This window comes from Acinetobacter sp. 'aerobic (ED)' (genome assembly GCF_904886855.1).
GTDB classification, from domain to species: domain Bacteria; phylum Pseudomonadota; class Gammaproteobacteria; order Pseudomonadales; family Moraxellaceae; genus Acinetobacter; species Acinetobacter courvalinii.
In genome coordinates this window covers 1-57671 of the sequence record NZ_CAJHGI010000011.1, presented here as the reverse complement: position 1 = coordinate 57671, position 57671 = coordinate 1, and the positions used below count along the sequence as shown (strand labels likewise).

Here is a 57671-nt window from a genome sequence, read left to right as displayed (position 1 = left end):
CATGATTTTAAATAATAATATTATTTATTTTGGATATAAAATAATCTGGTTATTTTTTGTTTGGTTTGAATGAAACTATGTGATTTATTGAGGTAATTTTTCTTTTATTTTAAATATTTATTTTTTCTTTGTTTAAAAATTATTCAGCTTGATTTGCAAAAAATGACATCCCGACGAATGGCAATGACTGTCCGTTCTAAAACTTACAAAAGTTCAGGCAGATTTAAGTTTTTAACTATGCACTTTTATGGGACAACGCCTATTTTTATAACGGAATGCCTATATTTTAAGCAAGTCAGATGTTTTTGCAGTTCAAGATATGCCACTTTTTTGTGCGAAAAATAATCTTAAATGGATGAATGCATCTTAATAGTTCAAAAACTCAATGGATTACTGTAAGCGACTCACTTGGAGAGCGTAAAAATCTAAGTCAAGAGAGGTTATTGGATAAAACCAAGTTGAATAGGGGCTTAAATGGAGTTGGCACAGCAATTGCTACTGACTGTGCGATGCAATTTAAAACTTAAATCAGTCGAATATCCATCATGGGGGAGATCAAGATGATGAAATTTGCATGTAAAGCGATCGCGTTGAGTATTTTTGCTGTCACTTCAACTTTTGCGATGGCAGAAGAGACCAATACCTTATCTCAATACGGCCTGAGTTTTTCAGGAACGGCTGCGTTAACGACAGATTATCGTTATCGTGGTATTACTCAAACCCAATCTGATCCGGCGGTACAGGGCGGTTTTGCATTAACGCATTCATCTGGTCTTTATGCGGGGGTATGGGGCTCAAATGTTAATTTCGGTGGCGCTGATCCACATCTCGAGTTAGACCCTTATGTCGGCTATGCGACTGAGCTACCATTTGCAGGTAAGCCGACTTTAGATGTTGGTTTATGGTATTACGGTTATCCAAGTGCATCTGACCTGAACTGGTTAGAACTCTACGCAAAACTGGGCTTTAAAAATGTATTGGCCTCTGGAGACAGTTTACTGGGGAGTTTGAACTATACCAATGATTTTGCAGGTACAGATGAGAATGGCTGGTATGTGAATGCTACCTATAACATTCCGTTTGCGGATACTGGCTTTGGTGGAGTGGCAAGTGTCGGCTATACCAAAGTAGATAACTATGACTTCAGTGATACCGGTGGTGAAGACGATAATTATGTCGACTGGAAAGTGGGTGTGACCTATAGCGTCAAATCCGTGTCTGGCCTGACTGCTGAACTGGCTGCAGTAGGCACTAATATTGATGCAGATTTCCAACCGTATAAACGTGGTACAGAAACAGGTGCAGTATTTACCTTGACCAAAGCTTTCTAAGCTTGCTTGGATAAACAAAAAGCCAGCTCTATTGCTGGCTTTTTATATGGAAAGATATTCGTTTGAGAGAGCGTTCAAATCAAATAATGACTTGCGATAGATTCAGACTATAGATAATCCCATCCTGACAATCAGAAAGACTAACAGGAACAGAAAAAATATCCGGATAAACTGACTACCATAGCGCAGCGCCAGAAATACACCAACGAAGGCGCCCAAGACATTACAGACTGCAATCATTAAGCCGATTTCCCACAGCACATGACCTGTAGGAATAAAGAATAAAAGTGCTGAACTAAAGGTGCCAATGTTCACAATTTTGGCTGATGCAGAGGCGTTGAGAAAATCAAAGCCAAAGCCTTTGACAAACAAGAACAACAGGAAGCTGCCACTCCCTGGCCCAAATACACCGTCATAGAATCCAATGAGTCCACCAAAAAAGATTCCTAGAGCAATTTCTTTGGCTCCACAGTTCACATAGCGGCTATGGGTGCCTAAGTCCTTCTTGAGAAAGGTATAAACCGCCATAAAGATGAGCAAAAACAACACAAGATAGCTCATCAATTGCTTGGGAATATGTGCAATAGTCATTGCACCCATAAAGGCAAAGATAAAGGCTGATAGCATGGTCGGGATGAGCAACTTCCAGACCAATTGAATTTTATTCACATATCTAAAAATAGAAGAAACAGTACCTGCCCATACCGCCAGTTTATTGGTGCCCAAAACGGTGGTCATGCTGTGCTGGGGTAAAGCATGTAATAGCGCAGGGATTTGAACTAAACCCCCACCACCTACTGCGGCGTCAATCAGACCACCACAGAAGGCAAACAATCCTAAGCTAATTAGCACCGTGTCGTAGGTCATAATCGCCAGTCCGAGAGAAAGTTGTTTAGGGAGGAATGATCAGATTGCTTGTCTGGAATATTGATCTCGCTTGGTGGCGATGATTCCATCTTCTAGTGTTTATTTTTAAAATCATGCTTCACAAAAGTACCCGCACTTTGATGGATACTTTTGTTGGGGTGTCCAAAGAAAAACTTAGCTCTGATTGCCCCGATAGGACAGCGCTTCGGTTAAATGACTGCTTGAGATCAGATCACTTTCGGCTAAGTCCGCAATGGTGCGTGCAACACGCAATACCCGATGATAGGCACGTGCAGACAGGTTAAGGCGTTGCTGCGCCATCTCAATAATTTTGGTCGAACTGTCATCTAACAGTGCATATTGTTCCAGTAACTTCGGTGACAAAGCCTGATTTAAGCATTGCTGTCTTTGGATCTGTTTTTGGTAGGCAGTAATCACACGCTGCCGGACACTGGCAGAATTCTCGGTTGGCGTACGGTCTTGTAGTTCCTGAGCTTGTAACGGCGGTACATCAATATGTAAATCAATACGATCCAGCAATGGGCCAGAGATCCGGTTTTGATAGCGTTGAATACTTTCCGGGGAACATTGGCACCGGCTGTCCTGATTGAAGGCATAACCACATGGGCAAGGATTCATGGCTGCAATAAACTGGAAATTCGCAGGAAAGGTCATTTGCCGTGCCGCACGAGAAATCACGATTTCCTTGGATTCCAACGGTTGACGTAATACTTCCAGCACCTTGCGGTCAAATTCAGGTAATTCATCTAAAAATAAAACACCCAGATGCGCTAAGGTGATTTCACCTGGCTTGGGTTGGGAACCGCCACCGACTAGCGCAATGGCTGAAGCGGTATGGTGGGGTGCTCTAAATGGACGCTGGCCAAAACTGTGCGGGGCATTGGCCACTGAATAAATACTGGCGACTTCAAGATTTTCTTGTGCATTGAGCGGCGGTAAAATTGAAGGCAGGCGAGATGCCAATAAGGTTTTACCTGTGCCGGGTGGGCCTTTAAATAATAAAGAATGTCCGCCCGCAGCGGCAATTTCCAGCGCTCGGCGTGGGCGCAACTGTCCTTTTACATCGGCCAGATCAAATGCATAGGCAGATGTGGCTGAGTTTGGCCGTTGTGGTGCAGCTACCAGCTGGGCATTGCCCGAAAAATGTGCACACACCTCTTGTAAATGTTGCGCGGCATAGACTTCAAAATCGGGAAGCTGGCTTGCTTCATCCAGATTACCACAGGGCAGCAGCAAACGATGTCGGGCCTGCTGGCAGGCCATGGCGATGGTTAATGCCCCTGAAATGGGACGTAAATGTCCATCCAGCGCCAGTTCCCCTATAAATTCAAAGCCTTCGGTACTGTGTTCCGGTAATTGTCCAGAAGCAATCAGAATCCCCAAAGCAATCGGCAGATCCAGCCGGGAACCATCTTTAGGTAAATCGGCGGGTGCCAGATTGATGGTTAAGCGCTTGGTGGGAAATTGAAAACCGCTATTGATGATGGCTGAACGTACACGATCTTTACTTTCACGCACTGCAGCTTCCGGCAAACCCACAATGGTTAAGGAAGGAAGCCCGGCACTGATATGTACTTCAACTTCAATTTGCGGGGCATGTAGTCCTAATAGCCCTCTGGTGTAGATCTTGGCAAAAGACATCTTATTATTGTTCCATTGTGGTGCTTTATTTTTAATCATTGAAGGGTGCAAAATGCACCGAGTTGGTGCTTATTTTTTGTTCTGAATGACGTCTTCAAGTGTTTTCATTTGTTGCTGGAGTTCAGTCAGGCGTTGATTGGCAAGCTCAAGTGCCGTTCTTTGACGATCAAGTTCTTGTTTTGAAACGAGATCCAGTTTTTCGATGCTCTCATTTAACAAGGCGCGCAGATTTTTCTCTAAATCTTTTTTGGGTTGATCGACTTGCTGCAAAATAGCCTGTAAAAGCGTTTCAATCATAAGGGGCTCAATCAGTTATGTATGTTTGCTGCTCAGTGTATCACTGCTTGCCGCAATCCTCTAGCACAGTTCGGGCCAGAAGCGGATATGACTTAGCAATCCAGTTAAACAGCGGCAAATGATACTTATTTTCGATGGACGATCTACATCTTCAAGGCTAAATAGGTTATAAAGAAAGCTTATGTCCGATATTTAAAAACCCCCAACCTTTAAATATTGGCATGAAAATTGAACATAAAACCTTACTGGTGAAAATAAGCCGAAGGAAAACAAACATGAAGCTTGTAACTGCAATTGTAAAACCATTCAAACTGGATGATGTGCGTGAAGCACTTTCGGAGATTGGTGTTCAAGGGATTACCGTAACTGAAGTCAAAGGTTTCGGACGTCAAAAAGGTCACACAGAACTGTACCGTGGTGCAGAGTATGTTGTTGATTTCTTACCAAAAGTAAAAATTGAAATTGCAATTAGCGATGAAATGGTTGATGCCGTAATCGAGTCGATTACGCGTGTCGCAAGCACAGGCAAAATTGGTGATGGCAAAATTTTTGTGACCAATTTGGAGCAAGTGATCCGTATCCGTACGGGCGAGACTGGGCCAGATGCTGTGTAAGTTGGCACAAACTTTGCTGAGCTATTAAAAGTATAGCAATAGCTCGCGAAATCAGGTTGGGGGACACGAATGAAAAAAATGCTTATGGCGCTCAGTCTATCTGGCGCACTCTTAGGTGGTTCAGCGCTGGTTTGGGCAGAAGATGCTGCTTCAACACCTGTTACTGAACACGCTGTAGCGGTTGATACCACAACTGCATCAACAGATATTGTTGCAGCAGAAGCGCCAGCTCCTGTGGAAGCAACTCCCGCACCTGCTGCGGAAGCAAAGGTCGATACGGGTGATACTGCATGGGTGCTGGTTTCAACGGCTTTGGTGCTATTGATGACGATTCCCGGCTTAGCCTTGTTCTATGGGGGGATGGTGCGTAAGAAAAACGTTCTTAGCACCATGATGTTCAGCCTTTCTGCAGCGATTCTTGTGAGCTTGATCTGGGTGACCGTTGGTTACTCGCTGGCTTTCTCCGGTTCAGGGGCCTATGTCGGCGATCTCGCTAAAGCCATGCTGAATGGCGTAGCCTTCGATGCCTTGACGGGTACCATTCCAGAAAGCCTGTTCGTTATTTTCCAAATGACTTTTGCCATCATTACGGTTGCCATTATCAGTGGTTCAATCGCTGACCGTATGAAGTATTCTGCATTTATGGCGTTTATCGCAGTTTGGGTGATTCTGGTTTATGCACCGATTACACACTGGGTCTGGGCGGCAGATGGCTGGTTATTTAAAGCAGGCGCATTAGATTTTGCTGGTGGTACGGTTGTGCATATCAATGCCGGTGTTGCGGGTCTGGTTGCAGCGTATATGTTAGGCAAACGTACTGGTCTAGGCCGTGAGTCTATGGCGCCACATAACCTGACCTTAACCGTGATTGGTGCCAGCCTGATCTGGGTCGGCTGGTTCGGCTTCAACGGTGGTAGTGCTTTAGGTGCGGGTGCACGTGCAGGTATGGCGATTCTGGTGACACAAGTTGCTGCCGCAGCTGCTGCCTTCTCCTGGCTGATTGTTGAACGTGTGATTCGTGGTAAAGCTTCAGTATTGGGTGGTGCATCTGGTGCAGTTGCAGGATTAGTGGTGATTACACCTGCTGCTGGTTTCGTGGGTGTCGGTGGCGCATTAATCATGGGTCTCATCGGTGGTGTGGTCTGTTTCTGGGGAATCACCGCATTGAAACGCCTGCTTAAAGCGGATGATGCCTTGGATGCATTCGGTCTACATGCGGTAGGTGGTATTGTTGGTGCGATTCTGACAGGCATCTTCTATAGCGATGAGATCATCAAGGCTGCAAATGTGGCACTCGCGCCAACGTTTGCGGGTCAATTGTGGGTGCAAATTGAAGGTGTATTGGCAACTATGGCGTATAGTGCAATCGTGACCTTCATTATTCTGAAAGTGATTGATTTGGTGATCGGGATCCGTGTTAGCGCTGATGATGAACGTATGGGTCTTGACTTGAGTCAACATGGCGAACGTATTGAATAATACATACAAGATATGATGTAAAAACAGCCTCATGGGGCTGTTTTTTTATGCCCTCCGGGTGCTGGTTCTGCAATTGCAGAAACTTTGCTACACTTAGGCGAAGAGATTAAATAATCGCGCAACTATGCATTGTCCATTTTGTAACGCTGCTGATAGTAAAGTTATCGACTCCCGTCTGGCTGCTGAAGGGTGTCAGATTCGTCGTCGTCGTGAGTGCGTCATCTGTGGTGAGCGTTTTACCACATTTGAAAGTTATGATGTGGTGATGCCACGCGTCATTAAATCGGATGGTAAGAATGAGCCATTCGATGAGGCAAAATTACGTCGTTCATTGATGCATGCTTTACAGAAACGTCCTGTTACCCAAGAACAGATTGAAACAGTACTCAGTGACATTCAGTCGCATATTCGCCGTTTGGGTGAGCGGGATGTGAAGTCCAGAACCATTGGCGAAATCGTCATGCAGGCGCTGTTTGCACTGGATCATGTGGCCTATGTACGCTTTGCTTCGGTGTATCAGGATTTTCAGGATGTCGATGCTTTTCGTCAGCAGATTGAACAAATGCAACAACGCGAAAATGAAAACTAAATTAGAGAAACCATGTCTGAGTTAACCCAAGATCATTTATCCGAACAGCAGTACTGGATGCATCGTGCCATTGCACTGGCGCGACTTGGACAATATTCAACCAAGCCCAATCCAAATGTGGGTTGTGTCATTGTCAAAGATGGACAGCTGATTGGCGAAGGCTATCATCCTAGAGCAGGCCAGCCCCATGCAGAAGTTTTTGCCCTGCGTCAGGCGGGTGAACTTGCCAAAGATGCAACGGCTTATGTGACTTTGGAACCCTGTGCCCATTATGGTCGAACGCCACCTTGTGCTGAAGCATTGGTGAAAGCGCAAGTCAAGAAGGTGGTGGTGGCCTGCTCGGACCCCAATCCGCTGGTGGCTGGCAAAGGCGTGCAGATATTGCGGAATGCAGGCATCGAAGTTGAAACCGGGATTTGTGTCGAGGATGCCAAAACACTGAATCTCGGCTTTTTAAAAGCTATGTCGACCGGTATGCCTTATGTTCGTTTAAAAGTGGCCTCGAGTCTGGATGGTCGTACCGCCATGGCTTCGGGTGAATCGAAATGGATCACCGGCACTGCGGCGCGTCAGGATGTCCAGCATTGGCGTGCAATTTCAGGCGCCGTGATCACAGGCATCCAAACCGTGCTGGCAGATGATTGCGAGTTAAATGTCCGTACTTTGGCGGATGTTGATGTTTCGACAGTAGTACAGCCGAAACGAATCGTGCTAGATCGCCAAGGTCAGCTACCTTTGTCTGCCAAGATGTTGCAAAATCCTGAAACCGTAATGGTGATGACACCATTTCGTCAAGAACTTGCCGATTTAGGCGTGATACAATTGCCACCGCAACCTTTAAATCAATTATTGCAGACCTTATCTCAACAATATCAAATTTATGATGTATTGGTTGAGGCAGGTGCAACTTTATCCACCGCCTTTTTACAGCAAGGGTTGGTTGATGAAATGATTAGTTATGTTGCACCTACTTTACTTGGTCAATCTGCCCGTGCGATGTTCAATGCTGAATTGAGCAAAATGGCAGAACAACGACGATTTGAGTTGGTCGATGTAACCCAACTCGGGCAAGACATTCGCCTGAGATTGCTCCCTATCCAAGAGTTGATATGAATCCAGAACCATCGGTTTATCACAAACGTCGTCATGCGGCCCGTACGACTGACGAATATCTTTTTCATCAGTTAGTTCCTTATCTCGGGAATAAGCGTCGACTTCTACACCTGATTTTAGAAGCGCTTGAGATTACCGGCACACTGAATAGCAAGAAAAAGAATCCACCGATTTTTGCGGATTTTTTTGCAGGCAGTGGAGTGGTTTCACGTTTGGCCCGCCAGAATGGCTATCGTGTGATTGCCAACGACTGGGAGCCGTATAGCCATGCGCTGAATCATGCGATTCTGGCCTGTGTTGATGCACCCGCATTTAAAGAATTGGGGGGCTACCAAAAAGCCATCGATTATCTGAACCGCTTGCCTGAAGTTAAAGGCTGGGTCACACATAATCTATGCCCGCGCAATGATGATGTATATGATCCTGCCCGTGATCGTTTGTTCTTCAAACGCCGTAACGGTATGCGGATTGATGCGATTCGTCAGCAGATTGCAACTTGGCAAGCGCAAGGTGCAATTAATGATGTAGAGATGAGTGCTTTATTGGCACCGCTACTGTATTCAGCAAGTTTCGTCAGTAATACCAGTGGTGTCTTTAAAAGTTTCCATCAGGGCTGGGGTGGACGTACCCAAACCGCCTTGGAGCGGATTGAATCTTTATTGTGGCTGACACCGAGCCGCTTCTGTGAGATTGGTGATCCTAAGCGTCCTGCTGCTGAAATGTGGTGTGTGGATGCACAGCATCTTGCCAATCAAATGAGTGGTTTCGAAGTCGATGTGGCTTATCTGGATCCGCCTTATAACCAGCATGCCTATAGCAGTAACTATCACGTTCTCAATGCCTTGACCTTATGGGATCAGGTGGATTTACCGTCACCGGATACCAAAGGCTTTAAAAGCGGGATTGATCGGGCATGGCGTAAAGAGCGGCCAAGTCCTTATAACTCTTCTAAATATGCCAAAGAGGCTTATGAAAAGTTATTGGAAACCATCAATGCGCGTTACATTTTGACCAGTTACTCGACCGATGGCAATATCGAGCCAAAAGACTTGCTGACCGCCAATTTAAAGCGCGGTAAGGTGACTTTGCTGACTCAGGATGTACCACGCTATCGCGTGAGTAAACAGCGTCAGTCTGAACGGGCACGGGTTCTGGAATTTATCGTGATTACCGATACGCATGCCAAGTCAGGACCGCCGTTACGACAGTTGTTAGGGCAGTTATATCACTTCGCAGAACTGGGCGGAGTCGATACCACCGGGAACAGTACCCAACTGGCACTTTGGTAAAATACAGGACACCACTTTTAAAAGTGGTGTTTTTATATTCAGTTTCTTTGTTAAATCGGATAATTAGATAAATAAAATCGGTTTATATGATAAGTGTCTGTTTTTATGGTAAATATCTCGTATTTTTACTGGATTGGACTGTTGGGTTAGCGCTACTGCTAAAAAATGATCATGGTTATAAAAAATAAATAAAAACATGAGTTTGAGTTGTGTTTTAGTCTGCTTGTTAATTGGTTTTAGAGGTGTTTTTGAAGAAAAATCTTTTGACCAATCGTTTAAAAAATTACCAAACCATATTGACCGGTTTCAAAAATAAATATAGTTTGCCGAGCTTAATTTAGGGTCTTGCCTATTTGCAGCGATGACCAAGAGAGGTTGTTATGAGTCGCTCGGAACCCACCTTATTGGGGCAATGTGTAGCCGAATATTTTGCTACCGCAATTTTTTTATCGTTTGGTATTGGTGTGGTGGCTGCACTTAAGCTTGCAGGCGCAAGTTTAGGTCTGTGGGAAATCAGCATTGTATGGGGCTTGGCCGTTGCATTAGCTGTCTATTTGTCTGCAGGTATTTCAGGCGCTCATCTTAATCCTGCCGTGACCATCGCCCTGGCTTTATTTGCTGGCTTTGATAAACGTAAAGTTCCTTTTTATATCATTGCTCAAGTGGCAGGTGCTGCCACAGGGGCTTTGCTGGTCTATGGCTTATATAGTAATCTGTTTATAGATTACGAACAGACCCATCACATGGTACGGGGCAGTGTCGAAAGTCTGGAACTGGCTGGAATTTTCTCAACTTATCCGCATCACCTATTGTCGCTGGGTCAGGCTTTCATGGTGGAAATGTTTATTACCATGTTATTGCTGTGGCTGATTATGGCGATTGGCGATGACAGCAATGGTTTGCCGCGTGGTGCTTTGGCGCCGATTCTGGTGGGTTTACTGGTGGCTGTAATTGGTGCTTCTTTTGGCCCATTAACTGGCTTTGCCATGAATCCTGCACGTGATTTTGGCCCGAAAATCGTGGCTTATTTCTCAGGCTGGGGTCCTGTTGCCTTTACCGGCGGTCGTGATATCCCTTATTTCATCGTACCAATCATTGCACCAATCGTAGGGGCATGTTTAGGTGTGTTGGGCTATAAATTCTTCTTTAGCCATTTCCTGATCAAGAATCAGGTTGCAACCAAAGGCACAGCAGAACAGCAAGTCTCTGAAATGCAATAAATGCATCACTCAATAAATAATACCAAAAGGGCGCTCAGATGATCGCCCTTTTTGATTTGCGGGTATTTGCTTGGGAGATGCCTTGTTATCTCAGATTCTTTGCTTTAAGGTATCTGATTCACTGTGGCAGACACTGCAATAAAGATAGGTTGAAACTCCCATGTTTACAGGCATTATTGAAAGTTTAGGTAAGGTTCAGAGCCTACAAAGTGTAGGTGGTGATGTTCGTCTAACAATTCAGACGGATCTGGATATGTCTGATGTACATCTTGGGGATTCAATTGCCACCAATGGCATTTGCCTGACCGTGATAGAGTGGGGCGAGAACTGGTATGCGGCAGATGTTTCCCGCGAAAGTCTGAACCGTACCACACTCGGACAATGGAAAGTCGGTCAGGCGGTCAATGTTGAAAAAGCGATGTTACCGACCACACGTTTTGGCGGACACATTGTCAGTGGTCATGTCGATGGGTTGGGGGAAATTACCCTGGTGCGCGAAGACGCACGTTCTTTGTATTTTGAAGTGACTGCTCCGGTTGAGCTGGCAAAATATCTGGCTGAAAAAGGCTCGGTCACCGTCGACGGCATTAGCCTGACCATTAACCACTTACGTGGCAATATTCTGAGCCTGAATCTGATTCCACATACTGCTGAACGTACCAATATTGGCACTTGGCAGGTGGGAAGCAAAGTGAATCTGGAAGTGGATGTACTGGCACGTTATATCGAACGTTTGTTGCTCGGTGATAAGGCGGCTGAGCAGAAAACCGAATCGAATATCAGTATGGCGTTCTTGGCTGAAAACGGTTTTTTAAAATAAAAGATCAAGTATAAAAAGCCCAGTTTAAACTGGGCTTTTTATTATTTCTCGTCCGAGAACTCACTGTTCTTCAAAATATATTCAATTTCATCTTGTGCCAGTGCATGCAGCTTGGCGCGGAACACGGTCACTGCTTGCTCAATCAGGCCTTCAGCTTCAAGTTCAAGACGGACACGGACACTTTCCAGCTCAGACAGAATTTGCTGATCATCAATCGCGATGCGCTGACCGCGTGCATAATCAATGCTTGGCTGTTCCGGGTTGGTTTGGTAACGCTCGGTCTGTTGCGCAATTTCCTGATCGATATGACCACGTAAGGCAACTAGATTCTCGGTTTGCTGCTCAAACTGACGTGCTTCATCCGCTTGTAACTGGGCTGCATAGGCGGCTTCAGCTGCACGTTTTTCTGCCAGTGCTTTTTCTAATGCGAGCTGTTTACGAATACGTGCCTGTTCTAGCAATTCTGCTTTTAAATCGGCATAGGCTTGATCAATACGTTGTTGAGAACGCTGTTGGGCACTTTCCTCGTTCTGCGTCCAGGTTTGAATCGAAGTTTGTGGTAATAACAGATCACAGATACGTGCTAAATCTTCCTGATAGGTCTGACGAACCGCCTCAGGTGCATTTAACCAGCGTTTTTTAAAATCCTGACCTACATTTAATGCCACAAGACACTCCTAAAATGATGTTTTTTATCGCCAATTTATAATTTAAATGTACGAGGTTCTATGCCCAACCGTCGATACAGTTTAAATTTTTCCCGCCCAATCTGTTTCGCAGTTTCATTATTTTCAATAATTTCGATAATGTGGCGAAAATCTTGAGTTTGTTCAAGTGCATGATTGTTAAAATTAAACACGATCCAATCATTGGAGGGGGGTAAATCTTTTGAAATACACACTGGGCTGTGTGGCTGGTCAATCCCATGCGCAATGAAACTTTGTGGATCAAAGCTCCAGAGCAGTTCATCCAGTTCATTTTGCAAGTCTGGATCAGCACAGTACCACCAGATGTGGGGATGCTGATTCAGAATCTTGCGACACAAACGGCAAGCACTTTCGACTTGCCGTTCCTGACTGTTTTCAAAGAGATAAAAACTGATTTTAGCCATTCGCTTGAACACGATTTGTCAGGAATTGCATCAATAAAGGAACCGGGCGGCCGGTTGCACCTTTAGCGGTACCCGATAACCATGCCGTACCTGCCACATCAAGATGCGCCCAGCGATAGTCACGGGTAAAACGTTCAAGGAAGCAGGCTGCCGTGATGGCGCCACCGTATGGCCCACCAATATTGGCAATATCGGCAAAAGGTGAGTCGAGTAATTCTTGATACTCTTCCATAACTGGCATACGCCAGACACGGTCAAGTGACTGTTCGCCTGCCTGTTGCAAGTCTTGTGCAAGCTCATCATCTGGTGTGAATAAACCACTAACCACTTTACCCAGCGCAACCACACAGGCACCGGTCAGGGTGGCAATATCAATCACCAGAGCAGGGTTAAAGCGTTTGATATAGGTTAAGGTATCACACAGGACCAGACGGCCTTCTGCATCGGTATTTAGAATTTCTACAGTTTGACCGCTCATGGTCGTGACGATGTCACCAGGACGGGTGGCATGAGCAGATGGCATATTTTCTGCAGCGGCAATTGCACCCACCACATGAATAGGCAATTGGGCTTCACAGAGTGCCTGAATGGTGCCAAGAACCGAAGCTGCGCCGCACATATCAAATTTCATTTCATCCATGCCCAAGCCTGGTTTTAATGAAATACCGCCAGTATCAAAAGTCACACCTTTGCCGACCAGTACCACAGGCGCTTGATCAATCTGGGCATTGTATTCGAGGGTGACAATACGGCCTGGACGATCCGAACCTTTGCTTACGGCAAGGAAGGCATACATGCCCAGATCCGCCATTTGCTGCTCATCCAGTACAGTGACTTTTAATACGTCTGGATATTGCTTGGCTAGCGCAAGAGCCTGATCTGCAAGGTACTCAGGGAAACAGATATTTCCAGGACGGTTCCCCAGATCACGGGCAAAGTTTTGACCCGACTGAACCGCATGAATCAGCTTTAACTGTGCTTCATCTAATGTGGTCTGGCTGGCAATCAGGTGAATGGTATCTAATACAAACTCATTCTTTTTCGACTTAAACTCGTCATAACTATAAGCCGCTTGCGTAAGGCTCAAGACAAAGAGGGAGTGTAAATCGGCAGGCAATGCTGAAAGATCGATACTAATTTGTTTAAATTTATTTTGTGATGATTTGATAATGCTTTGTGCAAGTTTTGCTAATTTTGTCGCTTTAAGCTCGTCACTTTTGCCTAGCCCTAATAATTGCGCATTGGCTTGTACAGAGATATTGGCAAGCAGCGGCAAGTTGTCGTTAAAACCGGCTTTATATTGGCTTGCGTTAAGGATGTCATCTAGATGGTTGATTTGATAAGTATTTAAGTTCTGTTGTAATTGTTCTGAATCAACCAAAATCCACAAAGATTCGCTAGACGCCTGAGTTGGGAATGCGTTTTGAAGTGTAAATTTCATTGTTTATATAGAACCTAATGAGTAAAAAAGAAAGATAAGTCCATTAAACACTTTCAGATATGAGGTTGCAATCCGCAACAAGCGATAGGTTTTATATTTTTAACATTCGGGTAAACTAGCGTTACCTTCGATTGGTCTTTTGGAAGTATTACTTTGATTATTCGGCGTTATCTCGTCAAACAGGTGGTTTCGACATCTCTCGTCGTTATTGGTCTATTGACCATGATTATGATGGGTGGTCGTTTGATCAAGTATTTTGGCGTCGCAGCTCAAGGTCGTTTGGATGCGGGGATCTTATTTAGCATTATCGGCTATCGTTTACCTGAATTTTTAACACTGATCTTACCACTGGGGTTCTTTATTGCCTTGATGTTGGTATTCGGGCGTCTGTATGTCGACCACGAAATGGCGGTTTTAAATGGCAGTGGCGTCAGTCGCAATCAGTTGGCCCGATTACTGTTGCCGATGACCATGGTATATCTGGTGGTACAGACCTGCTTAATGGTCTGGATGGGGCCGTGGGGCTTACGCGAGTTTGAAAAACTGACCAGTACCCAGGCAGTACGGACCGGATTTGATCTGGTACGTCCGAAAGAGTTTATTTCTTCAGGGCCGTATACCATTTATGCGGGATCACTTTCAGAAGACCGCAAGAACTTAAAAGATATTTTCTTCTACCAGAAAGGCAATCAGGCAGATAAACCTGATGTCATGATTTTGGCCAAAGAAGCAACACGGGTTGAAGTGGCCAATGATACCGCCAATGTGGTCGATCTGGTTCAGGGCCGTCGTTACGAGATTTATCCGAATCAACCACGTTACACGCAGGCAGAATTCCAGTCTTATCGTTTACGTTTAGAAAATGACAAAGACGTAAAATTTGAGAGTGGTGATGTTGAAGCCTTGTCCATGTCCAAGTTATGGGAAAAACGTGATGATCCTGTCGTGCGTAGTGAACTGGGCTGGCGTGTGTTTGGCCCATTTGTGATTATCGTGGCTTTAATGCTGGCGGTCGCATTGTCTGAGGTGAGTCCGCGTCAAGGTCGTTACTATCGTTTGATTCCCGCGATCTTTATCTTTGCCAGCTTGATCGTATTATTGATTGCGATTAAGACCCGAATCAGTAAGGAAGAACTTGATATCTGGGCTTATCCAGTGGTTCTTCTTGTTTATGCCATTGCCGCAGCAGTTTTTGCGCGTAAACAAAAATTAGCACCAAAATTTAAGAGAAGTATTCAGCGAGTGGGGTTGTGATGTTAGCACGTCGAATAGTCGCCAAACATGTGACAAAAACCACGATCCTGGCCATGCTGGGCACGACGCTGGTGTTATCTTTCTTACAGGTTCTGTTTACCTACTTAGGTGAATTAGGCTCGCTCAAACCCGACTATAATGCCTGGCAGGCTTTCCTGTACGTGATGTGGGGAGCGCCGCATTATCTCTATGAAATCCTTCCTGTTGCCGCCTTGATTGGCTCGGTGCTGGGACTGGGTGCATTGGCTTCGAATAGTGAACTGATCGTGATGCGCTCGGTCGGGATTAGCTTATGGCGAATCGTTGGCTGGGTAATGCGTTCGGCACTGTTATTGATTGTATTGTCCTTTGTGCTGAGCGAATGGGTAATTCCTTATACCAATGAGCAGGCACAAAGCATCAAGAAACAACGTAGCGTGGCGGCGTTGGGTGAAGTCAAAGGCTACTGGACCCGTGAAGGGCAGCGTTTTATTTATATTGACTATGCCAACTCCAAAGGCCAGTTACGCAATATCCAGTCGATCGATTTTGATCAGGACTACCGTTTGCAGTCTTTTGTGAATGCAGAGAAGGGCCAGTTTGTTAAAGATGGCGAATGGACGCTAGAACAGTCACATCAGGTTGATTTACTGGCCCAAGGGAATGCCATTAAAACCGATCATGCACAGCAATCGCTGGGTTTGGCCTTGCAGCCTAAATATGTGCATATGGTCACCCTTGACCCGGAAGATTTGTCTCCAAGCCAGCTGATTAGTTTTATGCGTTATATGGATGAATATAGCCAAGTACCGAAAACTTATGAATTGGCCTTCTGGCAAAAAGTGACCTCGCCGTTTGCCTTGATTACGCTGGTGTTAATTGCCTGCTCGTTCATTTTTGGCCCGCTACGACAGCAGTCGATGGGCTTCCGGCTGGTGATTGCCTTATTTACCGGACTTGGCTTTTTCTACTTACAAGATTTCCTCGGCTATGCGAGTCTGGTTTATGCCCCTTCTCCAGCATGGTTTGTGCTGATGCCGGTGGTACTCATCTTTATGGTAGGCAGTTACTTACTTTATCGAGCAAGATAAAGGACTTTGATTCATGAGCGCTATCATCGCTATTGATGAAAGCCATGAGTGGGGTCATAGAGAAATACCTTAAACTTCGGTAAAATAGACCGAACAAATGATCGACAAATAGAGAGTCCATTATGACGGATGCAAATGCTGGCAAAATTCCTCACGTTCTCGTAATCATGGATGGCGTAGGACATCGTGAAGCAGTTGATGACAATGCCTTTCTGGCAGCAAAAACACCCAACCTCACGGCAATGAAAGCCAAGCATCCGAATAGTTTAATTTCTGGCTCCGGTGAAGATGTCGGTCTGCCTGATGGTCAAATGGGTAACTCTGAAGTCGGGCATATGAATCTGGGTGCAGGTCGTGTGTTGTATCAGGATTTCACCCGTATTACCAAAGATATTCGTACCGGTGCTTTTTTCGAGCATGAAGTTCTGGTGGATGCGGTTGAAAAGGCTAAAGCAGCCAATGGCGCCGTACACGTGATGGGCTTATTGTCGGAAGGCGGTGTACACTCGCATCAAGATCATATTGTCGCCATGTGCGAACTGGCGTTAAAACGCGGTGCAAAAGTGTATTTACACGCTTTTCTGGACGGCCGTGATACACCACCACGCAGTGCGCAACCATCATTAGAAAAACTGGATGCCTTGTTCGCACAATATCCAAATCAGGGTCGTATTGTGTCGATGATTGGCCGTTATTTCGCGATGGATCGTGACAACCGTTGGGATCGTGTGGAACAGGCATATCGTCTAATCACAGAAGGTGAAGCCGTACGTGTTGCCAATTCTGCGGTTGAAGGTTTGGAACAAGCCTATGCAGCCAATGAAAATGATGAGTTTGTTAAAGCCACGCGCATCGGTGATGTCACCAAAGTACAAGATGGCGACAGCATTGTATTCATGAACTTCCGTGCCGATCGTGCGCGTGAAATTACCCGTGCGTTTGTGGAAAAGGATTTTGCCGGTTTTGAACGTAAAGTGCTGCCGAATTTATCTAAATTCGTGATGTTGACCCGTTATCAGGCCAGCATTGATGCGCCGGTTGCATATATGCCAGAAGGGCTGAAAAACTCGATTGGTGAATACCTGTCTGATTTGGGCAAAACCCAATTGCGTATTGCTGAAACTGAAAAATATGCACATGTGACCTTCTTCTTTAGCGGTGGTCGCGAAGATGAATATCCGGGTGAGAAGCGTATCCTGATTCCATCACCGAATGTGGCCACCTATGATTTAAAGCCTGAAATGAGTGCTTATGAAGTGACCGATGAGTTGGTCAATGCCATCAATTCAGGTGAGTTTGACCTGTTGGTGGTGAACTATGCCAACGGCGATATGGTCGGGCATACCGGCGTTTTTGATGCGGCAGTAAAAGCGGTTGAAACGGTGGATACCTGCTTGGGTCGTGTTTACGATGCGGTCATGGCAAACAAAGGACACATGTTAATTACTGCGGATCATGGTAATGTAGAGCAAATGCAAGACTATGACAGTGGTCAGGTGCATACCCAGCATACCACTGAACTGGTGCCATTTATTTATGTTGGCCCGACGCAAGCAATTATTGCAGAAGGCGGAGTATTGGCTGATGTGGCGCCAACACTCCTGCATTTAATGCACATTCCTGTACCGCCAGAAATGCAGGGTAAGAACTTAATTACTTTAAAATAAGGTGAAGCAATGACCCAGCACAACAACATTTACCGAGCCTTATGTGCAAGTTTGTTGATGTGTTGGGGGCATAGTATTGATGCTGCACCCGTTACCCATGCATCGGGATGGACCGAAGACGCGCCGCGTACGGCGGAAGTCCCGATTGAATCGATTCAGCAATTTGTCCAGATTTACGGGATTGTGAAAGATAACTATGTCGATAAGAAGTCGGACGATGCGCTCTTTCAGCAATCAATCAAAGGACTGGTCAGTGGTCTGGACCGTTATTCCCGTTATCTGTCGGCAGAAGAATATCGTCAACTGATTCAATATACCGAAGGCGATCTGGCCTCGGTCGATTTTAATTTAAATTATGACGTACATGCTAAATCCTGGCAGATTCAGGATTTAAAAGCGGGTTCTGATTCGAGCAAGCTGGGTTTGCGCAATGGCCAAGCCATTATTAAAGTGGACAATCAGGAATTAAAAAATCTTAATCAGGATCAGGTACAAGGCCTGTTGTATGGCTCAATTGGCAGTACTGTGCAGATCCAGCCTGAAAATAATAACAGCACCACCATTCTGGTCCGGAACAAGAAAGTAGAAACCGATATTGAACCTGTTTTAATGCATAATCAGGTACTTGTACTTAAAATTAGAGTGTTTCAGCAAGACACTGCCAATGAAATTAAACGTTTAATCGAAGAATATAGCTCTAGCAAACTCAAGGCCGTGGTTCTGGATTTGCGTAATAATCCGGGGGGATTATTGTCTGCTGCGGTTGAGTCAGCGGATTTGTTCCTGAATCAGGGACTGATTGTGACTACCAAAAGCCGTTCTGAAGGTGATCAACAATTTCAGGCCCTACCTTCCTTTGAATTTCAAAATCTGAAACTCGGCATTTTAATTAATAAACGCTCCGCCTCGGCAGCAGAAGTGTTTACCGCGGCGCTGAAAGAACATAAGCGTGCCTGGGTCGTGGGGGAAAACAGTTATGGTAAAGGGGTGGTGCAGAAGCTGTTCCCGTTACCGAGTGGCGCTGCCTTGCAAATGACGGTCTCACATTACTACACCCCCAATGGCAACATGATTGAAGGGCAAGGCATTCAGCCGAACCAGATTTCGCCTTTGCCACCTGAAATGAAAGAAGATACCTACCTGGAACATGTCACTGATCTGGTGTTGAAAAGTAGATATTAAAAAATAAAGCCCCTTAACAAAGGGGCTTTATGATTAAAACTTATTCATCATCTTCGGTATCCAAACCGAATTTTTTCAGTCGATAGCGTAAAGAGCGGAAGGTCATTCCCAACTTTTTCGCCGCTAAAGTCCGGTTCCAGTGGGTAAGATTCAAGGCATTTAGCAGAATCTCTTTTTCGATATTCTCTAAATAGCGCTCCAAACCTTCTGGTGGAAGTTTTTTCGAACTCATTGTTGGACTGGCAGAATGTTGAGGCGTTTCGATTTCTTCTGCCGGTGCATTGGCAAATGCAGGCGTCGGATTTGCAATTGAGCTACGTAACGGCGCAGTTTGCAAGTGAGCCAGATCAATGGTTTCATCATCACTGAGTGTAATGGCACGTTCAATGATATTACGCAGTTCGCGCACATTGCCCGGGAAATATTGCTGTAACAAGAACTGCTCTGCACGAGAAGACAGTGTCTTCACCGACACTTCCCATTCCTGACTGATCTTTTGAATAAAGTGATTGGCCAGTAACAGAATATCCTGACCACGCTCACGTAATGGCGGTAACACTAGATCCATGACGTGAATACGGAAGAACAGGTCCTGACGGAAGCGGCCTTGCTGGACCAGCATTTCCAGATCCTGATGGCTGGCACTGATCACACGGAAATCGACATCAATCTCCTGATCTGAACCGACCGGACGAATTTTCTTTTCCTGCACCGCACGTAGTAATTTGACCTGCATATTTAACGGCAATTCAGCAATTTCATCCAGAAATAAACTACCGCCGTGTGCAGACAGAATTAAGCCTTGCTTGTCCTGTGTTGCGCCAGTGAAGCTACCTTTCTTGTGTCCAAATAACTCGCTTTCCATCAATTCGGTTGGAATGGCACCACAGTTAATGGCAATAAACGGCCCTTCGCTGCGGTTACTTAAACGATGTACCAGATTGGCTACGACTTCTTTGCCTGTACCTGATTCACCCGTAATGAACACAGGTGCCTGAGAGCGTGCAATTTTCTTTAAGGCAATGCGAAGTTGCTGGATCGGTGCTGAACGTCCAATCAGAAGCTTGTTTTCTAAAGCAGTTTCAGCAGCTTCCTGTTCTGGCTGAGGCCGGTTCAAAGCTTTCTGAATCAACTGATCCAGATGCATCTGGTTGACCGGTTTGCTGACAAAGTCAAAGGCACCTGCTTTAAGTGCTGCGATGGCGATGTCCATGTTGCCATAGGCAGTAAGCACTGCAATCGGCGTGTTAGGATAGTTTTGAGTGACATGTTTCACTAGGTCTAAACCATTCCCGTCCGGAAGATTTAAATCTGTTAAGCATGCATCGTACTGGAATTCAGTGAAGAATTTTTTTGCCTGTTCGACCCGATAAGCGATATGTGTTTTGATGCCCATCCGCGCAAGCGTCATCTGCATTAAAAGACATAAATCCTCTTCATCGTCTACGAGCAAGACGAGTGGTTGTTTTGTTGCCATTTCCCCGAAAAACCTAATCTAATCTATGAATTTTGAGCATTCCATCCTGAAACATGCTCCTTGTTGTCGCTCTATATAGGTGAGCTTTGCATGATTCGCCTCACAAAATGTATGAGACAAGTACAATCCTAAACCAGTTCCTTTAATTTCGGTACTAAAAAATGGTTTGAATAACTGAGAAATATCCCGTTTTGAGACACCCATCCCAAAATCGATGACATCAATACAGATTCGACCTTCTTTTTCATGAACATCCACTTCGATAAAGGGGGCATCGGTGGCGTTATGACGTAACGCATTCCGGATCAGATTAATCAGCACCTGACGTAATTGTTTTTCATCAAATACGATCGTCGTCTGTGCTGGTTGTTTTAACCGGATCATCTGTTTGGCATCAGCCAGATCTTCATTCAATAAACTGTCAAAGAACGAGGTGAGCTGGATGGGTTGGGCTTCGGTTGGCCGATTGCGAGCCATCGCCAAAGTATCTTGGACGATGCTATCAATACGTTTGGCTTGCTTGCTAATCATGCGTGACAGCATTTCTTGCTGATGTGCATCACTGTCTTTAAGTAACTCATTAGCCTGAACAATGGCGGCCAATGGATTGCGAATCTCATGGGCAATACTGGCAGAAAGTTGGCCTAATGCCGCCAGCTTGAGTTGTTGCACCTGCTGGGTCAGTTTCTGGGCATCTTTTAAGATCAGTAACACCAGCGCTTGTTCAGGAACGATCAGATGTTTAACCCGAACATGAACCGTATACGGGCTTTGTTGTGATTCAAAACTGAACTCTTCACCGTCTTTTAAATCACTAAACTTGATCAGTTCAAATAGATCCGGTTGTAATTTGATGAGTGGTGTTTTTTCAAGAGAAACAGGTAGATAAATTCCCAGTAAAGTGTTGGCTGCCGGATTGGTCAGGACAATATGGTTGCTTTCATCCAGGACCAGATAACCGTCTTCAATCTGCTCGAGAATATAACGGTTAATATTTTGCAGTTGATGGATTTCAATCGATTGATGGAAAGTGAGGGTTTCTAAAATCTTAAAACGTTGAACCGCAATTCGGCCAATCGCATGCACCACAAAAAATAAAAAGGCCAGAAAAACACTATTGCCGAGATGAGTTAAATTGATCGCATCAAAGAAATCACCCAAAAAGCGCTGGTAAACCACCATGATCACGGCAAATAGGGTGATGATCAGTGATAACTGTGAATTTAATAAAATAGCCGAGGAGAAAATAATGATGACATAAAGTAAGCTCAATTGCAGATTCGGCCCACCGGCTGAAAATGTGATTAAACTCAAGCAGATCACGTCAATCAGAAAAATCACAATCAACTGTCTGGACACCTGCACAGGGACCAGATGCAAGACAAAAAGCTGAATGATATTCAGCGTGATATACGCGATCAGGGTATAAAAATATAAGCTTGGATAAATATAATTACTGCTGAGTTGCTCGGCAGTGAGCAAATAAATCAGCAGCAGGCTAACGGCAATAATCAGCCGATAGCCGCTATACCAAACGCCCAGTCGATAGACGGTCTGAGAGACCGATGAAGCAATTTTCCCTAACATAGGCGTTGACTATTATTGTAAGTATTTTAAGGTTTAATCAGTCCATAGCGTATCGCAAGATGTGTCAGTTTGACATCACTATCAATCGCCAGTTTTTCAAAAATACGGTAGCGATAAGTATTTACCGTCTTGACGCTGACAAATAATTTATCTGCAATTTCCTGTGCACTGATACAGTTCACCACCATCATCGCGACCTGCATTTCACGTTCTGATAAAGCATCAAAAGGAGACTGCTGGGTGTCAGAAAGGTAAGAACTCGCCAGTTGCTCGGCAATATCTGCACTGAAATACTTGCCGCCTTGCATGACTTTATTGATCGCACGGACCATCTCAGAGATTGGCGCACCTTTGGTGATATAGCCTTTGGCACCTGCTTTGAGTAAAAGGGATGGGTAGGGCTCTTCCGCCAGACCGCTGACAGCAATGACCTTGGTTTCAGGTGCACTCTGTAGTAAACGTCGCGTTGTCTCAACTCCACCAATGCCAGGCATATTCACGTCTAGCAATACCACTTGGGGATGTTTCTGGCGAACCAGCGCAATCGCTTCTTCTCCAGATTCAGCCTGTCCGATCACCTCGACATCGGGGTGGTCTTCGAGCATACGGCAAATCCCGGTGCGCACGAGTTCATGATCATCAACAACGAGAACAGTGATCAAGAAGACCTCCTTTTTTCAAAAACACTGGTTTTTTGTTACATAAAGCAAAATTAGCTTGCAATGAAACGACAAAATTAGCAATCCTATTCTTCGTTTTTAGAGAATAGTTGTACACAATTGTGTCTACAAAAGCTTTACCCGATTTGTTCAAATGTAAGGCATAATGGTGGTAAGCGCAAATGTGCAGCGTCCTGAGTTGAGTATTGTGTCGTGAAAAATTCTAAAAAATCTATCATGCATGTTCTAAGCATGTCTATCTTGTTGGCGTGGAGTTCAACAAGTTTTGCTGAACTGGTTGTGAATAACAATCCAGCTTCTTCGCGTGCGAGTGGTTCAGCAACCTTAAACTGGTCAGCAAGTGATGCGAGCCAGTTAATGGAAGATGATGAACCCTTAGAGATTGGTCCTCAAGGTTCAACCTCTGTGACCACAACATTACGTAACGGTGGTTCAGCTTCAATTTCATCCTCAAGCGCTCCGCAGCAATCGACACAGATTCGCGATACGTTTGGCTATAGCAGCCAGCCGTCAGTGAATGCACGTGCTGCGCTGGTCATGGATGCACAAACAGGTGAGGTGCTGTACAGCAAAAACAGTAACATGTCGGTTCCGATTGCTTCAATTACCAAATTGATGACTGCGGTGGTGACTGCTGATGCGCGCTTAAACATGTCGGAAGAGATTACTCTTGAGTCGATTGATTTCGCAGGTGCAGGCGGTAAAAACTCAAGCTCAACCTTACGTGCTGGCGATAAGATGAACCGCGCTGAAGCATTGTTGTTTGCCTTGATGAAGTCTGAAAATCCAGCGGCGGCGGCATTGGCGCGTACTTATCCAGGTGGTCGTCCTGCATTTATTGCAGCGATGAACGCCAAAGCGAGGCAATTGGGCATGACTTCGACACGTTATGCTGAGTCAACCGGGCTTGATCCGCATAATGTCTCTTCTGCACGTGATTTAGGCATTCTGGTAAGTACCGCTTCGCAATACGGTCTTATCCGCCAATTCTCAACCACACCAACCTATGACTTCAACCTTGGCTACCGTGTACTCAAGTCGAACAATACCAATGCTTTAGTTCGTAATGGTGGCTGGAACATTAACCTGTCAAAAACGGGTTATATCAATGAAGCAGGTCGTTGTGTGGTGATGCATACGACGGTGAACTCACGTCCTGCTGTGGTCGTGTTATTGGGTGCACCAAGTTCACAAGCACGCAATAGCGATGCAACCAATTTATTAACTTGGTTAAGCAGTTTACCAAAACGTGTTTAATGTCGGTTGATGTAAAAACGCTTCATCAGGAAGCGTTTTTTATTGCCGCTAGAAATGACTGATTTTAAGTGAACGCATAAAAAAACCAGTTGCGGACAACTGGTTTTTTTATTTCAGACTTGATACTTACATATTTGAAAGAATAGAGTCTTTAACCTGATCCATGGTTGCATCGATGGACAACATCACAGCATCAGCACATTGCTTGATTGCCGTATCTGGATCTTTTAAGCCATTGCCTGTCACGGTACATACGATCACAGAACCTTCAGCAATTTTACCTGCCTTGATGTCACGGATTGCACCACCAATTGAAGCGGCAGAAGCAGGTTCTACAAATACACCTTCGTACATTGAAAGTAAACGTTGCGCTTCCAGGATTTCGCTGTCCTGAAGTTCATCGAACCAGCCTTTAGAGTCACGTACCACTGCTTTGGCATGATTCCAGCTTTGTGGATTACCGATACGGATTGCAGTTGCAACTGTTTCAGGGTTTTCAACAGGTGCACCACGTAAGAAAGGTGCTGCGCCAGAAGCCTGGTAACCCACCATGGTTGGCAGACCTTCTGGTTTAGGACCTGTGAACTGATCTGTCGCAGCGTCATAAATCACTTGCTCGAACTGATCCGCAGGTTGGTTAGCAACAGCTTCGGTATAACCCATCCAGTGTGCGGTGATGTTCCCCGCGTTACCGACAGGCAAGCAGTGATAATCAGGTGCACGACCCAATGCTTCCACGATTTCATAAGCAATGGTTTTTTGACCTTGCAAACGATACGGATTGATCGAGTTGACAATTGTTACAGGTGCCTGATCAGCCACTTCTTTGACCAAACGCATACCATCATCGAAGTTACCACGGATTTGCATGGTGATTGCACCGTACATCATTGCCTGCGCCATTTTACCCATAGCAATTTTGCCTTCCGGGATCAACACGAATGCTTTAATGCCTGCACGCGCTGCATAAGCTGCCGCTGCTGCTGAAGTATTACCGGTAGAGGCACAGATAATCGCTTTAGAGCCTTCTTCAACTGCTTTGGTCACCGCCATGGTCATACCACGATCTTTAAATGAACCGGTTGGGTTCAGACCTTCGTATTTCACATAAATTTCGACGTTTTTGCCAATAATACGTGGAATGTTCTCGAGTTTAATCAGTGGAGTATTACCTTCACCTAAAGAAATTGCGCGTGTAGTTGCAGACACAGGTAAACGGTCACGATAACGATCTACAAGACCAGTATAACGATTGGCATTCGACATGATGGTGTTCCAATATAAGGTAGAGAAAAAATCCCGCTCAACAGGCTCCCTTTCAAAAGAGAGCAGTTCCATTCTTGAGTGAAGAAGGGTGAGGGGATTTAAACTGATTAACTATCGAGCGATTCTAAACGAATTCTCACGATTTCGCCACGAATTGCAGGTAATGCTTGAATTTGGGCAAGCGCTTCGTCCATTTTAGATTCAACGATCGGATCGGTTAAAATCACGATTGGAATCAGGTCTTTTAAGCGCGATTGCTGCATGATGGCATCAATACTGATACCAGCACGGCTCAGAATGGTCGTCACATCTGCCAATACACCGGTTTGGTCTTCAGCATTGAGGCGAATGTAATAACCTGTGGTCATTTCTTCACGGCTGAGGATTGGCACATTGGTGAGTGCTTCAAAGGCCAACTGAGGAATTGTTCCAGCGCCATCTTCGGTATACGAAATATCACGCACGATATCAATCACGTCTGCAACCACAGCAGAGGCAGTTGGACCTGCACCTGCACCAGCCCCGTAATATAAAGTCGGGCCAACGGCATTGGCTTGCACCAGTACGGCATTTTTCACGCCATTGACATTGGCAATCAACTCTTCCGCAGGGATCAGGGTTGGATGCACACGTAGCTCAATGCCTTTGTCGGCACGGCGTGCAATACCCAAGTGCTTGATACGGAAACCAAGTTCTTCGGCATATTTTACGTCCTGAGCGGTGATTTTGCTGATGCCTTCGGTATAGACCTTATTGAACTGTAACGGGATACCAAATGCACATGAAGCTAAAATGGTGAGTTTGTGTGCAGCATCAATGCCTTCAACATCAAAGGTTGGATCTGCCTCAGCATAACCAAGTTCTTGCGCTTCTTTTAACACATCTTCAAAAGCACGACCTTTTTCACGCATTTCAGTCAGAATGAAGTTGCCTGTACCATTGATGATTCCTGCAAGCCATTCGATATGGTTGGCTGCAAGACCTTCACGGATGACTTTAATGATTGGAATCCCGCCTGCAACTGCTGCTTCATAAGCAATTTGCACTGCATTGTCTTCTGCTGCCTTAAATAGCTCATTGCCATGTTCAGCCAGTAATGCTTTATTGGCTGTCACCACCTGTTTGCCATGTTTAATGGCTTCCATGATGACTTCATACGCAGGATGAATGCCACCCATGACTTCGACCACCACATCAACATCAGGTTGACGTACGATCTCCATCAAGTCATCGCTTTGTTTAATTCCTTCGAGTTGTAAATCTGGACGTGGACGGCGTGTGCCTACGTGTGTAATTTGAATTTCTCGACCGGTACGGCGTTTAATTTCCGCAGCATTTTCTTGTAGTAATTTAAGGGCTCCACCACCTACAGTACCAAGACCGAGTATCGCCAGACGAACTGGTTTCACGTCACACTCCATTATATTCAATCATTTTAATGAAGCTTGATCATAGCTAAAAAAATGCGGAGACACTAGGGCTAAGATCATCTTTCATCTGTCGCCCGGGTCTTTGTTATTTTGAAAGGAATGTTTACCTTATTTGTTTAAGCGTTGAACAATTTCTTCAGGGGTCATGTAACCACCTAAATATTCTCCTTCAACGTTATAAATCGCTGGTGTGCCATTTACGCCCATGTTCAGACCCAGTTGGTATTGATCACGAACGGGGTTCTTACATTCTGCAGCAGTCACAGGTTGACCTTGAGTTGCCTGCTCAAATGCAGCCTTACGATCTTTGCTACACCAGATGGCCTGCATGGTTGGCATGAATTGTTCGCCACGTGGCCATGCGATATAACGCACTTCAATACCTTTGGCATTAATTTCAGCCAGGTGTTCATGCAATTTATGGCAATACGGGCAGCTTGAATCGGTGAATACATAAATCACTTGTTTGGCTTTACCGCCTTGTGCCGGATAAACGATCAAGTCTTCAGTCTTGAGGGAAGCCAAATGCTTTTTATTTTCGGTGGCCTGTAATGCATCACTGACATTGTGCAGTTGCTTGTCACCTAAACGCACCACATCACCCTGAATAATGTATTGGCCATCAGCGGTGGCATAGACCGAACCCATTCCTTCCAGACTCACCCAGTACAGGTTGGGTACTTCAGTTTTCTTGACGGCAAGAATTTTGGCATTGATGCTGGCTGTCTTGAAATGTTTTTCTAATGTAGAGACTAAACGCTGCTGTGCATTACGTTCATTTAAGGTTGAAGCTTCACCTGTCGCAGGTGCACTTGCCGTGAGTGCATCTTGTTTTTGTGCTGAATTTTCTTTTGAGCAAGCACTGACGAATAATGTTGATGCTAATGTACAAGCAATTACAAGCTGAGACCGAGTAAACAACATATAGAACCTTTTTGTACGTTTTAAGGGCTTTAGCATACCAAAAAAAAACAATCACTTCGTTAAATCTTGCTGATGCTGTGTGAACAAAACCAAGTTTAAGACCTATTCAGGACAGACGGTGGTTTTAACCGCGTGGGTGGTATTTGCCATGTAACTCTTGCATACGATGTTGGGCGACATGGGTATAAATTTGCGTGGTGGAAAGATCGCTATGCCCCAATAACATCTGTACCACGCGCAGGTCTGCGCCATGATTGAGTAAATGGGTGGCGAAGGCATGGCGTAAGGTATGCGGTGATAACTCGGCCTGAATATTGGCCTGCAAGGCATAACGTTTAATCGCGTACCAGAAATTCTGACGACTCATGATGCCGCCGTGCTGGGTCAGAAATAAATAATCCGTGCTGCTTTTATACAGTTGCGGGCGTGATTCCAGCAAATATTTTTCAATCCAGTCACAGGCAAATTGCCCCAAAGGCACCAGACGCTCTTTATTGCCTTTACCAGTAATCCGTAAGTAGCCCTGTTTTAAATTGATCAGTTCAAGTTTCAGGTTGAGTAATTCTGATACGCGCAATCCACAGGCATACAGTACTTCGAACATGGCACGGTCGCGTAGGCCTAGTGCAGTGCTGGTATCAGGTGCATTGATCAATGCTTCAACATCTTGTTCAGACAAATCTTTGGGCAAAGCCCGGCCAATTTTAGGAGAATGATGTGTGGCAACGGGATTGTCGTCCCTGAGTTTTTGTTCGCGTAAAAATTTATAAAATTGTCTTAAGGCAGAAAGGCAGCGGGCAATTGAACGGGGACTTTTTCCAGCCTTGGTCAGCGCAATCAGCACATCTGCAATATCGTCACTCGACCATTCGGGTAGGGTGGCAGTTCGATGCAATTCACTACATTGGATCAGGTCCGATAAATACGCATTACGGGTATGCGGACTCACCGTTTGAGCGACTAAATAATCACGAAAACCCTGTAAAAATCCGAGATGTTCCGGAATATTAACGGCGGCTGGAATACGTGGTTTTTTATTTAACATAATGGACTGGCTGAACCTTCTTGTCTGCACTGTAAAAGAAAAATGAATTGTTGTCGAACTGTCAAAAGGGTAAATGCCATTGAGATTGTTTTTGGTAATTATTCTCATTTGCTTGTATACTATAATAAAGAGCGTAAAGGGTTAGAGCGGTGCGATTGTCAGCATTAAAAGTCAAGCAGATAGCGGTGATCACGAAAGTGGATCGCTTGGTCGATGAGACACAACAGCCAGATTTAGTTGCGGTTCGTTTAGAAAGTTTAGGCTTTGTGCCTGGTACACAAGTGCAAGTGATTACCAAAGGTATTTTTGGTGGTGATCCGATTCTAATCCAGCTCGGTTTTACGCGTTTTGCGTTACGAAAGGCGGAAGCTGATAAAATTGAAATTCAACTTGAAGGAGCACCTGCATGAGTGATGCGTTACGTGTTGCCCTTGTGGGAAATCCAAACTGCGGTAAGACATCTTTATTTAACCATTTAACTGGAACGCGCCAAAAAGTTGCCAACTATGCGGGCGTGACGGTTGAACGTAAAGTTGGACATTTTCAGCTTCCTTCTGGAAAGTCCGTGCGTGTGCTGGATTTACCTGGGACTTATAGTTTACAAGCCACCAGTCCAGATGAAGAAATTACCCGTGACGTCTGTCAGGGCAAAATCGCTGAAGAAGGCCAGCAAGATGCCTTCCTGTGCGTGGTCGATGCCACAAACTTGAAGCTGCATCTGGGTCTCGTGCTGGAAGTGATTGAGCTGGGCCGTCCGATTCTGGTTGTATTGAACATGATGGATGAAGCACGCCGTCGTGGTATCCAGATCAATACCCAGAAACTTTCACAGCGTTTAGGTGTACCAGTTGTTGAAACCGTGGCGGTGCGTAACGCTGGTATCGAAAACCTGTTACATGCCTTAGATCAAGAAAAATATTCTGTTCCACAGACTGAATTAAGTGGCTTGACCGGGACTCACCATCAGAAAATCGATATGATTTTCAAAGATGTGGTGAACTTTGTTGATCAGGAAGACAAGCGTACCGATTTCCTCGACAAAATTTTCTTACATCCGGTTCTCGGCTTACTTAGCCTTGCAATCATGATGTTTATTGTCTTTCAGGCCGTGTTTGCCTGGGCGGCGCCGTTTATGGATGGTATTGAAGAATTCTTTGCCTGGTTCGGTGAAGCATTAGGCGAGCATATCTCTCAGCCTTTGCTACATAGTTTGGTGGTTGACGGGATTATCGCGGGTGCGGGTAGTGTGGTGGTGTTCTTGCCACAAATCTTGATTCTATTCTTCTTTATTTTAGTGTTGGAAGAATCGGGTTATTTACCGCGTGCCGCCTTCTTGCTGGATAAATTGATGTTTAAAGCAGGCCTAAGTGGTCGTGCCTTTATTCCATTGCTGTCAAGCTTTGCCTGTGCGGTGCCTGGCATCATGGCCACCCGTAGTATCAGTGATCCACGTGATCGCTTTACCACGATCATGGTTGCACCACTAATGACCTGTTCGGCACGTTTACCGGTCTATGCCTTATTGATTGCTGCCTTTATTCCAAGTCAAACGGTATGGGGCATTTTCAACCTGCAAGGTCTGGTGTTATTTGGCCTGTACATGTCGGGTATTGTCAGTGCGCTCTGTGTGGCAATCGTGATGAAATTTTTGCAGAAAGATAAATCACAGCATGCATTGTTACTGGAACTGCCAAGCTACCGTATTCCGGATATGAGAAGTGTTGGGATTGGCTTGCTGGATCGCGGTAAGATCTTCTTAAAACGTGTTGGTGGCATTATCTTTGCCTTGTCGATTTTACTTTGGTTCTTATGTACTTTCCCGCAAGCGCCAGAAGGGGCGACTTTACCCGATATTGATTATAGTTTTGCAGGGATGTTAGGGCACTTGCTGCAGCCGATTTTTGCACCTGTTGGCTTTAACTGGCAGATCGTGATTGCCTTGATCCCGGCCATGGCAGCACGTGAAGTCGTGGTTGCGGCTTTAGGCACGGTATATGCCTTATCGGGCGCGGATGATGAAGCTATTGCGCAGGGGCTGTCGCATCTGATTAGTGCGGACGGTACGGGCTGGTCATTGGCCACAGGCTTGTCGTTATTGGTGTGGTTTATTTATGCCCCCCATTGTTTGGCGACCTTGGCAACAGTACGCCGTGAAACAGGTTCATGGAAACATGTATCGATAATGACGGCCTACCTGTTTGGTCTGGCCTATTTAATGTCTTTCTTCACTTACCAGATTGCATCACGCATTTGGGGGTAAAAGGAGTAGCTTATGTTTGAGTACTTGATTGTTGCTGTATTGGTGCTGTGGAGTGCTGTTGTAGTCTTTAAGAAGGTATTCCCTCAAACAGCGGGTTCAGTATTTTTAGCCCTATCCAATCAATGCCAGCGTTTGGGTTGGCAGCGTTTGGCCGCATGGTTAAAACCTAAAATGGTGGCGGGTTGTGGTGGAAGCTGTGGTTGTTCAACCGATGAGGCTGAAAGCAAAAAAACAGAATCCGTGCAAACTGTGAAATGGCGTTGATAAAACTCAAAATGCCCATCTTAAGATGGGCATTTTTTTTGGAAACAAGAAAAATGAATCAGACTCAGATTAATAAAAACCAAGCATTAAGCTCTAAACATAAATTGATTTTATTGATCTTTATCCTCGTGATGACCTGCCTTTATCTTTTTGCTTTGTTTAAAGGTCTGAATATTTATAAAGAAACTCTCTCCTGGCTTATTTCATGTTTAATCTTGATTTACCTATGGCTAAGACCAGAATTCATTGATCTTAAAATCAAAGCTTATGCATTTAAATCTGTAGATTGGCTAGGGGCCGTAATCTTGGCTTTATTGGGGATTGGCTTTTTTATACCTGCTTAAGCTTTTACGCACTGACACAAAAAAGATTGAATAAAACCAAAACTGAAAAAGCATTTAAAACAGTAAAGTGCTAACATTTTTGCCATTCTGTGATCTGCGAAAAATGGGGCAAAAATGTTAATACAGCGCGGTGGATTAAAAGTTGTAGCTGGCTTGGGAATTTCCGGTGTATCCGCGGTTAATTTTTTACACGAACAGGGCTACCAGGTTGCAGTCACAGACTCACGCGCAACCCCGCCAGGACATGACCAGATTCCAGCAGGTGTGCGAACCAGCTTTGGTCAACTGGATACGGATCTTTTATTACAAGCAGAAGAAATTATTCTGAGTCCGGGGCTGGCACCGCAACTTCCAGAAATTCAGCAAGCAATGGAAAAAGGCATTGCAGTGGTGGGGGATATTCAGTTATTACGCCGTGCTACAGATGTGCCGATTGTTGCGATTACAGGATCAAATGCGAAAAGTACTGTCACCACCTTAATCGGATTGATGGCAGCAGATGCAGGCAAGAAAGTTGCTGTCGGTGGAAATCTGGGCCGCCCTGCATTGGATTTACTTAAAGATCAACCTGAATTAATCATCTTGGAGCTATCGAGCTTCCAGCTTGAAACCACATCACACCTGAATGCAGAAGTGGCTGTGGTGTTGAATATGAGCGAAGACCATCTCGACCGTCATGGCGATATGCTGGGTTATCACAAGGCTAAACATCGCATTTTCCAAGGCGTGAAAAAAGTGGTGTATAACCGTGATGATAATCTGAGTCGTCCTTTGGTGCCTGATGTGACCCCGATGCAGAGCTTTGGTCTGAATGCACCTGATTTGAATCAATATGGGGTGTTACGTGATGCTGATGGCAGCATGTGGCTGGCCCGTGGCAGAGAACGTTTGCTGAAAACCTCTGAGATGTACATTCAAGGCATGCATAACGTTGCCAATGCGTTGGCCTGTTTGGCGCTGGGAGAGGCGATCGGTTTACCGATGGCTTCGATGTTAGAAAGCTTAAAGCATTTTAAAGGTCTGGAACATCGTTGTGAGTACGTTCAAAGCATTGATGGTGTACGTTATTACAGTGATTCGAAAGGCACCAATGTCGGTGCGACCCTTGCTGCGATTGATGGTCTGGGTGCAGCCATTGAAGTAAAAAATGGCAAACTGGCATTGATTTTGGGTGGTCAAGGTAAAGGCCAGGACTTCAAGCCGTTACGCGATGCCATTCAAAAATACGTCAAGACTGCGATTCTGATTGGTGAAGATGCAGCAGTGATAGAACAGGCAATTCAAGGTACAACCGTGATTCAGCATGCTGCCAGTCTGAAAGAGGCAGTGGCAATGGCACAAAAAGCGACTCAGGCAGAAGATGTAGTATTACTTTCACCGGCTTGTGCCAGCTTTGATATGTTTAAAAGCTATAATGATCGCGGACATCAATTCGTGGCATGTGTGCATGCCTTGAATGAAAAATAAGACCTAGGAACAGAACTATGGCTGACTTGGCCCAAAATACGGTACAGAAGATTTCGCAATTGCTTAATCGTTTACCTAAGCTACCTGCAGAAATGACAGCACGCAATATCTTGATCTTTTGTGTGATTTCGTTGCTATGTTTCGGTTCGATCATGGTCGCATCGGCGTCGATGCCCTATGCGGAATATATCCATGAGAGTCCTTTTTACTTTCTCATTCGTCACGGCATTTCGATTGTGGTCGCTGCGGTGGTGGCATTTTTAACCTATCGGGTTTCTTTGAATCTGTGGTTTCAGAATGCCTTTCCTTTGTGGCTCATTACCATCGTTCTGCTCTTGGCGGTACTGGTGGTGGGTTCAGAAGTGAACGGTGCGCATCGCTGGATCAAGATTGGCGGCTTTACCTTGCAGCCAACCGAGATTGCCAAGATTGTCATGGCGATTTTCACCGCGGATTATGTGGTACGCCGTGCCAAGGAAGTGCGAACGCATTGGAAAGGGCTATTGCGTTTAAGTGGTGTAATGGCTTTAACAGTAGGCTTTATCGTCGCTGAGCCTGACTTGGGTGCAACCGTCGTAATTGTCTTGATGATGGTTGGCGTGTTCTTCTTGGCAGGTGCACCAGCGACTCAGTTCCTGATCATGTTGGGTGCGATCTTTGCGGGTGTCAGTGCGCTGATTATCTTCGAGCCATTCCGCTTCCAGCGCCTGATTTCCTTTACCAACCCTTGGGCAGATCCATTGGGTGTTGGTTATCAGCTCTCGAATGCCTTGATGGCCTTTGGTCGTGGTGAGTGGTTTGGTACCGGCTTGGGGCATAGTGTGCAGAAGCTGTCTTATTTACCTGAAGCGCATACCGACTTTATGTTGGCAGTATTAGGCGAAGAATTCGGTTTCTTTGGTGTGTCTGTGGTGATGATCCTGTCATTTACCATGCTGGCGTGCTGTATCCGTATCGGTCATCGTGCCTTGCAGCACAATTATCTGCGTGCGGGCTATCTGGCTTATGGCATCAGTATCATCTTCCTGATGCAGATTCTGGTCAATGCCGGGATGAACATGGGTCTCATGCCAACCAAAGGTCTGACCTTACCTTTCATTAGTTACGGTGGTACCTCGTTGATGATGTGTGCGGCAATGATTAGCTTAATTCTGAAAATTGATGCATCAACGCAAGAGCTGAACCCTGTGAAAGAAGAGTCGAATTTTTAGCATATTCAAACCAATAAAAAGCCCTGTCATGACACAGGGCTTTTTTTATGACTTATAAATAAGTGCCACTTAAATGAATGCCTTTGGGGATCAACTCAACATCCCATTGTTGTACTGCCTGTTGTAGCATGATACGTGGCTGATCAAGTTCAACCGAAGCTTGCCCCAAAGCTAAAATTGCCTGTTGCAGAAGTTCGGGTGCCTTGCTGATATCGAGGGCTTGGGCCAGATTCTGTTTAGACAGTTTTTGCCCTTGATCATTCATCGCCAGCGGCAGGTGCATATAATTTAGGGTGGGATAATTTAATAACGATCCTAGCCAGATTTGTCGGGCAGTATTATCGAGTAAGTCTGCACCGCGAACCACATGGGTAATGCCTTGTCGATCATCATCGACCACCACCGCCAGTTGATAGCTGATAATGCCATCACGACGCTTCAAGACAAAATCGCCTAACTCATTTTGCAAGTTAGAACATTGCTGGCCTTGTAAGCGGTCCTGAAAGCAAATCAGTTGATCCGCGACTTTTAAACGAATCGCCTGATGGGCAAAATCCAGATTCAGATTGCGACAGGTACCTGCATAGATATGATTGGAGCCCAGCATTTTGCGTGTGCATTGGCAAGCGTAAATGGCTTGTGATTGCTTGAGTTGTTCAAGCACCTGCTCATAAAGATCTAAACGGTCTTTCTGGAAAATAATCTCGGCATCCGGTTCAAACTGGAAGGCATCGATACAGGAGAGGATGTGTGTTTCGCTATGGGGATAAATGCGGGGAATGTCAGTATCTTCAATACGGACTAGCCATTTGCCATGATTGGCTTTGGCATCACAATAACTGGCCACTGCAGTGAGCAGCGAGCCAAAATGCAATGGGCCGGTTGGCGATGGCGCAAACCGACCCACGTAGCGACAGCAATCTGGTTGCTGTTGGAAGCATTCTGGCGAAACAGCAGCTTGCTGTTCCGCAGTATGTTCAAGCATGGTTTAACCGTTGTTTTGCTTTTCTTTGATTTCAGCCAAAGTTTTGCAATCGATACATAAAGTCGCAGTTGGGCGAGCTTCTAGACGACGTAAGCCAATTTCGATACCACAGGTTTCGCAGAAGCCATAGTCTTCGTTTTGAATCGCTTCAATCGACTGTTCAATTTTACGAATGAGTTTGCGTTCACGGTCACGTGTACGTAGTTCAATCGCAAATTCTTCTTCTTGCGTTGCCCGGTCATTGACATCAGGAAGAGCACTTGATTCGTCTTGCATGGTATTCAAGGTACGATCAACTTCAGACATTAACTCAGCTTTCCATGCATTTAAAATTTGGCGGAAATGCACAAGTTGTCCTTCAGACATGTATTCTTCATTTTTCTTCGGCTGATACGGCGCAATACCAAATAAGCTCGCGGTTGTACCACCTTCTGAAGCTTTCGGTTTGGTTTTACGTACGCGCTTCACCGCTTTCTGATCGTCGATCACTTCGGTCTGTTCGTCCAAGACTTGATTTTGGTTGTCATTCGCCATATAGGGCATTCCTCATCTTACACGTACTATCTATACGCAAAAAATATGGTGATATGCAAGTGTTTTTATAGAAACCTACGATGGTTTTTTCCATCAAGGGTCGACATCATATAGAGTTTTTGGACAAGATGGTAGTCATTCCCGTCCAGATTTTGTGTGAATTCGTCAATGTAATTTGTAATCAAAAGTTTTAGGAACTGCTGCTATTTCAACCATGCATGGTGTTATCGGCTAAAACGCCATAAACAAGGTATGAAATGCAGACAAAAGCGATTCCCTTGGCCCATTACCTAATCATATCCCAAAACTTCAGAACTACTCATGCGCTGCGAAGTGGGTAGCCGATAGACTTGTGTTTCCAGTTCTCCATTGGCTTTCAGGCGGATTAAACGGTAGCCTGGGTGTTCCTCATCCAGCGCGAATTTTTCGCTTTTGGGTCTGAACTGAATACAGGTCGATGGGGTGGACAAGAACTCAACGCCTTGCCAGGTATTGACTGAATCCTGATGCACATGCCCGCAGATAATCGCCTTGACATTGGAAAACGGCTTGATGGTATCGAGCAGATCAGATGAGTTTTTTAACTTATGCTGATCGATCCAGGCGGACTGCATGGCAAAAGGGTGGTGGTGACAGGCAATAATCACATGACGATCATGTAATTGAGTCAATAATCGGGTTAAGTGCTGTAACTGGATATCGCTAATTTTGCCATCAATACGCTCAGGTTGGGCGCTATTCAATAAGATCACGCTCCATTGGCCTAACTCGACCACGGTCGGTTGGGTTGGATCTTGCTCATGAAAGGGGAAATGCGTGACATCATCATGATTACCGGGAGTATGAAAAAAAGGAATCCCCAAGCTTTGCATGTGTTGTACATAGCGTTTATAGGTTAAAGGTGTCGGCGACTGGGCCAGATCACCGGTATGGATGATCAGATCGATATGCGGATGCTGCTGGCGCATCAAGTCGATGACCGCATGAAAACTTTGCTCGGGTTGCATGCCGACAAATTCGAGGTGGGGATACTCTAATAAATGTGTATCGGTAATCTGTATCATCACAAAATCTTGCTGTGATAATGATGAGACCTGGAAAGTCACCGTCGTTAGCCCCTTCAGATTTCTTATCTTTGTTGTATATGCTGAGCCAGCCACTGTAATGCCATGATCACAGGTGCATTTCTCAACCGCCCGTTTTGAAATAATGCTTCTAGCTGGGAATAATCAAACAGATGCAGTTGAATATTTTCACCTTCATCTGGCATCCCAAAAACGCCCCCATGTTCTGGAAGCTGAACCTCTGCCACATATAAATGAAAAAATTCAGAGCAGGCCCCAGCAGAAGGGTAGAAGCTAAATAAATGTTTTAATTCAGTGATCTCGCACCCAGACTCTTCCAGGCTTTCACGGCGGATACAACTTTCTGGAGATTCGTCTCCATCCAGCACACCAGCAATAATTTCAAGTTGCCAAGCTGAAACCGGATCATTGACGGCCCCGACACGAAACTGTTCAATCAGTGCAAAGCGTTGTTGCTGATCGCTATAGAGCAAAACGCCAGCGGCTTCAGGACGATGAACCAGTTCACGTTGAATGAGAGGCGAGAAATCTTTCCGGTGAAATAACCGGTGTTTTAAGCTCACTTTCTCAACTTGAATGAACCCTCGAAACAATGTTTGTCGAGATTCTATCGTAACGTCGGTGGCTGAATAGCTGGCGTGGTCAAGAATAGTCATCTTCAATCAGGATGAGATTGTACATATCTCATCCTAACCGAGAATGATTCGCAGGAAAATCTTTTTTTAGTCGATTTACACTTTGTGGTACAATTTTTGACCATGTTCCTGATAAGCGGTTTTCATGGCATTGAGACCTGCTTCAACTTCTGTTTCAGCATCATTTGACTGCTTGGCATTGTGTTGATTTTGCGCATAATCTCGCACATTTTGGGTGATTTTCATGGAACAGAATTTTGGACCGCACATCGAGCAGAAGTGCGCTGATTTATGCGCTTCTTTTGGCAGTGTTTCATCATGCATACTGCGTGCGGTATCCGGGTCCAGGCTTAAATTGAACTGATCATCCCAACGGAACTCAAAACGCGCTTTTGATAAGGCATTATCACGAACCTGAGCGCCTGGATGGCCTTTGGCCAGATCTGCCGCATGAGCGGCAATCTTATAGGTGATGATGCCATCTTTAACATCTTTCTTGTTCGGTAAGCCCAAGTGTTCTTTTGGCGTCACATAGCACAGCATTGCCGTTCCATACCAGCCAATCATCGCTGCACCAATTGCAGAGGTAATATGATCATAGCCCGGTGCGATATCGGTGGTGAGTGGTCCAAGCGTATAGAATGGCGCTTCTTTACAGACCTCAAGCTGGAGGTCCATATTTTCCTTGATCATGTGCATTGGCACATGTCCCGGACCTTCAATTATCACCTGTACATCATGCTCCCACGCGCGATGGGTTAGTTCACCCAGGGTTTTCAGCTCGCTAAATTGTGCTTCATCATTGGCATCCTGTACGCAACCCGGGCGCAGACCATCACCTAAGCTGAATGACACGTCATAGGCTTTCATGATTTCGCAAATTTCATCGAAATGTGTATATAAGAAATTTTCTTCATGATGCGCCAGGCACCATTGCGCCATGATGGATCCCCCACGAGACACGATCCCAGTGAGGCGATTTGCTGTCATCGGGACATAACGTAACAATACACCTGCATGAATGGTGAAATAGTCTACCCCTTGTTCGGCTTGTTCAATCAGGGTGTCTTTAAAGATTTCCCAGGTTAAATCCTCAGCCACACCATCGACTTTTTCCAGGGCTTGATAGATCGGTACCGTACCGATAGGTACTGGTGAATTACGGATAATCCACTCACGGGTTTCATGGATATTCTTACCAGTCGATAAGTCCATGATGGTGTCGGCACCCCAACGGGTAGCCCACGTCATTTTCGCCACTTCTTCATCAATCGATGAGCCGAGCGCGGAGTTGCCAATATTGGCATTGATTTTCACCAAGAAGTTACGTCCGATAATCATCGGTTCACATTCAGGATGATTGATATTGGCCGGGATAATCGCGCGCCCCGCTGCGACTTCCTGACGTACAAACTCAGGCGTAATCTCTTTTAAATTTTGCGCACCAAAGTTTTGTCCGGCATGCTGACGCATATCGACGCCTTCACGCTGGCGCTGATTTTCACGAATCGCAATATATTCCATTTCAGGGGTAATGATTCCCTGTTTGGCATAATGCATTTGCGTGACATTTTTCCCTGCTTGGGCACGACGTGGGTTTTGAATATGGGCAAAGCGGATATCGGCAGTACGGATGTCTTTGAGACGGGCCTGCCCAAACTCTGAGCTCAGGCCTGAAAGGATGTCGGTATCCTGACGTTCATCAATCCACGCTTGGCGAACCAGTGGCAAACCTTTATTTAAATCGATTTGTACATTGGGGTCGGTATACACGCCAGAGGTGTCATAGACCATCACAGGTGGGTTGTGTTCACCGCCTAAACCTGTCGGTGTTTCGGTTAGGCTGATTTCACGGAAAGGCACCTGGATGTCTGGGCGAGACCCTTGGACATACACCTTTCTTGAAGCAGGCAGAATACGGGTTAAATCTTTAGCGTCTTGCTCATGTTGAGCAGAAATATCAGCAGGGGAAAGATTCGTTAACTGGTTCATGGCATGATCCTTATGTATGGCATTAACGAATCAAGCACGACCAAAAACAATGGCGGATTTATCTCTATGATAAATAAAGGCTAAGTTTTTGCTGGGCTTGATTCCTACGCAGGTGTTAACCTGATCAGGTTCAACGGTACTTGTCTTTAAATTCTGTGATTAAGACAATCTCAGCAGTTTGTTAACTGCGCTCCGTCAAGCGAAATTGGGGTCTGTTATCATTTTATATATGATTGCGACAGTGGATCTTTTTTTGGCGGTACAAGGCATGACTTGTGAAACTTAGTTATTCTAAATAAACAAGACATAACACAGTAACGTCAAAAAAGCTCCCTGTCCCGCAGGGTTGTGGCGAAAATTCCCTCATACATCGTTATGAAACTTGGTAAGGGTGTGGCCATTACCTGCATTTCATGCCTCGTCTGATGAAATTTTTGCCTACAACGCAATTCAGCTATAAAGTGCTAACAGACCCCTAGCCTAACAGATTTAAAAATTTTTGTTGTATCAATTCACACCAATTTACAATGCCTAAATCCATGCTATTGTCATAAAACTTTCATCATTTCTATGTTCTAATCACCAATCATTTTTTCCATGTGTCTAGTGGAGGCATACTGTGAGTCCAAGCAATCCTGTGTTAAGTCATCATATTTCTTCACAATTTAATGAAGACTTGCAAGATGTGCATACCAAGTTTATGACCATGGGTGGATTGGTGGAGCAACAAGTTGCCAACTCAATTCATGCTTTATTAGATACAGATGCGAATTTAGCCATTGATGTGCAATTCAAAGACAATGCGGTGAATCAGTTTGAGCGTGATATTGATGAAGGTTTAACCCTGATTCTTGCTCGCCGTCATCCTGCAGCGATCGACTTGCGTATGGTGATTGCCATGAGCAAGGCCAATACCGATTTAGAACGTATTGGTGATGAAGCAGCAAAGATTGCCCGTATTGCACAAAACTTGTGTGAAGAAGGTGAGTCACCACGTGGTTATATGGAAACACGGCATATTGGTAATCAGGTACGTGTCATGATTCATGACGCGCTGGATGCATTTGCCCGTTTAGATGTGGAGCAGGCCTTGAAAGTGGTGATGGCCGATGTCGACATTGACCGTGAATATCAGTCCGCGACACGTACTTTAATGACTTATATGATTGAAGATCCGCGTCATATTTCACGTGTTATTAACGTGATGTGGGTATTGCGTTCATTAGAGCGTATTGGCGATCATGCACGTAATATTTCGGAACAAGTGATTTATATGGCGAAAGGTATGGATGTGCGTCATACCAGCATTGAAGAAATCGAGCAGAAAGTCCATCAGAAATAAATGTAAAAATACAATAACTTTAAGCCGTCCAATCATGGGCGGTTTTTCATTTTCAGGATATATAGATAAAAAAATCCCAGACTTCGGGGGAAAAGTCTGGGAGAGAAATATCATGCGTTACGTGAGATATCAACGTATCTCTTTGTCTTTCTGAATACAACTATAAGCGCAGGCGTCTGAGGTGTCATGTAGACAACTGTGTATACTCTGTAAGGCTTTATTACTTATGTAGATGTCACGTAAAAAGAGAGCTAAAAACAGCTCTCTTTTTATCGCAGAATCAGGCAAAATGACTTACTTTTGCTCAGTCCAACCCTCTGCTTTTTCTACACTTTCATCATTGTTGAAGAACTTCTCACGTTGTTCTTCCAGAAACTTCTTCGCATCCGGTTCAAACACATTCAGACGTTTTTCATTAATCAGCGTGGTCTGGTGTTTTAACCATTCCTGCCATGCCTGCTTTGAAACGGTTTCAAACAATTCCTGACCTTTTGCACCCGGAAACGGTGCGAAGTCCAAGCCTTCAAGCTCTTGTTTATATTTGCGGCAAAATACTTGTCTAGTCATTATGGCATCCAGTGAAAGTCCCTCTTTGTAAAAGAGGGATATAGGGAGATTAATATAACTGTTCTAGGCGAGTGTGCGCACGCGCAATCGCAGCTTCAACCTGTTTCGGCGAAGTTCCACCAATATGGTCACGGGCATTCACAGAAGCTTCTAAAGTCAATGCCTTATCAAATACATCTGCGGTGATCAAATCAGAGAATTGTTGTAACTGTTGCAGCGTCAATTCTGATAAATCTTTTTCTTCTGCGACACCTAAAGCCACCGCTTTACCGACAATTTCATGGGCATCACGGAATGCTACGCCTTTTTTCACTAGGTAGTCAGCAAGATCGGTTGCGGTAGAGAAGCCACGAAGTGCTGCTTCGCGCATAATTTCGATATTTGGAACAAGCGCTGGAACCATGTCTGCGAAAGCCATGAGTGAACCGCGCACGGTATCAATCGCATCAAATAGTGGTTCTTTATCTTCTTGGTTGTCTTTGTTATATGCCAATGGTTGACCTTTCATCAGGGTCAACAGGCTGATCAAGTCACCAAAGACACGACCTGATTTACCACGTACCAGTTCAGGCACATCTGGATTCTTCTTCTGCGGCATGATGGAAGAGCCTGTGCAGAAGCGGTCAGGAATATTCACAAACTTGAATTGTGCTGAAGTCCATAAAATCAGTTCTTCTGACATACGTGACAAGTGCATCATGATTAATGATGCCGCCGCATTAAATTCAATGGCAAAGTCACGATCAGAAACCGCATCTAAAGAGTTTTCTGAAACTGCTTCGAAACCTAAGAGTTCAGCCGTATAAGCACGGTCAATCGGGTAGGTGGTCCCTGCCAATGCCGCAGAACCGAGAGGCATGCGGTTGACGCGTTTACGACAGTCTTGCAGACGTTCGGTATCACGCACCAACATTTCAAACCAGGCCAGTAAATGATGACCAAAGGTCACTGGCTGTGCGGTTTGCAGATGGGTAAAGCCCGGCATAATCGTATTGGTGTTTTTGCTTGCCAGGCTGAGCAGGCCTTTTTGCAAACGAAGTAACAAGCCCAAGATATCATCGATTTCATCACGTAAATAGAGACGGATGTCAGTTGCAACCTGATCATTACGGCTACGGCCTGTATGGAGTTTTTTACCGGTAATGCCGATACGTTGAGTCAAACGAGACTCAATATTCATGTGCACATCTTCTAAATCAATACGCCATTCAAAGTTACCCGCTTCAATTTCAGCTTTAATGGTGTTTAAACCTTGAATAATGTCGTCACGTTCAGCTTCAGTCAGCACACCTACTTTCGCAAGCATGGTGGCATGCGCAATTGAACCGGCGATATCTTGTTTATAAAAACGTTGGTCAAATTGCACAGATGCGGTAAATTCTGCAACAAAAGCATCAGTTGCTTCAGAGAAGCGACCGCCCCACATTCCAGAGGTTTGATTCGGGCTGGCTGAAGAAGAGGATTGAGAAGATGTGGTCATGGCGGCTCAGTAAAATAAAAAAGAGTATAGCAAATCCAAACGCAGTTGCCGAAACTCGACGTAAGAAGTTATCGCAAACTCGTCAGGGGGGAAATCCATCAGGCTCCTATTTTTTTACGAAAATCGGGCAATGGCAACACTTATTGGAATTAATTGTTGCCAGTAATGTGCTGGCCATGGTGCTGGCGCTGGCTGAGGCTCGGTCATGGCAGGCTTTAGAGGGCATTCGTGTCCTGCAATATATGTTTTTTATTAACTGGGTAATTTTATCTTTTTCGGCACTGGTGGATTATTTTCAGGTTTTTTTTGCCAAATTTAGCCAGAAAGTCGCTCTGGTATTGGGCTTTATTCTCTTACAACTGATTGTGCTGTTGACTACCTGTGTTGTAAATATCCTGCAATATTGGGCCACACGTTCGGGGCCATTCTCGGAAGAGATTCTATTGCATGGGACCAGCCTGCACCTCGGTTATGGGGTGTTACTGGGCGCGTTCTGTATGCGCTATCTCTATATGCGCGAACAATGGATGAATCAGCAATATAGTGAATTGAATGCCCGTATTCAGGCCATGCAGGCACGAATTCATCCACATTTTTTATTTAACAGTCTGAATAGTGTGGTGAGCCTGATTGCGATTGATCCTGACAAGGCCGAGAATATGCTGATTAATTTATCCCGCTTATTCAGGGCCAGTTTTCAGGAACTGAAGCTGGTGAGTCTGGCGGAGGAAATTGACTTATGTCAGCACTATTTAAGTATTGAAAAGATGCGTTTGGGCGAGCGTTTGAATGTAGAATGGAACATACAGGCCACAGCTGTTGAATTAAAACGGACAACGATTCCGTTATTAACGTTGCAACCTTTGCTGGAGAATAGTATTTTTCATGGGGTAGAAAAAGTTTTGCAAGCTTCGACCATCAGCGTATTGGTTGAAATATTGCAAAATCAAGTCACTATAGTCATTACTAACCCTTATTCTCACGATACAATAAAATCGAGAAAAGGAAATGGTATTGCGATTGAAAATGTGAAGCAGCGCCTGAAAGCTTATTATGGGCAATCGGTCAAGTTTCAGATTTACGGGGGAACGTCGTTGTATACGACGGTGGTGAATTACCACGATCAAGTAAAATAATAAGTCGAGTTAACCATAAAAATGATGGATATGAAGTTAACGCTGACAAGGAGAATAGGATGAGAGTTCTGATTGCTGATGATGAGCCTCTTGCTGTAGAGCGTTTGTCACGTTTGGTCACTCAAATGGGACATGAAGTCATTGCGACAGCGCATCATGGACAGGATGTGTTAAATCATATTGAAAATGACTCACCTGATGTCGTTTTACTGGATATTCAAATGCCCGGGATGAATGGTCTGGAGTGTGCCGAACAGCTCAGCCAGCTTAATCCTCGTCCGGCCATTATTTTCTGTACAGCATACGATCAACATGCATTGGAAGCATTTAAATTTCAAGCACAAGGCTATTTACTTAAACCTGTTGCACAACAAGATCTACAGCAGGTGTTTAATCATTTAACCCAACTTACACAAGCACAAATGACTGGCTTACAACAACAAGATGACATGTACGATACCAAAACCCAACGCCAACAGATTGCTGCGAAGACTTATCGCGGGGTAGAGCTGATTCCCTTGGAAAATGTCTATTATTTTTTAGCGGATCAAAAATATGTCACGGTTCGCCATAAAAATGGCAGCGTACTGATTGATGAAACACTGAAAGATCTGGAACTGGAGTTTGCCGACCGTTTTATCCGTATTCATCGTAATGCACTGGTGTCTTTAGACTATCTTGAAGGTTTAGAACTGGTCGCAGCAGGCCAATATCAGGTGCGCTTGCGTGAGCTGGATGAGCGTTTATCGGTGAGCCGCCGTCATTTGCCAAGTTTAAGAGAGTGTATGCATCAATTGTAAATGCGGCTTTTCAGCTGAATCAATGCTCACTTTATGATTTTTTACTTGCAATTTCGGGTGATCAAGTTAAGTTGGGAGCAATTGCTTTGATCAATACTTCATTTGAATTTATGAAAACCTTAAAAATTGCGACCCGACAAAGCCCGCTTGCACTTTGGCAGGCCGAACATATCCGTTCTCGTTTAAATGCACTTTATCCAGATTTAACGGTTGAGCTGGTCAAGTTTGTGACGCAGGGTGACAAGATTCTGGACACCCCACTGGCAAAAATCGGTGGTAAAGGTTTGTTTGTGAAAGAGCTCGAAGCGGCTTTACTGGATGGTCGCGCAGATTTAGCGGTCCATTCCATGAAAGATGTGCCGATGCATTTGCCTGAAGGCTTAACCTTGGCGGTGATTTGTGAGCGTGAAGATCCGCTGGATGCATTTGTTTCGAATCAATACCAGCATTTTGATGAATTGCCGCAAGGTGCAAAAGTCGGTACTTCGAGTCTGCGTCGTAAATGCCAGATTTTACAGCAACGTCCCGATCTGGAAATTATTGATCTACGTGGCAATGTCGGTACCCGTTTATCCAAACTGGATGATGGTTTGTATGATGCCATTATCTTGGCGAGTGCGGGTCTGAAACGTCTCGGCTTGTCGGATCGTATTCGGCATTGTCTAGCGCCCGTACTGAGTCTGCCAGCAGTTGGACAAGGTGCGCTGGGACTGGAATGCCGTGCCAATGACGACGCATTGTTAAAACTGATTCAGCCATTACAACATGAAGAAACCTCGATTTGTGTCCGCGCAGAACGCGCCTTTAATGCTTATCTTGAAGGTGGCTGTCAGGTTCCGATTGCAGGCTATGCCACTTTGGCCAATGATCAGCTTCAGATTGAAGGGCGCGTGGGTAGTGTCGATGGACATACTTTATTAAAAGAACAACTGGTTGGTGCGCCAGCAGAGGCTGAGCAACTGGGTGAGCAACTGGCACAACGCTTATTGGCACAAGGTGCAGGTGAGTTGCTAAAAGCGTTGTATTAATGCTGCTGATCAATACACGTCCTGAAGACCGTGCTGCTGCTCTAACACAGGCATTGTCCGAGGCTGGTTATCAGGTTGTGGGTTTACCTTTACTTGAACTGGTTGCGGAGCCTTTTTCGCAAGGCTTGCAGCAGCTTTATCAGCAGCTTGATCAGGTTCAGGCAATTGTGGTGGTCAGCCCCACAGCGGTAGAGGTGGGAATGCAATATTTGCAGCAAGCAGGTGTCACACTTGAACAGTTGCAACATGTTCGATGGATCGCCGTGGGTCAAACCACTGCACAGGCGCTTGCACGATTTAATATTCAAAGTGATGTGCCTCAGGTCGAAAACTCGGAAGGCATGTTGGATTTACCTATTTTAAAACAGCAGAAAAATTTAAAGAAAATTGCGTTCTGGCGGGGGCTAGGCGGACGACAATTCATGATGCAGCAATTGCAGCAGCAGGGGATTGAGGTACTCAATTTTGTGCTTTATCGCCGTCAATGTCCGCAACAAAGTTTTCAGATATTCCCTGAGATGGTAAAGAAAATAACGCCTCAACAAGCGGTTGCTGTGCTGATCACTAGTGAGGCAAGCTGGAATTACTGGCAGCAGATCTGTGAGCAGGTGCAGCAGCCCCGAACATGGATTTATCTGGTGTTGGGACAACGGCTGGCACAATTATTAGAAAACTCCAGAACACAGACAAATAAAGCATTTAACATTATTCAGCTTGAAAATTTATCTGCATCAGAGATCATTCAACGCATGAGAGACTGGCAAGGACATGTATGAGAAAAATTGGTTATTTAATATTAGGGCTGAGTTTATTGTGGTTGGCTAAACTCAGTTACGATGTTGCACAATATTCTCAAACCGTTCCCCAGCTTCAACAGCAGCTTAGCCAGACTGAACAGCGTTATGCCTTATTGAACGATCAATTTGTCGCGGTCCAGCGTCAGTTGCAGAATAATCGTGTGGTTGAGCCTACAGATAATAGTTCAATTCCGATGACAGTTGAGGGCATCTCACCGATTATCTTGATTAAGCAGCACATGCAACTGGTGCAGTTTGCACTGGATCAGCAACAGTTTATTTATGCACTGGAACAACTGAATCAGGCCCAGCAGCAGGTGCTGAAATATGCAGTCTCACCGGCTTTACAAGATAGCCTGATTAAATCGATAGAGCAGGATAAACAGGCCATCCAGCAATTTGTTTTAAATCAAACCCAACAACAGCAGCAACTGGATCAGCTATTGCAACAACTGGACCAAAAGATTGCGCAAAACCTGCAAGATCCGAAACTATCAATTGAAAAAGGTGAAAGTGCGACATGGTGGCACTGGTTTAAACTGGAAAAAGTGCAACGTTCATCGCCAGATTTAATGGGCCGTAATATTACCTTGAAAGAAGCACAGTTACGGCTATTGTTGGCATCTCAAGCCTTGCATGAAGGTCAATTGACTGAATATCAGAAATCGGTTCAGGAAGTGATCCGGTTACTTGCCGAGTTACCAGATCAAAATAGCCAGAAAATGAAACTGCGCCTAGAAAAAATCTTAAACCAGCAAGCCGTCCCTACACCGAAATTAACCAGCTTAGGCTTGTTGGGATAATCTGTCATGAAGCAATTAATGTTGATTTATTTTCTCTCGGCGCTGGTGTTGTTCGCATTATTTTCTGTATTGAGTTATGGCTATGGAAATGGCTATGCGTATATCTACTGGCGAGAATGGCAGTTCCAGAGTAGTGTGTGGGGTTTAATTGCACTGTTTATTGTAATTAGCCTGATCTTGCAATTATGCTGGTTATTGGCTAAACGTTATTTAACCCGGGAACAAAGAAAAAAAGAAACCATTCTGCACTTCAAGCAATTACATCCTTATGAGCAACTCGGTATTGTCTGGTTGCTTGAAGCCTCAAAAGACCAGCAGGTTTTTATAGAGCGGGTATTTGCCCAGTCAGGCCTGCTCAGCAATATTATTGATGCGCAATTTGACTATCAAAATGGTGATTATATTGCGGCATTGCAGAGTCTGGATAAATCAGCCCCGATGGCCTTTGAATTGGCTGAATTACAACGCATAGATATTTTCCTTGAGCAAAAAGAAACCGAAAAAGCGTTAACCCATTTGGAATTTCTGGCGCAACATCAGCTTTCTCCATGGCTGGTTGAAATCGAAACCGCTTACCAGCAGCGTATTACTGCACTATGGGGCAAACTGGCGCTCCAACAACCCTGGTTATTTTTGCAAACCACACAATATGGGTTATTAGATGCGGAACATCGTGATTTATGGTTGCAGCAATTATTAATTCATTTTGATCAGGCCTCGGTTGATGACCTTGGTGCATTACAGCAGCGCTATCTGGTGTTGCAGGATGAGATTGAAACCCGTCCCTATAGCAGCAAGGTGCTGTGGTTGAAACTATTGGCCAGAATGCCTGAAATGAGCGTGCAGCATGAAGAGCTGGCCTTACATTTATTGCAAGATCAGTTCGACCCGGAAGTGTTTTATCTGTGGTTCCAGCAACAGTTACTCAAGCAGATTCCGGATTATGCTTATGTTGAGCAGCGCATTATTCAGCTGGAACAGCGTTATACCAGTGTGCCTATGCTGGCTTTTGCAAAGTGGCATATTTATATGGCGACTCAACGTCAGGCAGAGGCAGAGCAGTTATTAACTTTATATCCTGATAATATATTAATGAGTTATTTAAGAATTAAGTCGACCTTGGGCGATAATCAGGACTTAATCAAACAGTTAAATTTAATATTTGAAAACGATGTGAATTTTCTTAATTTTAAGATATGAGTGTAAATATGAAAGAACTGTCTGTCTATCCGCTTATTCATCAGCAATCCGTGGCTTGGGGCGATATGGATGCGTTTGGGCATGTCAATAATGTGCAATATTATCGCTATATGGAAAGTGCCCGTATTGCCTATTTAATGGCATTGAATATCTTCGATCAGGAGATATTGACAGTGGTTGCCTCGAGTCAGTGTAAATATTTACGGCCGGTATTTTATCCTGATGTGCTGCATATTGGTGCGCGTATTGAAGAGTTAAGAAATAGTGCATTTCGTATGCATTATGTATTATGGAGTGAATCCCAGAATCAAATGATTGCCACCGGTGAGGCGGTTATGGTTTGTGTAGATAAGGTAACATCCAACAAACGTAATATCCCGGATTCAATTCGGCAGAAAATTATTCAGCTTGAAGAAAATGTCGGGCATCAATTAATATTAGGCCCATCATCATAAAGACAATTATGTCTATTTTATTTGAATATATAACAAATTTCATAATGTGGTGCTTTTGAGTGGCCGGAAAAACAGGCAAATTAAAGCACCATGAACTAAATCAAAAAATAAGAAATTTTTTAGTGAAATTTAAGAATACGTTAATATAAGTGGTGTTGGTTAAGGTTGTTTATTTAATTTTTAAATTCTGTTTAGATAACTAAATTCTCCCTTTTTTTGTTTTATTGTAAATAAAATACCATTTTATTGTTGATATACGATTAAGTGAGCTATTCTCATATTGATTATTTAATCGCTTATAAATTAATATTGAATAGAATTCTAAATTCATTTTTATTTTTGAGTGATATTTTTTTTCTTATTAAGTTGGAGTGGTTCAAATGAAACCAGATATTAGCGAATTATCGGTAGAAGATTTAAAGCGTTTACAGGCTGAAGCTGAAGCTTTAATTGCCAGCAAAAAAGATCAGGCAATTGAAGATGCTTATAATCAAATTGTTGCTATTGCTGAAGCAATTGGTTTTAGCGTTGAAGAGTTATTGGAAGTAGGTGAGCAAAAGCGTAAGAAAACGACGCGTAAAGCTGTAGAGCCACGCTACCGCAACAAAAATAATACTGAGGAAACTTGGACAGGTCGTGGTAAACAGCCACGCTGGTTAGTTGCCGAGTTAGAAAAAGGTGCAAAACTTGAAGATTTCTTAATCTAAGCAAGTTTTAAAGTCATCGTTTTGTCATACGATGGCTTTATCCTGAATCAAAAGCCAGGCTTAAAAAGCTTGGTTTTTTTATATGAGAGAATTGGCGATGTTGAAAAAGTATGCATAATGTCATTCAGGGGCGAGTGTCTCGAAAAGGATGATATTTTGCATGTTGGTAAGGGTTGAATGAAGAAAAAAACCAAGCAATGGAGATGGTGGCTTTTCGCCATTTTTGCATTTTTAATTTTTATTATTTTACAAATTCCAGCGACATGGTTAATTGCAAAATTCTCAAAAGATAATCAAATATTACATAATGTCAGCGGCAATATCTGGCAGGGGCAAGCCGATTGGCAACGTGGCCAGCTACGTGGCTCGGTGCATTGGAAAACCCGTCCTTTAGATTTGTTATTGTTACGTTTAGGGGCAAATCTTGATATCCATAGCGGTAACACGCAATTCAATGGAGTATTTGGTTATGGTTTAGGACAAAAAATCATGATTAAGGATTTGCAGGGTGCGATTTCGCCAGAAACATTAAAGTATTTTGCAAACTGGCAATGGCCTGAAAATTCTATTCAATTGAAAGACGTGCAATTTAACTATCAAAAAGAAAAAGGTTTTAGCGCAGCAGAAGGTCAGTTGAACTGGGGCGGCGGCGCCTTGAGTTATACCTTTGGTCAGCGTCAGGACCGTATGAATATGCCTTCCTTGGTGGCTGAAATAAAAGATGAAAACGGCCAACTCCAGATTGATGTCCGTGATCAGCGTAGCCAGAAAATGGGGAATCTCAGCTTAGATGCCAACCTGATGCTGGATGTACAGCTGACGCAACGCATGTTATTGAATATTCCATCCTATCAAGGTAAAGCCGGCCTGGATACCTATGTGATCAGTTCACATCAGCCGTTGTTGCAGGGTGGTTTTTGATGAAAGCAATCACTGAAAAAATGCAACAATTGCGTTGGCAGAAGCTGGATAAGTTAAGTGGCCTGATTCTGGCTTTACTGATTTTATGGTTATGCTGGAAACTGGCCTCCTTATTTTGGTGGGTGGTTGCACCGCCACAACCGATGCAGTTTGACCGGGTTGAACTGGGTTCGCAGCAAGCCCAGGTTCCCAATATCAGTTCATTTGCCTTATTTAATGAACCCGCAGCAGCTTCGGCCGATGACAATATTAATCTGGAGTTACAGGGGGTATTGCTCGGTCAACCAAATTACTTGTCTTCTGCGGTCATTAAAATGAATGATACTGCTGAACGTTATCGGGTAGGCGAGACCGTTGGCTCTACCTCCTATCAGCTGGCCGAAGTGTATTGGGATCACGTAATCTTGCGTCAAGGTAATGGTGCAACACGTGAAGTCAAATTTAAGGGACTGGACAATGGTTTATATCAACCGGCTGCGCCTGTTTTAAATAATGGAACAAGCGTCCCTCCAGCAGCAGCTCCTGCGCCTGCTCAGAATTCGCCCCAGTCTGCTTTAGGGCAGGCTATCCAGCAAATGCAGGATAACCGGGAACAATATCTGAAAAATATGGGCGTCAGTAGTGGAGGGGAAGGCTATGAAATTTCGGATAAGACGCCCTCAAGCTTAAAAAATAACTTAGGTTTGCGTTCGGGTGATCGTATTCTGTCGATCAATGGCCAAAGCGTCGGGCAGGGGCTCAACGAAGTACAATTATTAGAGCAAGTACGTCGTGAAGGGCATGCCAAAATAGAAATAAAACGTGGTGATCAGGTGATGACCATACAACAAAGTTTTTAGTGATCACACGTCACACATCAGTTAGGAATAAGTGCAGGTTATGGCTTTCTTGAATCATCAACGTCCACTTTGGGCATTACTTGCTGCAGCGCCTTTAATTGCGACAGTGAGTACCCATGTGCAAGCACAAACATGGAAGATCAATCTACGTGATGCGGACTTAACTGCATTTATTAACGAAGTTGCTGATATTACCGGGAAGAACTTTGCGGTTGACCCACGTGTACGGGGCAATGTTACGGTTATTTCCAATAAACCGCTAAATAAAGATGAGGTTTATGACCTGTTTCTGGGCGTGCTCAACGTCAATGGTGTGGTGGCGCTACCTTCTGGTAATACGGTAAAACTGGTACCAGACAGTAATGCCAAGAATTCGGGTATTCCTTATGATGCCCGAAGTCGTGCTGGCGGTGACCAGATTGTCACGCGTGTGATCTGGCTACAAAATACCAATCCGAATGACCTGATCCCGGCATTACGTCCATTAATGCCACAGTTCGCGCATCTTGCTGCGGTGGCTGGAACCAATGCCCTCATTGTTTCGGACCGTGCCACCAATATTTACCAGCTTGAAAATATCGTGCGTAATCTGGATGGAACTGGGCAAAACGACATTGAGGCAATTAGTCTGCAATCCAGTCAGGCCGAAGAAATTATTGGTTTGCTGGAGACCATGAGTGCCACAGGTGCATCCAAGGACTTCATTGGATCGCGTGTCCGTGTGGTTGCAGATAACCGGACCAATCGTATCTTAATCAAAGGTGATCCGGACTCGCGCAAGCGTTTGCGTCAAATGATTGAAATGCTGGATGTACCTTCAGCGGATCGCCTCGGTGGGCTAAAAGTTTTTCGCCTGAAATATGCCAGTGCCAAGAATCTGGCTGAGATTTTACAGGGGCTGGTCACCGGGCAATCTGTTTCATCATCTTCTTCTTCGTCAAATAGCAACAGTAGTTCAAATTCGATTAATAACCTGATTTCAAATAACCAGAATTCAGGCACATCAAGCGGTTCTTCATCTTCTTCTGTGTCGACGCCTTCAATTAATTTGAATAGCAATTCAAATAATAATCAAAACGCAGGTATTACCAGTTTTAATGGGGCAGGCATTAGTATTATTGCTGACCCAACGCAAAATGCATTGGTGGTCAAAGCAGAGCCGCAATTGATGCGTGAAGTTGAAGCGGCGATTCAACAGCTAGATATTCGTCGCCAGCAAGTTCTGATTGAGGCTGCGATTATTGAGGTCTCTGGTGATGATGCCGACCAGCTGGGGATTCAATGGGCATTGGGAGATTTAAGCAGTGGTGTCGGCCTGATTAGCTTTAGTAATGTCGGGGCAAGTCTGGCATCGATTGCTGCAGGTTATGCGACTGGGGGTGCAAGTGGTGCAGCGGCAGCGATTGCTGGAGATGCCAGTAAAGGCAATGGTGCAACGATAGGTGTCGGTAATTTTGATAATTCACGTAAGGCTTATGGTGCGCTGATCCAGGCCTTGAAAACCAATACCAAATCCAATTTCTTGTCTACGCCGTCGATTGTAACGATGGATAACGAAGAAGCTTATATTGTTGTCGGTCAGAATGTTCCGTTTGTGACAGGTTCGGTGACCACAAATAGTACAGGTGTTAATCCTTATACCACTGTTGAGCGTAAGGATGTGGGTGTAACCCTAAAAGTGATTCCACATATTGGGGATAATGGCACGGTTCGTCTTGAAGTAGAACAGGAAGTATCTGATGTTCAAAATAACAAAGGTCAGGCAACCGACCTTGTGACCAATAAGCGCGCCATTAAAACCGCTGTACTCGCAGAGCATGGACAAACGGTAGTATTAGGTGGTTTGATTGCGGACAATACCGCATTGTCTCGTCAGGGAATTCCTGGACTGAGTAGTATCCCTTATCTAGGGCGTTTATTCCGTGCTGATGCGCGTAGTAATATCAAGCGTAATCTTCTGGTGTTTATCCATCCGACCATTGTTGGTGATGCCAATGACGTACGTCGCATTTCTCAGCAGCGTTATAATCAGCTCTATAGTTTACAACTTTCAATGGACAAGAATGGCAATTTTGCCAAACTGCCTGAAAATGTTGCAGATATTTATAACCCGCAGGCGATTGTGAAGAATTCCCCATATCAAAAGGTTCCGACCGCGACGCAAGCCCAAAAAACCGTTGTGGTGACTACGCCGGTTGCGGTTGAGCAGCCTCAGCTGCAGCAGAAAACCGTACAGCTGCCGGTGAAGGAAACCGAGCGGAGTAAAAATACGGTCACCACCACTACGATTCGCCCTGCGTCTTCACAGTAGCTGCACAGAAACGCTTATGTCACAATGTTACGATTGTGGAAAATGATAAAGGATATGCATCTATGACTTGGAAATTACAAGCCATTACAGGTGAATTTACGGGGCAGGAACTGAATATTGAGCGTGATATGTTGGTTGGCCGACATCAGGATGCCGATATTTTGTTGCAATCCGCCGATATTTCGCGTCGTCATGCCGCGTTGTTACTCAAAGATCAACAGCTTTGGGTGCAAGACTTAAACTCGTCCAATGGCACATTTATTAATGATGCGCGAATCGAGCAGGAAACTGAATTGCATGATGGTGATATTTTGCAGTTTGCCAGCTTCGTATTCTCGGTACTTGCGCCGGCGGCAGCAACAGAATTACCTGAAATTGAAGCAGAGCCTGTGACAGCAAACACGCATGATCAAGGTATGCCGAGCATTGCCGAACGTGCGGCAGAAACACCGATTACCCGTGACGGGATGCCACAACAGGTCGCGATTCCAAAACCGGCACCCATTCCTGAAGGTGTGCAGGTACAGGCTGTGCCTGAACCACAACCTGTTGCGCTTGAAGAGCCTGTTTCACGTGTGGCTGAAGAAAAAGAGCAACAGAAGAATGCTTCGGTTGGACTCATTTCAATTATTGTATTGATCATTTTAGCTGTGATTGCCTGGCTGTTCTTTAAATAATCGGGCGAAGCTTTTACAATCAAAGGCATGCCCGCTTGGGTGTGCCTTTTTTATTATGAGGGTGAAATTTCATGTCTGTTGCGCAGTTGCAAAGTCGTCATCTGGTGTTATTTGATCTGGATGGAACACTGGTGGATTCGGCCGCTGACCTATATCGTGCCATGAATCTGAGTCTGACCAAGCTAGGGCTGCCGCTGGTGACTGAAGCGCAGGTGAGAGTGTGGGTGGGTAAGGGTGCCGCAAAATTATGTGAAGCGGTACTGAGTCATTTATTTGGACAGGTCGATGCGCAACAGCAAGCGCAGCTGTTAAGCACCTTTATGCAGGTGTACGCGCAAGAGCTCTGTGTTGATACGCAGGTATATGACGGTGTGTTGCCCTTTCTGGAGTATTGTCAGGCCCATAATATTGCCATGGCCTGTGTTACCAATAAGCCTGAACATCTGGCGCGAGGAATTCTGGACGTTTTAGAGCTTGCACCTTATTTTAAAATGGTCGTGGGTGGGGACAGTTTGGCGGAGCGTAAACCGCATCCGTTACCGCTGTTGCATTGTGTAGAGCAAGCAGGAATAACCACGGCTGAAACCTTGATGATTGGTGATTCAAGCAATGATGTCGAAGCCGCAAGGCGTGCAGGTATTGATTGTATTGTAGTCAGCTATGGCTATAATCATGGGGAAAGTATTTATGACTGCCAGCCACAGCAAGTGGTTGATCGTCTGGCAGAGTTAGTTTAAGAAAATCAGATAGGGAAAGAGGTATGAGGATGATGATGGTTTTTCGATGGCGGGATTAAAGCAGTATTAAAACAGGGAAACGCAGATAAATCGAAACCATAAGAGATGACTCATGACAACAGCAATCCAGTTTGAACAATTAAAAGCAGCAGGTTACAACACCATTCCAGTTTATCGTCAACGCTTGGCTGATACTGAAACCCCGTTATCTGTTTTTGCACGTTTTAAGGAACAGAAACAAGCCTATCTATTTGAGTCGGTAGAAGGCGGCGAGAACTGGGCGCGCTATTCCATGATTGGACTCGGCGAATCTACCGTTTTTTCATGCAATGCCGGTGTGTTAACCATCCAGCAAGCAGATGGCACAGTAACACAACAGGATTGTGTAGATCCGTTTCAATATATTCGTGATTTTCAAAGTCAGTTTAAAGTTCCCAGCAAAGCCGAACTACCAGACTTACCAAGCTTTACCGGTGGCCTAGTAGGTTATTTAGGCTATGACGCCGTGCGTTATATTGAGCCAAAACTCAAGAATGTCCCAACTGCTGATCCGGTGACCCTACCTGATTTATGGTTGATGCTGTCTCAAACCGTGATTGTGTTTGATAATTTAAGAGATACCCTGTTCCTGATCCATCATGCTGATGTCAGTGAGCCAGATGCCTATAACAAAGCACAAGGCAAGCTGGATCAGCTAGAGCAGTTACTGGCAACACCAGTGAGTCTGCAAGCAAAACCGCATACCGCCCCACATTTTGAATCGATTACCGGCAAGGAAAAGTTTCTGGAAACCGTGGACAAGGTTAAGGAATACATCCGTGCTGGGGATGTGATGCAGGTGGTGCCTGGTCAGCGTATGGTGTCTGACTTTGATGGTGAGGCCTTACAGGTCTACCGTGCGTTACGTCATTTAAATCCATCGCCTTATTTATTCCTGGTGCAAGGCCAGACACTGACTGATCAAAAACCTTTTCATATTGTAGGATCATCGCCAGAGATTTTGTCTCGTCTGGAAAATGGTATCGCAACAGTACGCCCTTTGGCAGGAACACGACCGCGCGGCAAAACCAAAGAAGAAGATCTGGCCTTGGAACAAGATTTACTGGCGGATGAAAAAGAGATTGCCGAACATTTAATGCTGATTGATCTTGGGCGTAATGATGTCGGGCGGGTATCCAAGATCGGTAAAGTGCAAGTGACGGACCGTATGGTGATCGAACGTTATTCACATGTCATGCATATTGTATCTAATGTGCAGGGTGAGGTACGTGATGATATTGATGCTCTGGATGTATTTAAGGCGACTTTTCCGGCTGGAACACTTTCGGGTGCTCCCAAAATACGTGCCATGGAAATTATTGACGAAGTTGAACCGGTAAAACGGGGTGTGTTTGGCGGTGCTGTGGGTTATTTAGGCTGGCACGGCGAAATGGACATGTCGATTGCCATTCGAACCTGTGTGATTCGCGATAAAAAGGTCTATGTACAGGCTGGAGCAGGGCTGGTTGCGGACTCAAATCCTGAATCTGAGTGGAATGAAACCCAAATAAAAGCTCGCGCAGTGATCAAAGCGGTTGAATTATCGTCAAACGGATTGATTTTATGAGTTTTTAACGGTTTTTTTTAAAAAAGCACTTGCATCGATTCTAAGTTTTGCTAAACTGCACACCGTTCCGATACGAAACGTACGAAACACTAAGAAAGAGCCGGCATAGCTCAGTTGGTAGAGCAACTGACTTGTAATCAGTAGGTCCACAGTTCGAATCCGTGTGCCGGCACCATCTTAAAGTGTGGTAGTATAAAGTAAAGAACAGCACTGTGTAAGTGTGATATGGTGAGATTCCCGAGCGGTCAAAGGGGGCAGACTGTAACTCTGCTACGAAAGTTTCGAAGGTTCGAATCCTTCTCTCACCACCATCTAACTTCGATAGATGTCGTACCAACATGCGGGAGTAACTCAGTTGGTAGAGTGGCAGCCTTCCAAGCTGCATGTCGCGAGTTCGATCCTCGTCTCCCGCTCCATCGAAGATGTCGCTCTTATAGCTCAGTGGTAGAGCACTCCCTTGGTAAGGGAGAGGTCTCGAGTTCAAATCTCGATAAGAGCTCCAGATATACAGTTTAGTGGTTATTCCACAAGTTTTTAAAGAAGCAGGCTATTATAGTCTGCTTTTCAAGTATTAGGTGTCTAGTTTTTTAGGCGAATGTCGATAAAGAAGGTTTTTCAGGGTTGTTTTTCTCTAAACTGGTGTCGACGTAAACGAGGAAAATCAAAATGGCTAAGGCTAAGTTTGAACGTAACAAACCACACGTAAACGTGGGTACAATTGGTCACGTTGACCATGGTAAAACAACTTTAACTGCTGCGATTGCAACGATCTGTGCAAAAACTTACGGCGGTGAAGCGAAAGATTACTCACAAATC

55 protein-coding genes, 4 tRNA genes and 1 riboswitch are annotated in these 57671 nt (G+C 44.8%); of the genes, 39 read left to right on the top strand and 20 right to left on the bottom strand.

From position 1 onward, the window contains the following. Window positions 1-560 precede the first annotated feature (560 nt). Complete coding sequence (locus JO943_RS17535) at window positions 561-1331, top strand: TorF family putative porin (RefSeq protein ID WP_005226316.1); 771 nt, start codon at window positions 561-563, stop codon at window positions 1329-1331. A 102-nt stretch (window positions 1332-1433) separates the two neighbouring features. On the opposite strand, the gene JO943_RS17530 is transcribed toward JO943_RS17535, so the two are convergent. The 3 genes from JO943_RS17530 to JO943_RS17520 all read right to left on the bottom strand — a co-directional run bounded on the left by JO943_RS17530 (window position 1434) and on the right by JO943_RS17520 (window position 4157). Beyond that, on the bottom strand, window positions 1434-2198 hold the full coding sequence (locus tag JO943_RS17530; protein ID WP_005226317.1) for a sulfite exporter TauE/SafE family protein: 765 nt from the start codon (window positions 2196-2198) through the stop codon (window positions 1434-1436). A 174-nt stretch (window positions 2199-2372) separates the two neighbouring features. Next, window positions 2373-3860, bottom strand: a complete 1488-nt coding sequence (locus JO943_RS17525; RefSeq protein ID WP_202741426.1) for a YifB family Mg chelatase-like AAA ATPase — start codon at window positions 3858-3860, stop codon at window positions 2373-2375. Window positions 3861-3929: 69 nt separating this feature from the next. After that, a complete protein-coding gene (locus JO943_RS17520) occupies window positions 3930-4157 on the bottom strand; it encodes an accessory factor UbiK family protein (RefSeq protein ID WP_005226325.1) in 228 nt (75 codons plus the stop codon). 275 nt (window positions 4158-4432) lie between these two features. Here JO943_RS17520 and glnK point away from each other — a divergent pair, with 275 nt between their 5' ends. The 7 genes from glnK to JO943_RS17485 all read left to right on the top strand — a co-directional run bounded on the left by glnK (window position 4433) and on the right by JO943_RS17485 (window position 11281). Continuing rightward, a complete protein-coding gene (glnK, locus tag JO943_RS17515; protein WP_004656379.1) occupies window positions 4433-4771 on the top strand; it encodes a P-II family nitrogen regulator in 339 nt (112 codons plus the stop codon). 69 nt (window positions 4772-4840) lie between these two features. Next, complete coding sequence (locus tag JO943_RS17510) at window positions 4841-6250, top strand: ammonium transporter (protein ID WP_009508419.1); 1410 nt, start codon at window positions 4841-4843, stop codon at window positions 6248-6250. A 124-nt stretch (window positions 6251-6374) separates the two neighbouring features. Further along, window positions 6375-6839 (top strand): transcriptional regulator NrdR, encoded by a 465-nt coding sequence (gene nrdR / locus JO943_RS17505; RefSeq protein WP_005226327.1) that lies wholly within the window; start codon window positions 6375-6377, stop codon window positions 6837-6839. A gap of 12 nt (window positions 6840-6851) precedes the next feature. Then, entirely contained in the window at window positions 6852-7952 is a 1101-nt protein-coding gene (gene ribD / locus JO943_RS17500) for a bifunctional diaminohydroxyphosphoribosylaminopyrimidine deaminase/5-amino-6-(5-phosphoribosylamino)uracil reductase RibD (protein WP_199950281.1), read from the top strand. Beyond that, entirely contained in the window at window positions 7949-9241 is a 1293-nt protein-coding gene (locus JO943_RS17495; protein ID WP_004773949.1) for a DNA adenine methylase, read from the top strand. Before ribD ends, JO943_RS17495 begins: the two co-directional genes overlap by 4 nt. 380 nt (window positions 9242-9621) lie before the next feature. Next, the gene (locus JO943_RS17490) at window positions 9622-10461 is read left to right on the top strand and encodes an MIP/aquaporin family protein (protein ID WP_202741411.1); all 840 of its coding nucleotides are present in this window, start codon (window positions 9622-9624) and stop codon (window positions 10459-10461) included. 160 nt (window positions 10462-10621) lie between these two features. Further along, window positions 10622-11281, top strand: a complete 660-nt coding sequence (locus JO943_RS17485) for a riboflavin synthase (RefSeq protein ID WP_005226330.1) — start codon at window positions 10622-10624, stop codon at window positions 11279-11281. Between the two features lie 41 nt (window positions 11282-11322). On the opposite strand, the gene JO943_RS17480 is transcribed toward JO943_RS17485, so the two are convergent. The 3 genes from JO943_RS17480 to JO943_RS17470 are packed head-to-tail and all read right to left on the bottom strand — an operon-like array spanning window position 11323 to window position 13833. Beyond that, window positions 11323-11949, bottom strand: a complete 627-nt coding sequence (locus JO943_RS17480) for a hypothetical protein (protein WP_032871241.1) — start codon at window positions 11947-11949, stop codon at window positions 11323-11325. Window positions 11950-11984: 35 nt separating this feature from the next. Next, window positions 11985-12392 (bottom strand): DNA polymerase III subunit chi, encoded by a 408-nt coding sequence (locus JO943_RS17475; RefSeq protein WP_005281060.1) that lies wholly within the window; start codon window positions 12390-12392, stop codon window positions 11985-11987. Beyond that, on the bottom strand, window positions 12385-13833 hold the full coding sequence (locus JO943_RS17470; RefSeq protein WP_202741410.1) for a leucyl aminopeptidase: 1449 nt from the start codon (window positions 13831-13833) through the stop codon (window positions 12385-12387). Before JO943_RS17470 ends, JO943_RS17475 begins: the two co-directional genes overlap by 8 nt. 153 nt (window positions 13834-13986) lie before the next feature. Between JO943_RS17470 and lptF the strand changes: the two genes are divergently transcribed. The 4 genes from lptF to JO943_RS17450 all read left to right on the top strand — a co-directional run bounded on the left by lptF (window position 13987) and on the right by JO943_RS17450 (window position 19006). Next, window positions 13987-15087, top strand: coding sequence for an LPS export ABC transporter permease LptF (gene lptF, locus JO943_RS17465; protein ID WP_202741409.1), 1101 nt, complete (start codon window positions 13987-13989; stop codon window positions 15085-15087). Then, window positions 15087-16157 (top strand): LPS export ABC transporter permease LptG, encoded by a 1071-nt coding sequence (lptG, locus tag JO943_RS17460; protein ID WP_005281054.1) that lies wholly within the window; start codon window positions 15087-15089, stop codon window positions 16155-16157. The genes lptF and lptG overlap by 1 nt, the downstream gene beginning before the upstream one ends. 122 nt (window positions 16158-16279) lie before the next feature. After that, window positions 16280-17824 (top strand): 2,3-bisphosphoglycerate-independent phosphoglycerate mutase, encoded by a 1545-nt coding sequence (gene gpmI / locus JO943_RS17455; protein ID WP_150957105.1) that lies wholly within the window; start codon window positions 16280-16282, stop codon window positions 17822-17824. A gap of 9 nt (window positions 17825-17833) precedes the next feature. Next, the gene (locus tag JO943_RS17450; protein WP_032876010.1) at window positions 17834-19006 is read left to right on the top strand and encodes a S41 family peptidase; all 1173 of its coding nucleotides are present in this window, start codon (window positions 17834-17836) and stop codon (window positions 19004-19006) included. A 40-nt stretch (window positions 19007-19046) separates the two neighbouring features. On the opposite strand, the gene JO943_RS17445 is transcribed toward JO943_RS17450, so the two are convergent. Genes JO943_RS17445 through JO943_RS17435 form a run of 3 tightly spaced genes read right to left on the bottom strand, consistent with a single transcriptional unit; the run spans window position 19047 to window position 22732 of the window. After that, a complete protein-coding gene (locus JO943_RS17445) occupies window positions 19047-20483 on the bottom strand; it encodes a sigma-54-dependent transcriptional regulator (protein ID WP_202741408.1) in 1437 nt (478 codons plus the stop codon). Window positions 20484-20501: 18 nt separating this feature from the next. Continuing rightward, complete coding sequence (locus JO943_RS17440) at window positions 20502-22070, bottom strand: sensor histidine kinase (protein ID WP_202741407.1); 1569 nt, start codon at window positions 22068-22070, stop codon at window positions 20502-20504. A gap of 26 nt (window positions 22071-22096) precedes the next feature. Continuing rightward, window positions 22097-22732: a response regulator gene (locus tag JO943_RS17435; protein WP_004773961.1), complete on the bottom strand. Its 636-nt coding sequence runs from the start codon at window positions 22730-22732 to the stop codon at window positions 22097-22099. A 210-nt stretch (window positions 22733-22942) separates the two neighbouring features. Between JO943_RS17435 and pbpG the strand changes: the two genes are divergently transcribed. Then, window positions 22943-24007, top strand: a complete 1065-nt coding sequence (gene pbpG / locus JO943_RS17430) for a D-alanyl-D-alanine endopeptidase PBP7/8 (RefSeq protein ID WP_126687697.1) — start codon at window positions 22943-22945, stop codon at window positions 24005-24007. 126 nt (window positions 24008-24133) lie between these two features. Here pbpG and thrC read toward each other — a convergent pair whose 3' ends face one another. The 4 genes from thrC to xerD form a co-directional block, all read right to left on the bottom strand. Beyond that, window positions 24134-25273: a threonine synthase gene (thrC, locus tag JO943_RS17425; RefSeq protein WP_004656353.1), complete on the bottom strand. Its 1140-nt coding sequence runs from the start codon at window positions 25271-25273 to the stop codon at window positions 24134-24136. Window positions 25274-25380: 107 nt separating this feature from the next. Then, a complete protein-coding gene (locus JO943_RS17420) occupies window positions 25381-26682 on the bottom strand; it encodes a homoserine dehydrogenase (protein ID WP_004773963.1) in 1302 nt (433 codons plus the stop codon). A gap of 129 nt (window positions 26683-26811) precedes the next feature. Further along, the gene (locus JO943_RS17415; RefSeq protein WP_202741406.1) at window positions 26812-27627 is read right to left on the bottom strand and encodes a DsbC family protein; all 816 of its coding nucleotides are present in this window, start codon (window positions 27625-27627) and stop codon (window positions 26812-26814) included. Between the two features lie 124 nt (window positions 27628-27751). Further along, complete coding sequence (gene xerD, locus JO943_RS17410) at window positions 27752-28672, bottom strand: site-specific tyrosine recombinase XerD (RefSeq protein WP_005281030.1); 921 nt, start codon at window positions 28670-28672, stop codon at window positions 27752-27754. 149 nt (window positions 28673-28821) lie between these two features. Between xerD and JO943_RS17405 the strand changes: the two genes are divergently transcribed. The 6 genes from JO943_RS17405 to ftsW all read left to right on the top strand — a co-directional run bounded on the left by JO943_RS17405 (window position 28822) and on the right by ftsW (window position 34218). Next, window positions 28822-29082: a FeoA family protein gene (locus JO943_RS17405; protein WP_005226344.1), complete on the top strand. Its 261-nt coding sequence runs from the start codon at window positions 28822-28824 to the stop codon at window positions 29080-29082. Next, window positions 29079-30932, top strand: coding sequence for a ferrous iron transporter B (gene feoB, locus JO943_RS17400; RefSeq protein ID WP_202741405.1), 1854 nt, complete (start codon window positions 29079-29081; stop codon window positions 30930-30932). The genes JO943_RS17405 and feoB overlap by 4 nt, the downstream gene beginning before the upstream one ends. Before the next feature lie 12 nt (window positions 30933-30944). Next, window positions 30945-31196 (top strand): DUF6587 family protein, encoded by a 252-nt coding sequence (locus JO943_RS17395; protein ID WP_202741404.1) that lies wholly within the window; start codon window positions 30945-30947, stop codon window positions 31194-31196. Window positions 31197-31249: 53 nt separating this feature from the next. Next, entirely contained in the window at window positions 31250-31540 is a 291-nt protein-coding gene (locus JO943_RS17390; protein WP_202741403.1) for a hypothetical protein, read from the top strand. A gap of 114 nt (window positions 31541-31654) precedes the next feature. Continuing rightward, window positions 31655-33007 (top strand): UDP-N-acetylmuramoyl-L-alanine--D-glutamate ligase, encoded by a 1353-nt coding sequence (gene murD / locus JO943_RS17385; protein WP_202741402.1) that lies wholly within the window; start codon window positions 31655-31657, stop codon window positions 33005-33007. A gap of 17 nt (window positions 33008-33024) precedes the next feature. Continuing rightward, the gene (gene ftsW, locus JO943_RS17380) at window positions 33025-34218 is read left to right on the top strand and encodes a putative lipid II flippase FtsW (protein ID WP_005226348.1); all 1194 of its coding nucleotides are present in this window, start codon (window positions 33025-33027) and stop codon (window positions 34216-34218) included. Between the two features lie 52 nt (window positions 34219-34270). Here the strand turns inward: ftsW and gluQRS are convergent, their stop codons facing one another. From gluQRS to thiC, 5 genes are all read right to left on the bottom strand, one after another. Then, window positions 34271-35203 (bottom strand): tRNA glutamyl-Q(34) synthetase GluQRS, encoded by a 933-nt coding sequence (gene gluQRS / locus JO943_RS17375; protein WP_202741401.1) that lies wholly within the window; start codon window positions 35201-35203, stop codon window positions 34271-34273. Between the two features lie 3 nt (window positions 35204-35206). Continuing rightward, window positions 35207-35737 (bottom strand): RNA polymerase-binding protein DksA, encoded by a 531-nt coding sequence (dksA, locus tag JO943_RS17370; RefSeq protein WP_005226351.1) that lies wholly within the window; start codon window positions 35735-35737, stop codon window positions 35207-35209. A 290-nt stretch (window positions 35738-36027) separates the two neighbouring features. Next, entirely contained in the window at window positions 36028-36843 is an 816-nt protein-coding gene (gene cpdA / locus JO943_RS17365) for a 3',5'-cyclic-AMP phosphodiesterase (protein WP_005226353.1), read from the bottom strand. 23 nt (window positions 36844-36866) lie between these two features. Further along, window positions 36867-37478, bottom strand: coding sequence for an NUDIX domain-containing protein (locus JO943_RS17360; protein ID WP_005281016.1), 612 nt, complete (start codon window positions 37476-37478; stop codon window positions 36867-36869). A 75-nt stretch (window positions 37479-37553) separates the two neighbouring features. Further along, window positions 37554-39449 carry a phosphomethylpyrimidine synthase ThiC gene (gene thiC, locus JO943_RS17355; protein ID WP_199950296.1) on the bottom strand — a complete coding sequence of 632 codons (1896 nt, stop codon included), beginning with the start codon at window positions 39447-39449 and terminating at the stop codon, window positions 37554-37556. Window positions 39450-39533: 84 nt separating this feature from the next. Continuing rightward, window positions 39534-39654, bottom strand: a riboswitch (TPP riboswitch). 414 nt (window positions 39655-40068) lie between these two features. On the opposite strand from thiC, the gene phoU reads away from it, so the two are divergent. After that, entirely contained in the window at window positions 40069-40791 is a 723-nt protein-coding gene (phoU, locus tag JO943_RS17350) for a phosphate signaling complex protein PhoU (RefSeq protein ID WP_004773981.1), read from the top strand. A 294-nt stretch (window positions 40792-41085) separates the two neighbouring features. Here the strand turns inward: phoU and JO943_RS17345 are convergent, their stop codons facing one another. After that, window positions 41086-41358, bottom strand: coding sequence for an oxidative damage protection protein (locus JO943_RS17345; RefSeq protein WP_005226361.1), 273 nt, complete (start codon window positions 41356-41358; stop codon window positions 41086-41088). Between the two features lie 49 nt (window positions 41359-41407). Continuing rightward, window positions 41408-42838, bottom strand: coding sequence for an argininosuccinate lyase (gene argH / locus JO943_RS17340; protein WP_202741400.1), 1431 nt, complete (start codon window positions 42836-42838; stop codon window positions 41408-41410). Here argH and JO943_RS17335 point away from each other — a divergent pair. From JO943_RS17335 to JO943_RS17245, 19 genes are all read left to right on the top strand, one after another. Then, window positions 42829-43974, top strand: coding sequence for a sensor histidine kinase (locus JO943_RS17335; protein ID WP_202741399.1), 1146 nt, complete (start codon window positions 42829-42831; stop codon window positions 43972-43974). The two genes, argH and JO943_RS17335, sit on opposite strands and share 10 nt — an antisense overlap. Before the next feature lie 59 nt (window positions 43975-44033). Continuing rightward, window positions 44034-44774: a LytR/AlgR family response regulator transcription factor gene (locus JO943_RS17330; protein WP_004773988.1), complete on the top strand. Its 741-nt coding sequence runs from the start codon at window positions 44034-44036 to the stop codon at window positions 44772-44774. Window positions 44775-44884: 110 nt separating this feature from the next. Continuing rightward, the gene (gene hemC / locus JO943_RS17325; RefSeq protein ID WP_032810914.1) at window positions 44885-45802 is read left to right on the top strand and encodes a hydroxymethylbilane synthase; all 918 of its coding nucleotides are present in this window, start codon (window positions 44885-44887) and stop codon (window positions 45800-45802) included. Continuing rightward, a complete protein-coding gene (locus JO943_RS17320; RefSeq protein ID WP_202741398.1) occupies window positions 45802-46578 on the top strand; it encodes a uroporphyrinogen-III synthase in 777 nt (258 codons plus the stop codon). Before hemC ends, JO943_RS17320 begins: the two co-directional genes overlap by 1 nt. Then, on the top strand, window positions 46575-47402 hold the full coding sequence (locus JO943_RS17315; protein WP_202741397.1) for a hypothetical protein: 828 nt from the start codon (window positions 46575-46577) through the stop codon (window positions 47400-47402). The genes JO943_RS17320 and JO943_RS17315 overlap by 4 nt, the downstream gene beginning before the upstream one ends. 6 nt (window positions 47403-47408) lie before the next feature. Continuing rightward, window positions 47409-48602 (top strand): heme biosynthesis protein HemY, encoded by a 1194-nt coding sequence (locus tag JO943_RS17310; RefSeq protein ID WP_202741396.1) that lies wholly within the window; start codon window positions 47409-47411, stop codon window positions 48600-48602. Between the two features lie 8 nt (window positions 48603-48610). After that, entirely contained in the window at window positions 48611-49057 is a 447-nt protein-coding gene (locus JO943_RS17305; RefSeq protein ID WP_202741395.1) for an acyl-CoA thioesterase, read from the top strand. A 380-nt stretch (window positions 49058-49437) separates the two neighbouring features. Further along, the gene (locus JO943_RS17300; protein WP_005280991.1) at window positions 49438-49764 is read left to right on the top strand and encodes an H-NS family nucleoid-associated regulatory protein; all 327 of its coding nucleotides are present in this window, start codon (window positions 49438-49440) and stop codon (window positions 49762-49764) included. A gap of 177 nt (window positions 49765-49941) precedes the next feature. Beyond that, window positions 49942-50685 (top strand): type II secretion system protein N, encoded by a 744-nt coding sequence (gspN, locus tag JO943_RS17295; RefSeq protein ID WP_202741394.1) that lies wholly within the window; start codon window positions 49942-49944, stop codon window positions 50683-50685. After that, on the top strand, window positions 50685-51524 hold the full coding sequence (locus JO943_RS17290; protein ID WP_005280987.1) for a type II secretion system protein N: 840 nt from the start codon (window positions 50685-50687) through the stop codon (window positions 51522-51524). The genes gspN and JO943_RS17290 overlap by 1 nt, the downstream gene beginning before the upstream one ends. A gap of 40 nt (window positions 51525-51564) precedes the next feature. Continuing rightward, window positions 51565-53835, top strand: a complete 2271-nt coding sequence (gene gspD / locus JO943_RS17285; protein ID WP_150957152.1) for a type II secretion system secretin GspD — start codon at window positions 51565-51567, stop codon at window positions 53833-53835. A gap of 62 nt (window positions 53836-53897) precedes the next feature. Beyond that, window positions 53898-54512 (top strand): FHA domain-containing protein, encoded by a 615-nt coding sequence (locus JO943_RS17280; RefSeq protein ID WP_005226382.1) that lies wholly within the window; start codon window positions 53898-53900, stop codon window positions 54510-54512. Window positions 54513-54583: 71 nt separating this feature from the next. Next, complete coding sequence (locus tag JO943_RS17275; protein WP_005280979.1) at window positions 54584-55249, top strand: phosphoglycolate phosphatase; 666 nt, start codon at window positions 54584-54586, stop codon at window positions 55247-55249. A 112-nt stretch (window positions 55250-55361) separates the two neighbouring features. Beyond that, on the top strand, window positions 55362-56855 hold the full coding sequence (gene trpE / locus JO943_RS17270; RefSeq protein ID WP_202741393.1) for an anthranilate synthase component I: 1494 nt from the start codon (window positions 55362-55364) through the stop codon (window positions 56853-56855). A gap of 99 nt (window positions 56856-56954) precedes the next feature. After that, window positions 56955-57030 (top strand) — tRNA-Thr (locus JO943_RS17265). Window positions 57031-57082: 52 nt separating this feature from the next. Next, window positions 57083-57166, top strand: a tRNA-Tyr gene (locus JO943_RS17260). A gap of 29 nt (window positions 57167-57195) precedes the next feature. Beyond that, window positions 57196-57271 (top strand) — tRNA-Gly (locus tag JO943_RS17255). Between the two features lie 11 nt (window positions 57272-57282). Continuing rightward, a tRNA-Thr gene (locus JO943_RS17250) sits at window positions 57283-57357 on the top strand. A gap of 164 nt (window positions 57358-57521) precedes the next feature. Beyond that, the coding region (locus JO943_RS17245; protein WP_227614499.1) for a GTP-binding protein at window positions 57522-57671 on the top strand (150 nt) is incomplete at its 3' end.

Excerpts from the sequence above, each read along its gene's own strand:
- JO943_RS17535 (WP_005226316.1), top strand. The coding sequence starts at position 561 with ATGATGAAATTTGCATGTAAAGCGATCGCGTTGAGTATTTTTGCTGTC.
- JO943_RS17530 (WP_005226317.1), bottom strand. The coding sequence starts at position 2,198 with ATGACCTACGACACGGTGCTAATTAGCTTAGGATTGTTTGCCTTCTGT.
- JO943_RS17525 (WP_202741426.1), bottom strand. The coding sequence starts at position 3,860 with ATGTCTTTTGCCAAGATCTACACCAGAGGGCTATTAGGACTACATGCC.
- JO943_RS17520 (WP_005226325.1), bottom strand. The coding sequence starts at position 4,157 with ATGATTGAAACGCTTTTACAGGCTATTTTGCAGCAAGTCGATCAACCC.
- glnK (WP_004656379.1), top strand. The coding sequence starts at position 4,433 with ATGAAGCTTGTAACTGCAATTGTAAAACCATTCAAACTGGATGATGTG.
- JO943_RS17510 (WP_009508419.1), top strand. The coding sequence starts at position 4,841 with ATGAAAAAAATGCTTATGGCGCTCAGTCTATCTGGCGCACTCTTAGGT.
- nrdR (WP_005226327.1), top strand. The coding sequence starts at position 6,375 with ATGCATTGTCCATTTTGTAACGCTGCTGATAGTAAAGTTATCGACTCC.
- ribD (WP_199950281.1), top strand. The coding sequence starts at position 6,852 with ATGTCTGAGTTAACCCAAGATCATTTATCCGAACAGCAGTACTGGATG.
- JO943_RS17495 (WP_004773949.1), top strand. The coding sequence starts at position 7,949 with ATGAATCCAGAACCATCGGTTTATCACAAACGTCGTCATGCGGCCCGT.
- JO943_RS17490 (WP_202741411.1), top strand. The coding sequence starts at position 9,622 with ATGAGTCGCTCGGAACCCACCTTATTGGGGCAATGTGTAGCCGAATAT.
- JO943_RS17485 (WP_005226330.1), top strand. The coding sequence starts at position 10,622 with ATGTTTACAGGCATTATTGAAAGTTTAGGTAAGGTTCAGAGCCTACAA.
- JO943_RS17475 (WP_005281060.1), bottom strand. The coding sequence starts at position 12,392 with ATGGCTAAAATCAGTTTTTATCTCTTTGAAAACAGTCAGGAACGGCAA.
- JO943_RS17470 (WP_202741410.1), bottom strand. The coding sequence starts at position 13,833 with ATGAAATTTACACTTCAAAACGCATTCCCAACTCAGGCGTCTAGCGAA.
- lptG (WP_005281054.1), top strand. The coding sequence starts at position 15,087 with ATGTTAGCACGTCGAATAGTCGCCAAACATGTGACAAAAACCACGATC.
- gpmI (WP_150957105.1), top strand. The coding sequence starts at position 16,280 with ATGACGGATGCAAATGCTGGCAAAATTCCTCACGTTCTCGTAATCATG.
- JO943_RS17450 (WP_032876010.1), top strand. The coding sequence starts at position 17,834 with ATGACCCAGCACAACAACATTTACCGAGCCTTATGTGCAAGTTTGTTG.
- JO943_RS17445 (WP_202741408.1), bottom strand. The coding sequence starts at position 20,483 with ATGGCAACAAAACAACCACTCGTCTTGCTCGTAGACGATGAAGAGGAT.
- JO943_RS17440 (WP_202741407.1), bottom strand. The coding sequence starts at position 22,070 with ATGTTAGGGAAAATTGCTTCATCGGTCTCTCAGACCGTCTATCGACTG.
- thrC (WP_004656353.1), bottom strand. The coding sequence starts at position 25,273 with ATGTCGAATGCCAATCGTTATACTGGTCTTGTAGATCGTTATCGTGAC.
- JO943_RS17415 (WP_202741406.1), bottom strand. The coding sequence starts at position 27,627 with ATGTTGTTTACTCGGTCTCAGCTTGTAATTGCTTGTACATTAGCATCA.
- xerD (WP_005281030.1), bottom strand. The coding sequence starts at position 28,672 with ATGTTAAATAAAAAACCACGTATTCCAGCCGCCGTTAATATTCCGGAA.
- feoB (WP_202741405.1), top strand. The coding sequence starts at position 29,079 with ATGAGTGATGCGTTACGTGTTGCCCTTGTGGGAAATCCAAACTGCGGT.
- JO943_RS17395 (WP_202741404.1), top strand. The coding sequence starts at position 30,945 with ATGTTTGAGTACTTGATTGTTGCTGTATTGGTGCTGTGGAGTGCTGTT.
- JO943_RS17390 (WP_202741403.1), top strand. The coding sequence starts at position 31,250 with ATGAATCAGACTCAGATTAATAAAAACCAAGCATTAAGCTCTAAACAT.
- murD (WP_202741402.1), top strand. The coding sequence starts at position 31,655 with ATGTTAATACAGCGCGGTGGATTAAAAGTTGTAGCTGGCTTGGGAATT.
- ftsW (WP_005226348.1), top strand. The coding sequence starts at position 33,025 with ATGGCTGACTTGGCCCAAAATACGGTACAGAAGATTTCGCAATTGCTT.
- gluQRS (WP_202741401.1), bottom strand. The coding sequence starts at position 35,203 with ATGCTTGAACATACTGCGGAACAGCAAGCTGCTGTTTCGCCAGAATGC.
- dksA (WP_005226351.1), bottom strand. The coding sequence starts at position 35,737 with ATGGCGAATGACAACCAAAATCAAGTCTTGGACGAACAGACCGAAGTG.
- JO943_RS17360 (WP_005281016.1), bottom strand. The coding sequence starts at position 37,478 with ATGACTATTCTTGACCACGCCAGCTATTCAGCCACCGACGTTACGATA.
- thiC (WP_199950296.1), bottom strand. The coding sequence starts at position 39,449 with ATGAACCAGTTAACGAATCTTTCCCCTGCTGATATTTCTGCTCAACAT.
- JO943_RS17345 (WP_005226361.1), bottom strand. The coding sequence starts at position 41,358 with ATGACTAGACAAGTATTTTGCCGCAAATATAAACAAGAGCTTGAAGGC.
- JO943_RS17335 (WP_202741399.1), top strand. The coding sequence starts at position 42,829 with ATGTGGTCATGGCGGCTCAGTAAAATAAAAAAGAGTATAGCAAATCCA.
- argH (WP_202741400.1), bottom strand. The coding sequence starts at position 42,838 with ATGACCACATCTTCTCAATCCTCTTCTTCAGCCAGCCCGAATCAAACC.
- JO943_RS17330 (WP_004773988.1), top strand. The coding sequence starts at position 44,034 with ATGAGAGTTCTGATTGCTGATGATGAGCCTCTTGCTGTAGAGCGTTTG.
- hemC (WP_032810914.1), top strand. The coding sequence starts at position 44,885 with ATGAAAACCTTAAAAATTGCGACCCGACAAAGCCCGCTTGCACTTTGG.
- JO943_RS17320 (WP_202741398.1), top strand. The coding sequence starts at position 45,802 with ATGCTGCTGATCAATACACGTCCTGAAGACCGTGCTGCTGCTCTAACA.
- JO943_RS17315 (WP_202741397.1), top strand. The coding sequence starts at position 46,575 with ATGAGAAAAATTGGTTATTTAATATTAGGGCTGAGTTTATTGTGGTTG.
- JO943_RS17310 (WP_202741396.1), top strand. The coding sequence starts at position 47,409 with ATGAAGCAATTAATGTTGATTTATTTTCTCTCGGCGCTGGTGTTGTTC.
- JO943_RS17305 (WP_202741395.1), top strand. The coding sequence starts at position 48,611 with ATGAAAGAACTGTCTGTCTATCCGCTTATTCATCAGCAATCCGTGGCT.
- JO943_RS17300 (WP_005280991.1), top strand. The coding sequence starts at position 49,438 with ATGAAACCAGATATTAGCGAATTATCGGTAGAAGATTTAAAGCGTTTA.
- gspN (WP_202741394.1), top strand. The coding sequence starts at position 49,942 with ATGAAGAAAAAAACCAAGCAATGGAGATGGTGGCTTTTCGCCATTTTT.
- JO943_RS17290 (WP_005280987.1), top strand. The coding sequence starts at position 50,685 with ATGAAAGCAATCACTGAAAAAATGCAACAATTGCGTTGGCAGAAGCTG.
- gspD (WP_150957152.1), top strand. The coding sequence starts at position 51,565 with ATGGCTTTCTTGAATCATCAACGTCCACTTTGGGCATTACTTGCTGCA.
- JO943_RS17280 (WP_005226382.1), top strand. The coding sequence starts at position 53,898 with ATGACTTGGAAATTACAAGCCATTACAGGTGAATTTACGGGGCAGGAA.
- JO943_RS17275 (WP_005280979.1), top strand. The coding sequence starts at position 54,584 with ATGTCTGTTGCGCAGTTGCAAAGTCGTCATCTGGTGTTATTTGATCTG.
- trpE (WP_202741393.1), top strand. The coding sequence starts at position 55,362 with ATGACAACAGCAATCCAGTTTGAACAATTAAAAGCAGCAGGTTACAAC.